The organism is Flavimarina sp. Hel_I_48 (genome assembly GCF_000733945.1).
GTDB lineage: Bacteria > Bacteroidota > Bacteroidia > Flavobacteriales > Flavobacteriaceae > Leeuwenhoekiella.
The window spans coordinates 2,035,413-2,093,083 of the sequence record NZ_JPOL01000002.1; the positions used below are offsets into that span (position 1 = coordinate 2,035,413).

Consider the following 57,671-nt stretch of genomic DNA (forward strand, 5'->3'; position numbering starts at 1 on the left):
GGTTGAAAATAACTCAAATCCAGCATTTATTTTAAAGATTCTCGTTTTTAATTTAAAACTATAATGTCACTTCGAGTGTCCCGATTTTTATCGGGATGTATCGAGAAGTCTGCTGATAAAATTAAAATCTGATAAGAGATACTTGTCGATACGTTGTCTCCCCCGCTATCGCTATGGAAAACAACTACTCGAAGTGACATCGACCTCCATAATTGTAGCATGCTTATACTATTTTAACCCCATAATCATTAAAACAAAAACCCATGTACGTACTTAAGAGAGACGGCCGCAAAGAGCCCGTAATGTTTGATAAAATCACCGCCCGCATAAGAAAGTTGTGCTATGGTCTAAACCCACTGGTAGACCCGGTTAAAATTTCAATGCGCGTTATTGAAGGGCTTTATGATGGTGTAACAACAAGTGAACTTGATAATCTTGCGGCAGAGGTTTCTGCGACCATGACTACTTCACATCCTGATTATGCAAAACTTGCCGCGCGTATTTCGGTGTCCAACCTTCATAAAAACACAAAAAAGACCTTTAGCGAGGTCATGACAGACTTATATGAATACGTCAACCCACGTACGGGCAAAAAAGCCCCGCTGGTCGCAGACGATGTTTATAAAGTGATGATGGAAAATAAAGAAGAACTTGATTCTTCTATTATTTATAGTCGGGATTTTGGGTACGATTACTTCGGGTTTAAAACTTTAGAGCGCTCTTATTTATTAAAATTAAACGGAGAAATCGCTGAACGGCCACAGCATATGTTGATGCGCGTTTCTTTGGGAATTCATTTGGATGATCTGGAATCTGTAAAGGAAACCTACGAATTGATGTCTAAAAAGTATTTTACCCACGCGACCCCCACGCTGTTTAATTCGGGTACACCAAAACCGCAAATGTCTTCCTGTTTTCTTCTTGCCATGCAGGACGATAGTATTGACGGGATTTATGATACGCTAAAGCAAACCGCAAAAATCTCTCAAAGCGCGGGAGGAATTGGCCTTTCTATTCACAATATTCGCGCTACAGGTGCTTATATAGGTGGTACGAATGGAACTTCAAATGGTATCGTACCCATGTTGCGCGTGTACAATGACACCGCACGTTATGTAGATCAGGGCGGTGGTAAACGTAAAGGCTCTTTTGCTATGTACATAGAGCCATGGCATGCTGATATTATGGATTTTCTTGATCTTAAGAAAAACCACGGTAAGGAAGAAATGCGCGCCCGCGATTTGTTTTATGCCATGTGGATTCCAGATTTGTTTATGAAACGTGTGGAAGAAAACAGCACCTGGACGCTTATGTGTCCCAATGAGTGCCCGAACCTTTTCAATATGCACAGTGAAGAGTTTGACGCCAAATATCTTGAATACGAAGAGGCTGGAAAAGGCCGAAAAACCATAAAAGCACGCGAACTTTGGGAAAAAATACTCGAATCTCAAATTGAGACCGGTACGCCATACATGTTGTATAAAGATGCGGCCAACCGTAAATCAAATCAGAAAAACCTGGGTACGATTCGATCTTCAAATCTTTGTACAGAGATTATGGAGTACACAAGTCCTGATGAGGTTGCAGTGTGTAACCTCGCTTCCATAGCGCTGCCCATGTTTGTAAAAGATGGCGGTTTCGACCATAAAGAACTGTATAAGATCACTAAGCGCGTGACCAAAAACCTGAACAGGGTAATTGACCGCAATTATTACCCCATTAAGGAGGCTGAAAATTCCAATATGCGCCACCGTCCCGTAGGTTTGGGAATCCAGGGACTTGCAGATACGTTTATAAAATTACGTATGCCGTTTACCAGCGACGAGGCAAAGAAATTGAACGAAGAAATTTTTGAAACCCTTTACTTTGCTGCCGTTACCGCTTCTATGGAAATGGCAAAAATAGAAGGCCCGTATTCAACTTTTGAAGGTTCGCCTATTTCGAAAGGGGAATTTCAGTATAACCTTTGGGGAATTACCGATGAAGAACTGAGCGGAAGATGGGACTGGAAATCGCTTCGTAAAGAAGTGATGGAACATGGTGTTCGTAATTCACTACTTGTTGCGCCTATGCCTACCGCGTCCACTTCACAGATTCTAGGAAACAATGAAGCTTTTGAGCCTTACACGTCAAACATTTACACCCGTAGGGTTCTTTCTGGTGAATTTATCGTTGTAAACAAGCATTTATTAGAAGATCTTGTGGCTTTAGACTTATGGGATGAAGATTTAAAACAAGCGGTAATGCGTTCTAATGGTTCCATTCAAAATATAGATATCATTCCAGATAATCTTAAGGAACTGTACAAAACCGTATGGGAACTGAGCATGAAAGATATTATTGACATGTCTCGTCATAGAGGCTATTTCATTGATCAATCCCAATCGCTTAACCTATTTATGGAAAATGCCAATTATTCTAAATTGACCTCCATGCACTTTTACGCCTGGAAAAGCGGATTAAAGACAGGAATGTACTATTTACGTACAAAATCTGCCGTAGATGCCATAAAATTCACTTTGAAAAAGGAAGAAAAGGCAGTACTTCCACAACCGGAAGAAAAAGTATCAATGCCAAATCCAGAGGAACAATCCGTATTGCCGCAACCGGAAGTGCGATCAAATAGAATGGCTGCGCGTGCCGCGAGAACATTAGAATCTAGCGTTCCAAAACCTCCGCAGCAAGAGCTGTTTGTTGAAGAGCCTGAATTGGCTTATGAAACAGCATCCGTTGAAAAGCCGGCAGCAAAAGCCAATTCTGAAGTTGATACCACTCCCATGAGCGCCTCAGAAATGAAAGCGATTATCGCCCAGGCAAAAGAAGCTGAAGGTGATGACGACTGCTTAATGTGCGGTTCATAAACCGAAAGATCAGGTTTGTTTAAATAAAAAATGTCCCATGCATTTAAAACGTATGGGACATTTTTATTGTCAAAATATTAGAATCTCAATTGTGATTCTAGATTTTTCAGTTTTTTATACTGTGCTGGTGAAAATTAAAAACCAACCTTCACCGCAACGATAAAGTTACGTCCCGGAGCAGAAATCCCGCTAGAGTAGGGACGATACCGTTGATCAGTAATGTTTTCGAGTGCGGCGGTAAGCTGCCAGGTTTGATTCAGTTTGTATTGTGTAGCAAAATTAAGCGTGTACCAGCGTGGTGCATAAGGATCACCATCCGCATTGAGCGCGTAGAGATAGGAATTGCCCACTTGAGAAGGCGCCAGCTCATCAGCATTAAGTTGGCCATTATATTCCGCGAACGCGTCAAATTTTAAACGATCATTTTTCCAAACGAGATGTGTATTGCCAAAGAGGGGCGCGGCATGACGTAAAGGTGCGGTACTGCCATCATCTTCTTCCTGACTGCCCTCGATAATATTAATCTGTGAACTTAAATTCATGTTTTTATTGAACAGGATGTCTACGCCCGCTTCTAATCCTACAACCTTTGCAGAAGCCGCATTTTGAATGGCCTGCACGTTACTGGGTTCTCCCTGATAATCAATCAAGGTCTCACCGCCCAGATTAAAGTCGCGTCGTACCAGCGCATTGTCAAGATAGGTGTAAAACCCTGCGAGATCAACTTTTACTACTTCTTCAAAATTGAGGTTTAAGCCTATTTCATAGTTATAGGCATATTCTGCTTTAAGGTCAGGATTAGGCACCACAACCGAACCAGGTTCGCTGTCAAAAATTTTACCCACATCATCAATATTCGGTGCCCTGAAGGCGGTAGAAACATTAAAACGCCATCCCAAGATCTGACTTGCCTGCCAGTTTAAACCTAGCGAACCGGTAAGATTACCGGTATTGATATCTGCATTTGAAAATGGAAAATCATAAAAACGATCATCAAAAGTGGCATCTACCAGTACCTGATCGTACCGTAGGCCAGATTGCAGGTTCATGTTTTCCGCAAGATGGAATTGACCGCTTACATACGCTGCGGCAGATTGCCAGGTGGAGCCATCAGGATACCGTGAAGCATCAGGAATGCTCGTGTTATCAAGAATATTTGTCTGTTTTCCGCTGGAGCTTACATCATTAAAAACATACTCCAGACCGTAAAAAAGCTGATGTTTGCCTAGTTCTTTAGTAAAATCAAGCGCTGCGGAATAGGCGTCAACCATCTCTTCGGTCTCAAAAAGTATATCATCGCCAAAGTTGCGATCGTGACGGCTTTCTTCAAAATTTTGAAAGGCAACGGTTAGTTTGGCTTTATCATAAAGCGGTCCGTAGCCTTTTTTATCTATTTGGAAATTAGAAAAAAACCAGTTTTGAGGACCATAATACCATTCCGCGGAGCGTAACTGATCACCGCGCTTTCTGGTAAGGCGATCGTAACGGGAATAGTTTGAAGTGGTGCTGTAAATCACGCCGAGGTTGTATTCCCAGGTTTCATTAGGCATAAAACGCACTTTTTGCATCAGGTTGAGTTGGTCAAAACCGGTGGGCACCTGTACATTGGGGTTGTCGTTTATAACCTGAACATCTTCGCCATTGATGCGGTCTACATAATCTGGACGTAGATAGTCTGCCGGACCGTGCGCGCCCATGCGCAGATCATCGTAATCAGAATAGCTTGCGCTTGAAAAAAACGCCCACTTTTTTGTACCGAAATTAAAATCGACATGGCCGGTTTTTTCCTCATTTGCGGTAGAATATCGTGCTACGGCATTACCGCTTAAAAATTGATTATTTCCGGTGGAAAACTGAGGTTTTGTAGTATAAAAGTTTATCACTCCGCCTATCGCATCACTGCCATAAACCACAGAACCGGGGCCCAAAATCACCTCGGTATGATCTAAGGCAAAAGGATCAATATTGATGACATTCTGCAGATTGCCCGAACGAAAAATCGCGGTGTTCATACGTACTCCATCTACGGTAAGGAGCAGGCGATTTGTTGAAAAGCCGCGTATCATGGGGCTGCCACCGCCCAGCTGACTTTTTTGCACATAAACCTCCCCGCTATTTGAAAGAAGGTCTGCCGCCGTTTGTGGATTCCTGAATGCGATCTGCTCTGGTGTAATCGTATTTATCTTATGGGAAACCACCTCTCTATCCTGTTCAAACTTAGCCACAGAAAGTATTACTTCCCCCAGTTGATTTTCATCAGAATCGAGTAAAATTTGACCATTTTTAGCCATTATTTGGGCTTTTGTGGTCGTTTTTGGGCGGTGTGAGATGTGCGTAATAAAAATGTTTTCGTTTTCCTCAAAGTCTGAAAGATCTACATTGCCCTGGAGATCGCTAACTGCTGAGGTGTTTTTTTCGGCATTAAAAAAAGCGGCATTGCTTATGGGTGTTTTGCTGTCACTATCTATTATTTGTACGGTCTGGGCCTGAACAAGTGATCCAATAAAAAAGAAGAAGAGTAGTAAGGTTTTGAACATAAAGTTAGTTGAATAGGTTGGTAAGCACGCTAAGGGATTTAGGTTTTTTAAAACCCTGAATATGCAAATGATAATAATCAAGAAGCATGTCCATAAATGCCGCGCGGCTTTGCTGGTTGAGTTTTAAAGTATGTAAGGTGTCAAATTTAGTTTTTAGTAATTCCTTAAGCAAGGATAGATTTGCCGGTGAAATGCTATATACGTCAGGATGCGCTTCAAATTGCCCGGTCTGTAGATTGAACTGTTCTTTATCCATATGGGAACTATCAGGGTAAAAGCCCAGGTATTTTGTAAGTTCCAGAAGAAAGAGCAGATGAAAATTAGCAGCACGTTCTTGATGGTCCAGCCATAAAAAAGCATGTTCAAGAAAATGATAAAGGGGAAGGTTTTCTTCTTCTTCCATGACTGAACTGCGTATTATTTCAGATAGAAAGAGTACGATACTCGTTTTTGTAATATCAGTATGCAAACTTTGATAGGGGTGCAGGACTTTAGCTTCGCGTATGCTCTCAAGCGTGCCTTTATTTTTATGGTTTGCAACAATCTCGAGTTGCATGGCTGGCTGAAACATGGCGGTGCGCAAATTTCCTTTTTTAGACTTTAAAATGCGCCTTAGAAGATAGGATTTGAGTCCGTCGCTACGTGTATAACATTTTGCGATCAAATCTGCCTCACCATATTTTAGGGCAGAAATGACGATGGCGGGAGTAGTAACCAGCATTAGCGTATGATCATTATTTTTGCAATTTTCGTTTCAGAAGCATCGCTTGAGGTTACCAGAACCAGGTAAACGCCCGTTGCTACTTTATGTTTTCCAAATGCAGTTGTATCCCATTGAATACTTCCCCCTTCTGAAACTTCTTCATAAACAAGATTTCCGGTGATGTCTGTGATTTTTACATTAGCGCGTTCGGTAAGGCCATCTATGGTCACCTGCCCTGTAAATTGTGGTTTTACGGGATTAGGGAAAGCGCGTACTGCCTCGAGATTGTCTGCTGCGGCAACTGCACTACCTGCATAAGAGACAAGCCCTTGTGGGGTGGCAAAAAACACTTCGCCACTCTCATCATCAATACTGATAGCACTTATTGTATTAGACGGTAATGGGGAATTTGAGGTGTTGAACTGCAGCAAAGTTTCCTGTCCATTTGACGAAAAATAAAAAACACCGTTGCTTAGCGTGCCCACCCATTTATTATTAGACCCATCCACGGCTATACTCTGTATGGATTGCTCATTTAAAAGTTCTACCGGAATATCATTTTCAAGGATGACGATCGTACTGGTCTGTACCTCGGGGTTTTCAAAAACCTGGGCAGGGCCAAAGAGTAAGCGCAGACCGGCGGTGGTTCCTATCCACAACGTACCGCTGTTGTCTAAGGCGAGCGCACGTATATCATCTGAGGGTAAATTAGCTTCTTCCTCGCCGGTAAGCTTAGCAAAGTTTTCATTTACGGGATTGTAAGCGATCAAACCCGCTTTGTCAGAACCAAAATACACATTGCCCTGACGATCTGTTACCAGTTGAGTATAGAAAACTTCATCAAAATTTGGTACGATTTCCTTGATCGAAAAACCGGTTATGTCGTTCCCAGATTTTCTAGCAAGCGCATTTTCAACCAGTGTATTGGTCATCCACAAATTTCCGTTTGAATCAAAGGCCGCACCATTAATACGCACATCAGTTGGGTTTACGGGGAGATCGCTGAGACCGCTGTTTGTTTCATCAAAAAGCTGGGTAGCGATACCTTCATTAATCTCCAGCAATCCAGAATTAAAGGAGCTTAAAAAAACCTCTTCCGTATTCTCCGGATTTATAGTGATATTCACCATATTATTGGCATTGCGTGCATCCTGGTAAGAACTGTTTTCCCAGCCAGACTCTTGTCGCAAATGGCTAAAACCACGACGCTTCAATGGGTAGGGATTAAAAGAATTGCTATAATCGCCATAAACCACCCATAATTCACCGGGTATCGCTTCAATTGAAAAAGGATCGTTGCGCAACGGGCCATCTGGCAAAACCTGCATCAGATCCTGAGCGGCGGACAGGCTGGTCATCAACAAACCACTTTCAGAACTTCCTATAAAAAGCAAACCTTGCGTAGAAAAAGCGGTACTATAACTTCCCGGATACTGTTCATTTAATGCAATACTGGCGGTCTCTCTACCCGTACTGTCATAGGCATAAACCCTATTTGTAAGGGTGACCGTAAACCCGGTTCCGCCAGAAGTAAGCCGTAGCGGTCGGCTAGGATATTGGGAAAGTGTAGTGAAGGTGGTGCCATTGAGAACATTGAGCGTATTGTTTGCATCAACAGCATAAAGGCGGTCTGCGCTACTTACAATTCCCAGCCAGTTTCCATTAGAAATAGGTGACCAGTTCTGAAAGTCAATAAGATTTTCATCCTGTACAGAAGCACGTCTCAGCCCGCCCTCTTGAGTAGCAGCGTAGATAAAAGAACCGGAAATTGCCGTTTGACGTACGTGTAGCCTTCCGCCAGCGGCGCCAATAAAATAGGAATCATCAAACTCCAGCCGTTCAATATTATATAAAGAGATCCCAAAATCTGTACTTATATATAAGAGTCCATTATTTTCCAGAAAATGATTGATCTGTTTTTCGTTAGGGGGGATAGAATTTTTATTGACGATATCCACAACGGTAAGGACGTCCCCATTATCCTGAACTACATCAAAAAGTCCAGAAGCGTAGCCCACGAAAAGTGCGCTGGCCTGATCGCTGTAATAAATTGCTGAAATGGTCTCACCAGAAAGCCCTTCAATCGTAGACAATGTTGAAAGTTCATCAGTAGTGGCATCATATGAAAAAACCGAATTCTGGGCCGCTGCATATACCCTCCCGTTGCCGTACGTTATATCATTGATGCTGGTGTATGAGAAATAACCCTTCCAGCTGTCAGAATAATCCTGTGCACTTGCACTAAGCACAGTGAGAAAGACAAAGGCCAGAAGTAATTTCTTTATCATAGAGCTTAATATTGCTTACATAACGTTCAAAAGTACGATTATTGTCAAATAAAAAGGGTCTTCGTGCGGAAGACCCTTTTTTGGTATTTAATAGTTCTGAATAGCTTGCTATACGATTCCCTGTGCCAGCATGGCATCGGCAACTTTTACAAAACCGGCGATATTTGCACCCTTCACATAATCAATATGTCCATCCGCATCTTTGCCATGCGATACACAGGCATTGTGAATGTCATACATGATCTCATGTAATTTTTGATCTACCTCTTCTGCAGACCAGTTATACCTCAAACTGTTCTGGGACATCTCAAGTCCAGAAGTTGCGACACCACCCGCATTTGAAGCTTTACCAGGTGAAAATAAAATTTTAGCCTTTTGAAATACTTCGATAGCTTCTGGAGTACAGGGCATGTTTGCTCCTTCTCCCACACTCATACAACCGTTCTTTATAAGCTGCTCCGCATCTTCTTTCTGAAGTTCGTTTTGTGTAGCACAAGGAAGTGCAATATCACACTTGATTCCCCAAGGGTTTTCACCTTCATGATATTCAGCATCGGGATATTTATCAAGGTATTCTTTGATCCTTCCGCGGCGTACATCTTTGATTTCTATAATATGAGCCAGTTTATCAGCATCTATACCCTCTTTATCATATATAAATCCGCTTGAATCTGACATGGTAACCACTTTGGCGTCAAGCTGAGTTGCCTTTTGCGCAGCGTATATGGCGACGTTTCCTGAGCCTGAGATGACCACGATTTTCCCGTTCATGGTTTCCCCTTTCTCATCAAGCATATATTTAGTGAAATAAACATTGCCGTAACCTGTAGCTTCTGGACGTATTTTTGAACCACCATAGCTCAGTCCCTTACCGGTAAGGATACCCGTAAATTCATTGCGTATGCGTTTATATTGACCGAACATAAATCCAATCTCGCGACCGCCCACACCTATATCCCCGGCGGGTACGTCTGTATTAGGTCCTATATGTCTATACAGTTCTGTCATAAAACTCTGGCAGAAGCGCATAATTTCCTTATCTGATTTTCCTTTAGGGTCAAAGTTTGAACCCCCTTTCCCGCCGCCCATAGGCAAACCGGTAAGGCTGTTTTTAAAGACCTGTTCAAAACCAAGAAACTTCAATATACTTAAGTTCACAGACGGGTGAAAACGTAAACCACCTTTGTAGGGACCTATAGCTGAATTAAATTCTACCCTATACCCTTTATTTATTTGAGTTTCCCCCTGATCGTCTACCCATGGCACCCTAAACATGATGGTACGCTCTGGTTCAACCATACGTTCTAATAATTTAGCATTTTGATATTTTTTATTTTGCTCAATAAAGGGAATCACCGTTTCTGCCACTTCATGAACTGCCTGTAAAAATTCGGGTTCATTAGGATTGTTTATCTTAACAGAGTCGACAAAACTTTTGATGTTATCTGTCATTTGTATTGTATTAAATAATTGAAAATTAATTGTTCAAATTATAATGTAAATATATATAATATTAAATTTTAGTAACTTAAAATTTTCATATTCTTAAAAAGATAGCATAATTTTAAAAATACCCTTTTACAAAAACATATATAATCACCCTTTTTTAAAAAACCTTAAAACTTTGTTATATTTGCAGGATATAGAAATCTAAATTAATGAAAAATAAGCGTTTCATACTCTTTTTTCTGTTTTTTGTCGGTGTTTTTTCCCGTTCAGATGGTCAATTTATATTTGGTTTCTCTAATGAGATAGGCGTAGGTGCAGGTCCATTACTATTTCAATCTGATTTTGGACTTAGAAATAATATTAATACAAATATAAATAATGTGGGTTTAGGGGTTGCCTTAATGCATTATATGAACTTTGCCTATCGTTCTGATTGCAACTGCTATTCTCGAGATGTTTACTTTAACGACCATTTTAAGATACGCAATGAAATAGATTATCATTATACTAAATTGAGCCACGAAGGGCCAGAATCTAAAAAAGATAGTGATAAAGGACGTGATCTGCGCGATCACAAAGGAACATCATCTGTAATTGAAATAGGTAGCCAGGTAGAATATTTCCCATTGAGTGTAAGGGATTTTCAGGCGGGGGCGTTTTTAATAGCTCCTTACATTTCCCTGGGTGTTCATTACGTAAGCTACCAGCCAGGATATTCTTCAATTCAGGATATACCCGGCATCCCGCCTGAAGATGCTTATTTTGATCGTTTTTTAGAAGGTACGGGCAAGTTAGGGGGCATTGATGACTCGGCTGGTCATACCACGGCAATTACCGGGAGTGTGGGTTTCAGGTTTAAAATAGGCATTCTAAGTGATCTTAATTTTGAATTACGTCATCACCGCTATTTTTCGAACTGGGTTGACGGACTCAATCCTGATGTAGCTGCTTATCCTCCCAATAAATATGATGACTCTATTGTATGGCTTCAGGTAGGATATATATATTATCTTAATTTTTAAAAAAAAAGCACAAAAAAAGGGCTAAAACCGACGGTTTTAGCCCTTTTTTTATAAAAATTGTAGAAAATTAATCCAATTTAGGGATACGAAGTACCTGTCCTGGATAAATTTTATCTGGATCTTTGAGCATGGGTTTGTTAGCTTCAAAGATTACAGGGTACTTCATGGCATTGTCATAATGTGCCTTTGCGATTTTACTCAGGCTATCTCCAGATTTTACGGTATAAAATTGAGATTCTGGTTCTGTCTGATCTACGCTCATTTGATCGTCTACCTGTGCAATACCTTCCACATTACCGGTAACAAGCACTACTTTTTCTTTAGTACTTTGATCTTTGGCTTTGCCTTTTACGGTAGCGGTGTCTCCCATTATGCTGACGGAAAGATCTTCAACAGAGAGGCCCAGATCCCCTATTGTTTCTTCTAATGCGGCAGCTGCTTTTTTGTTAGCTTCCTCTCTGGCGGCGACTTTTGCTGTAGCGTCTTCTTTAGCTTCCTGCTCATCGGTTTTGCCTATGCCGAATACTTTTGCACCAGCGTTTTTAATAAATGAAAATAATCCCATTGAATAATTTTTTTAGTTGTTTTCTTGAAAGATGAAAGTACGAAATAATGCGGGCTCTTCACAATTACCCCTTTTAAATGTATCTTAATGTTTTAGGTCACACGCTTTACGATCGAAGCCGATTCTTCTATTCCTAACACATATTTTCCAATTTTTTCAATTCCAGGGCAGACTCCTAAAAAAGCATTATTTTTGGCCTGAATCGATAATTTTTAGTTTGAAATGGCAATTAAATTTGGTGTAATAGGAGGTGGGAGCTGGGCAACGGCAATTGTAAAAATGCTTTGTGAAAACCTGGATGAAGTAGGCTGGTATATGCGTAACACCTATGCGATAGAACATCTTAAAAAGGAAAAACACAACCCAAATTATCTTAGTGCGGTAGAATTTGACATGGTCAAACTTAAGCTGAGCAATGATATTGATGAGATTGTAAATTATGCAGATTATCTCATTTTTGCCGTTCCATCCGCTTTTGTGAGCAAAGAACTGGAAAAGCTTACCGCTTCATTGAAAGACAAAGTGGTTTTTTCTGCCATTAAAGGAATCGTTCCCGAAAGCGGAAAAATCGTAGGCCAGCATTTTCATGATAAATACGATATTCCGTTTGAAAATATAGGGGTGCTCAGTGGTCCCTGCCATGCGGAAGAAGTTGCACTGGAGCGTCTTTCTTATCTTACCCTTGCCTGCACCAGCGAAGAACATGCAAGTGTGGTGGCGAGTCATGTTAGCAGCGATTATATCAAAACCAGCCTGAGCGATGATACCATAGGCGTAGAATATGCCGCAATGCTGAAAAATATTTATGCCATTGCCGCAGGGATTGCCCATGGTCTCGGTTATGGCGATAATTTTCAAAGTGTGTTGATGAGCAACGCGATACGGGAGATGAAAAAATTCATCAAAAAAGTCCATAAAATGAAGCGGAATATCAATGATTCTGCCTATTTAGGGGATTTATTGGTTACCGGTTATTCTGTTTTTAGCCGAAACAGAATGTTTGGTAATATGATTGGGAAAGGATATACCGTACGTAGCGCCCAACTAGAAATGAGCATGGTTGCCGAAGGATATTATGCCGCCGAAAGTGCCTTTAAACTCAATCAGGATTTAGGTGCAAAAACTCCTATTATTGATGCGATTTATGAGATTTTATATAAAGGAAAAGAACCGAAAAAGGTGTTTTTAAAGCTAACGGATAAGCTGGATTAGAGCAACTATTTGGTATTTTAAAAAGTAGATTCTAATGCTTCAAATAGATTAACTGTACTGAGAAGTTTGTCCAGACAAATTAAAAATCAAAAAAGATCGAATATAAAATCTTTGATCAAATCCCAATTTTTTAAAATAAGAAAATAGGTCATTGAGAAGACTAATGTAATTAGAATCATCCTCTTTCTCTTTTATAAGTAAATCATAATTAGATTTTCGGAAAATAATTTAAACTGAATTCAAAAATCATGCTTCGAGTTTTTGAATGTTGTTTCATATTATTATATTAACAATTGCAATGGAGTATTTAATACTTTTTTTACAGGCAGACGTTCTAAAGGGTAGCTGCAAACCATTATGCTGAGCCTTTCTTAAAGATTGTTATTGCACTTATTCTTCTTCATAAAGTTTGATTACAAAATTACCTTTGTTCTTGTCTTTTTCTTTAGAAGGATAATCTTTTAACGCCCACATCAAATCAAGGAAAGCATAAAAGCGATCCACGGGCTGGAGTTTTAAAAACTCTTCCTGTTGTATGCGGTTACTTTCTTCTTTTGTGCGGAAATTGATTTGCATAAAGTGCTTATTAATACTTTAGGGGCTCCCTTTTTGTATGGCGTACGCGTATAATTCTGATTTCTTGTTCCGTAACTTGATAGGCAACCCTTAAGCTATACTTTTCAAAAGCCCTGATATCTCCATTATTGTTACTGCGATACATATCCAGCGGATAAATTTCAGGGTTTTCTGCAAGTGCCTCAACCATTTCAAAAATAGAATCACGCACATTTATTGCAGACTCTGACGAAGTTTTTTTGATATAATTGTAATGTTCATTCAAATGAATTAAAGCTCCTTTTCGCCAGACCACTTTTACCATTTGCTGGCTATTTTTTTAGCCTCATCATGAGTATAAAACTCACCGCGTTCAATCTCGGATATGGCATCATTAAGGTCTTTATTGTACTCTTCAATTGTATCGCGTCTGACCGAAAGTCCATTTTCTAGGATTTCTTCAAGTTTATCCATAACATCGAGTTCTTCCACCTTAAAAAGCTCTTGTATAAATTTATATTTTCGCGCTTGTAGGTTCATGTGTTTACTTGTTTTCTGAAATAGATATGTTGTTTAAGGTAATTTCTCAAAAACAACATTTAAATAATATCAGTTTATGATATAAATATAATAATTATATCCATTCTTTTCTCTAGAACATCTTTTGATGCTCAGTAACTTTCAACTAAGAATTTTTTCAAATTTTTGAAGTAAGGGAAGGTTTTAATATAAGTAAATCCGCATTCTCTTGAATATTTCTGTAAAAACATCTTGTAAAATTACAACAAGATTGAATTTTATAAAATGAACATTTTGAACGGTCCAACATTCTTCAAGAATAGGTAAAAGAATTACCAGAATAAAAGCGGGAATAATTATTCCAATCAAGTTTATTTTAAGATAAAAATATAATCGTTTTATATTTTCATGCTGTAATTCCTCATTTAACACCTTTTTGGAACAAAAAAAGGATAATAATAATTGAAAGGAAGTCAGTACAGATTTCTTAAGTATTTAAAAAATTTGTACTACTTTATAAAGTATAAGTTTTCTATTAAATTATAATCCTACTCTGCCAGAATCCCAGGATCGCCCATCACAGGTAAGATACTAAGGTTTTTCTCATTTATTGAATTGGCCGGGAAAATAAAGGTACGTTCATATAAGGTCCCATTTAGAAAAAAAGTGACTGCAAACTCATTGTTTAGCGCTAACAGGCTATCTTCAATAAATTCAATTTTAGCAAAGGATTTTCCCGGTAATAGATCCAGTTTATGGCGCATGGTGCTGGTCTTCTTAGAGTCACCGTGCCCTTTTGCGACAATAAGCACAATTTCCAGAGGGTCTTCTTTTGCGTTAATGAGGTACACGTTCCACTCTTCCTGAAGGTGCTCTTCGTTAAAGGTTTTCCGTGCAGCGATATATACATCGCTCACTTTAGGTATTTCAATATCTTTTTTCACGCTTAATCCCTTGTTTTCCACATGACCCACAAAATAAAGATTGCAAGGACCATGATCCCCACAAATACGGAGCCTACTGCAAACTTAATTGCTGCGATAACAAATGTGAGATAGGCTAAAATCAAAGCCACGACCACTAATAAGGCGATAATAATATATTTTTTCATAAGATATATTCTAATAGGTTGGTTTAAAGTACGCTTTTAAATTGTTTTAAAAAGCGAATGTCATTTTCACTGAGCAAACGTATATCTGAAATCTGGTGCAATAGCAGTGCAATGCGATCTATGCCCATACCAAAGGCAAAACCACTATATTCTTTGGGATCAATCCCGCAATTTTCAAGCACATTGGGATCTACCATTCCGCAGCCCATAATTTCCAGCCAGCCCGTGCCCTTGGTCATTTTATAATCGGTTTCTGTCTCTAGGCCCCAGTAAACATCAACTTCTGCGCTGGGTTCAGTAAAGGGGAAATAAGAAGGTCGCAAACGGATTTTACTTTTCCCGAAAAGCGCCTGGGTAAAATATTGCAAGGTCTGCTTGAGGTCTGCAAATGAAACATCTTTGTCTATATATAAACCTTCAACCTGGTGAAAAAAGCAATGCGAACGTGCAGAAATTGCTTCATTACGGTAAACGCGACCCGGGGAAATCGTCCTGATGGGCGGCGTATTGTTTTCCATATAGCGCACCTGTACAGATGAGGTATGTGTGCGCAGGAGCACATCTGGATCAGTCTGTATAAAAAAGGTGTCCTGCATATCGCGCGCAGGGTGATGCTCAGGCAGGTTGAGCGCGGTAAAGTTGTGCCAGTCGTCCTCGATTTCAGGTCCTTCGGAAACATTGAAACCTATTCGTGAGAAAATTTCAATAATCTGGTTTTTTACCTGAGAAATGGGATGGCGCGCGCCCAGGGCAATAGGTTCGCCGGGACGGGTAAGGTCACCATAAACCGAAGCTTCTTCCTTAATGGCGAGTGCTTCTTTTAAAGCATCTACTTTTTCCTGGGCCACTTGCTTAAGGCGGTTTACAGTCTGGCCAAAGTCTTTTTTCTGATCGTTTGGCACTTTTTTGAATTCGGCAAAATAGGTGTTGAGCAATCCTTTTTTTCCCAGATATTTAATCCTGAAATCTTCAACTTCTTCAATGCTTTTTGCCTGAAAGTTTTCCGCTTCGGAGATACTCTCCTTTATTTTTTCTAACATAACTTCGTTTTCGCTCACGCATGATCCTGTTGAATTCCACAAGTGCGCTCGTGCTGTTACTGATAAATTCAAAATTCAAATCACCCGAATTTTGTACCCTAAAAATTCTATTTTCGGGTTAAAAACAACTGTTTTTGGCCGGTTTTAATCCGTATTTGGCAGGAATATTTTCCTAAAGTTGGGCTTCAAATTTATGAAATCCCGGTCGCTTCACGCGTATTGTCCTTATAAATATACCGTATCAGGAAAAAAACCGCAAGACCGCCAAAGCTGTGCCACAGCCAGTGCGTGCCCATCCATAAAAGAGCTATGTCCATATGCTTGTCAATAGTCCTGAAAAAAACGGCCAACCCAAAGATCGCAAAAGCAATGATGACATCTTTTGCATTGTACCAGTGTGTTTTATATAAATACCCTATTATGGGAATGGCAATGGCCAGCGCGGTAACCAAATATCCAAAACTTATTTTTACCGAAACATGCAGTGGCAACATGCGTAATCCAAAGAAAGCACCTAATATAATCGCTGCCAGCAGTATGCGCTGCGACCAGGTTTCGGTCCACTTGATAATAAAATAAACGACTCCCGCAAGACTGAGAAACATAATGGGAACCCAGTCCATCAATAGCCAGATTTCTGCTGAACGCGTAGCGTGGTACACCGTCCCGCCCACATAGGCAATACCTATTATAGGTATGACCCAGATCAAAAAAGGGTGCTTACTAGGCGATTTATAGACTTTTAGGCTAAAATAGATGACTATAAACAGAAATACAAGATTGCTCAGCGTATTAAAAGGCTCAACTGGAAAACGCCCTGCAACGGTCTCTCTATATATAGGTCCAGAATCGTTTGGGAATTCTGCCAAAAAATTGATCAATTGGGAAGGAAAGAACGACACGGCCAGGATTATTTTATCAATTCTTTTTCAAGAAAATACTGTACGATGGCCTCTTTCATCAGCACGGTCTGTTCGCCAGCTTTTAAAGTGGGAAGTTGCTCAATTACCTTATAATGCGGCCAGCCTTCTTCATCCTGAAAGTCAAATTCATAATACCCAAAAGGTTCCAGCAGGCGACAAATGGCAATATGCATAAGGTCAAGTTTATCGTCTTTTTTGAACTTGCGGTCAAAATGCCCCAGCTCCTGTAGGCCTATAAGATAGATAATAGCGTCAAGGTCCAGCTTTTCGCCATCGGCAAAACGATTGGAGATAAGTTCTACAAGTTCTTCCCAGCGCTGTTTTAAAAGTTCATCACGTACCATGCTACAAATATAGCAACCCTTTGCGGGAAATTAGTATATTTATCACAATGAACTATATGGATATTATTCTCGCGGTTTTGTTGCTTCTGGGACTTTTCCGCGGACTCAAAAACGGGCTTTTTATAGAGCTGGCCTCTTTGATAGGGCTTGTAGCTGGTATATATGCAGCGGCTCACTTCTCGTATTATGCGGCAGATTTTCTGCAAAGCAGGACAGAATGGGATGGCGATACATTGAACCTGGTTGCTTTTGCGGTCACTTTTTTAATCGTTGTCATAGCGGTTTCCGTTTTGGCACGTTTACTTACCCAACTTGCCAAGCTTGTCCTGCTGGGCATGATCAACAGGATTGCGGGGTCGCTTTTTGGTATTTTGAAGACTGCGTTTATTTTAAGCGTACTTTTAATGTTTATGACCTCCCTGCATACTAAAAATCTTGTTTTAGACCCAGAGGTTACTTCAGAATCTGTTATTTATCCTTATATAGAGCCCATAGCGCCCTTTTTTCTTCCCAGTATTTTACGCGAAGTAGAACGTTACGAACAAAGGCAAGACGAGGAAGATAAAAATAAACCCTAAGCGGTGCCTGCTATTTTTTGCCCGGTTTTTAAAATTGTTTGAATGCAGAATAAAGGCTTAAGTCTTCTCGTGCAGAAACTTGTGGGTAAATAGTGGTGGGGTATTTTTCATTCAAAACTCTTTTCCTGATTTCAAAATTTAAATATATATTTGCACGATGAAAAAAACCACGTGATTTTAATGCAAAAACGCGGTTTTTAGATAGTTAATTAAATAAAAATCAACTACTACACATGTCAAAAGATACAGGTAAAGTTGCGCAGATTATAGGTCCGGTTGTAGACGTTTCATTCGCCAGTGGCGATGCACTTCCCAAAATTTACGATTCTTTGGAAATAACAAGACAGGATGGTTCTATCCTTGTCCTTGAAGTACAATCTCACGTAGGGGAAAATGTGGTACGTACGATCGCTATGGATTCTACTGATGGCCTTAGCCGCGGTACTGCCGTTCTAGCTACCGGAAATCCTATACAAATGCCCATAGGGGATGAAGTATATGGTCGTTTGTTCAACGTGATTGGCGATGCGATAGACGGTATAGGAAACTTGCCTAAATCAGGAAAAGACGGTCTTCCCATACACCGTGAGGCTCCTGCTTTTGAAAACCTTTCTGTATCTACCGAGGTTCTTTTTACCGGTATTAAAGTAATTGACCTTGTTGAGCCTTATGCAAAAGGTGGTAAAATTGGTCTTTTTGGCGGTGCGGGTGTTGGTAAAACAGTATTGATTCAGGAACTCATCAACAATATCGCTAAAGGCCACGGTGGTCTTTCAGTATTTGCTGGTGTGGGCGAGCGTACCCGTGAAGGGAACGATTTGCTTCGCGAAATGCTTGAATCTGGAATTATAAAATACGGTGATGCCTTTATGCATTCTATGGAAGAAGGCGGCTGGGATCTAAGCAAAGTTGATAAAAAAGTGATGAAAGAGTCAAAAGCGACTTTCGTTTTTGGACAGATGAACGAACCTCCCGGGGCTCGTGCGCGCGTGGCACTTTCTGGTCTTACGATTGCTGAATATTTCCGTGATGGAGCAGGGGAAGCGCAAGGAAAAGATGTACTTTTCTTTGTTGACAATATCTTCCGCTTTACACAGGCTGGTTCAGAGATTTCTGCACTTTTGGGTCGTATGCCTTCTGCGGTGGGTTACCAACCTACTCTGGCTACTGAGATGGGAGCGATGCAAGAACGTATTACTTCAACTAAAAGAGGTTCTATTACTTCGGTACAGGCGGTTTATGTACCTGCAGATGACCTTACCGATCCAGCACCGGCAACAACGTTTGCCCACCTGGATGCAACAACGTCACTTTCCCGTAAAATTTCAGAACTTGGTATCTATCCAGCGGTAGATCCACTAGAATCAACGTCCAGGATTATGTCTGCACAGATTCTGGGTGATGAGCACTACAACTGTGCACAGCGCGTTAAGATGATTTTACAGAAATATAAAGAATTACAGGATATCATTGCGATTCTTGGTATGGAAGAGCTTTCTGAAGAAGATAAACTGGTTGTATCCCGCGCACGTCGCGTACAGCGTTTCCTTTCTCAGCCCTTCCACGTAGCAGAGCAGTTTACCGGTATCCCGGGAACACTTGTGGATATCAAGGATACCATTAAAGGATTCAATATGATCCTTGATGGCGAACTTGACCATCTTCCGGAAGCGGCCTTTAACCTTAAAGGTACCATTGAAGATGCGATTGAAGCTGGTGATAAAATGCTTGCTGAAGCATAAATTACAAACTATTGATTTGAATAGTTTTCCGCTATAGCGGAAATGATAAAGAATTTATTTTATGCACTTAGAAATAGTAAGCCCAGAAGCAACATTATATGTAGGTGAAGCCTCATCAGTAACCGTACCGGGTATTGATGGCGATTTTCAAATGCTTGATAACCACGCACCCATAGTTTCCCTTTTAGAAAAGGGGAGCGTAAAGATAAAAGGTGCCACTATAGGTGAAAAGGCTAAAAAGCATTTTAAAGCAGGTAAAGAAGCTAATGAATACACGCTGCAGATCAACTCAGGGACATTAGAAGCCAAAGACAATAAAGTCATTCTTCTAGCCGATTAAATCCCACTAGCCCGCAAAGGGGAGAATTGAAAAATTTTTAGACCTCACAGGTTTTTGAAACCTGTGAGGTCTTTTTTTGTTTATTTTCTATAAATTCCTTTTAGAAGAAAGCTTAAAGATTCTCACCTTAAAAAAGGGTAGGAGCCAAAGGCGGAGGGGTTATTAATTTGAATACAATATCTTTTTTATACTGAAAAACTAGATATTCTTGAAGAATTCCGGTTTTATTTTCACTTCCTCCACCATTTCAATGGTTATTCCTAAATGTAATTCTTTAAGTTTTTCAGCAAATTCATTCCCATCTATTAGATCAATAGGAGTTGCTCCGTCTCTGGTCGCTTCTTTTTTTGCTTCCCGCGTAAAACTGCCTGTAGTTAAAATTAGTCCTTTATCCGCCCTGCCACTCATAGCACCTCTAAAATCCCTAATTGTGGATGATGATACGGAGCCTTTATATCTTTTTGCTTGAAAAACTACATGAAAAGATAACACACTTCCAATTTTGAAAATACCTTTTCCATCAATCCCTCCATCATTAGCTCTTCCGGTAACTTCTACGTTGACAAATCCTAATTCTCTCAATAATCTCTGACATAATCTTTCGAATTGGTCAGGATCAATTTTTCTAATGGTTTGAATTAGTTTTTCTTGCCAACTGAAATCTTCAAGTTCTTCTGTAATGTTTTCTATTTGTGGCTCTTCTTTTTTGGAAGTTTTTTTACCACGCTCTGCTTTATCAAGTTTTACAACTGTTCGTTTAACTTTTTCCTGATTAACATCTCTTGTTTTTTGACCTTTTTCTGTTAGCGCCCATATTCCGCGAGATGAGTTTTCTAAAATTTCATATCTCTTCAAATAGTTTCTAGCCCAAGCTAATCGGTATGCCAGCTTTGTGGTGCTTTCTCTGTGAATCTCATTAATAGAATCCTCACTCAAGTTGAGTATTTGAGCTACTTCTTCTTCCATTTCACTAATTGAGGCAGAGTCTCCTAAGTTTTTAAGTGCTTGGATTAAAGGATTGAATAAGTCGTCATATTTGTATGTAAAATGTTCATCCATAAGGTTTAAATCAAACTAAATCATGTTAAAAAAAATATTAATTACCGAGTGATTTCACCTGTGTTGCAACCATTTTTCCCTGTTTTTTACCACTTTCTTAGCGGCTTCATTATCTATTGCAATGGTATAGGTAGGATTAGAAGTTAAGATAATTTCGGCAGTGTGCTCTTTGCCGAATCTCAAGTATTTTACCTGAAGTTTATCTCCCACGTTTTTAGATGCTAATAATGTATCGAGTGCATCTGTGGTTGTTATCGTCGCGCCATCTATTGCCGTAAGGATATCTCCCGTATCCAGATTTGCATTGTAAACAGGTGTATTCTGAGATACATTTCGTGTAATTTCAAGTCCTTTTTCGCTTCCTGCAAAGGATGCGCCCAAATATGGTTTTTGATCATCTTGACTAATAGTCAGGCCTACAGAATTAAGTAGTCCTTTATAATCTGGCATCTCACTTTTATAGATATACTGGTCAAAAAAAGCAGTTGCAAAAGGAACTCCTGCATAAGCGCTAAGCGTATTTTCAATATCTTCAACGGTATAGGAAACTTCAGATTTCCCGAATTTTTGCCACATTTTTTGCATAAAACCATCCAGATTGAGATCTTTTTGACGCAATTGTAGATCAAGCGCAAGGCCTAAAATGCTTCCGTAGGAATAGTAGGAAATAAACGTATTCTCCCGGTTTACTGGGTCTACCGCGGTTGCCGCATCTACAAAGGGTGCCTGCTCGCTCATTTCAATGGGATTGAAAAACTGGTGCGCCGGTGAATTCCAAACATAATTGAAGGTTCCGTTTAGGCTTTTTATATATGCTTCGGGTGTTATAATACCAGCACGTGCCAAAATTAAATTAGTGTAATAGCTGGTAAATCCTTCGGCAAACCAAAGAGATTCGCTCATGTTGACTTTGGAAAAATCAAAAGGTTCTAATCCCGCGGGGCGGATGCGTTCCACATTCCAACTGTGGAAATATTCATGGGAAACGGTACCTATGTTGTTTTCCATCCCGCCGTCGGCAAGCGGCTCAGAATCTGTGAGAATGGTACTGTTGCGGTGCTCCATACCATCTCCGGAAGCATTGGGCACATAACAGGCGAGAAACGTGTACGTTCCATAATCATATGCTGGCAATTCACCATAAACTGCTTTCTCCTGTTCTACGATAGCTTTGACTTTTTCAAAATAGGTATCAAAATCTGCTTGTGAACCGGGATCGTGCAGGGCATAGCGAATTTTTTGTCCGTCAAGGTCAAATTCCTTCATTTTATAGTCGCTAATTTCCGTAGGACTGTCCATAAAATAATAGAGATCTGGTGCGTAAAAGGTTGTTTCAGAAAGGGGTTTCAGTTGCGTTGCCACTTTCCAGTTTAAATCTGTACGAACCTGAAAATCTACTTCAATGGGGCGGTTTTCCAACGCATCAACATACATAAAAGTCGCTGGAATGTTAAGATGGGCATGGGTAAGGTCTATCTGGGAATAAGTGCCGTCCCCACGATTTGCAAACAAGGTATATTCCAGGTTTACGGTATCATCATGGTTCGTAATCTCCCAGGAATAGGGATCGGGCCGTGTGATGGGCAGCGTGTCGCCCTTGCTGTCTGTCGCCACAACATTGTAAACGTTTTTAGCAAATTCATGAAGCGCATAGCGCCCGGGCGATGACCTGCTCATGCGCGCGGTAATCGTCTTTGTTTTTATATCTGGAAAGCTTTGTTTGATTACCGCTTCATGGTGCACGGCATTGTCAAAGGAAATAGTATACGTATTGGTCTGTGCATTCGCGCTAAGCGCGAATAGTAAAAGTAGAAAAAGGAATCTCATGGTTAATTTAAAATTATGGAAGAATGAATATAACAATAAAAAATGAGGAGTACCTAGAAACGCTGATTGATCCAGGACGCAATAAGTTCTAATGCCACTGGTGAAAAGGTTTCTTCAATCTCGCCGTATTCACTCAGATTTCCTGTAGTTGCAGTCTGAAACAGGTGGTTAAGACCTGAAAGCTCCTTTACCGTATAATCTTTATTCCCTCCTCTTGCCAGGGCTTTTTCATAAGCGGGAAGGTTTAATTCTGGCAGTACCTGTACATCTTTTTCACCATTGAGAACGAGCGTCGGAATGGTGATCTGTTCTATATAATCAGCGGGATTTGTCTTTATAAAATACAGCAACCATGAATTCTTAAACAGGTTTTTAGTTTCCGTAAGTATTTTGGATTGGAACACTTTTTTTACATCTTCCGGGGCATCTTGAAGTTCTTCGGCAAGGATGTTTTTTAGCGCTGTATTCATGCCTACGGTATCATTTGCCGTAGCGATGTGATCATATATTCTTTTTAAAATTTTCATGTTATTAGAGGACATAGTTGAATCTACGCCATTAAGATCTGCCATTTTTTTAGCTTGAGAAGCAAGCACATCTCCACCAGAGATCGCGCTTCCTGCAAGCGAAACGAAAAAAGCAATGTTGTTTTTAGGGTTTGTGATGACAAGATTAGCGATAAGTGCGCCCTCGCTATGGCCTACGAATCCTATTTTTGAAGTATCAACATCAGTGCGCGTTTTGAGATAGTTTACCGCGGCCTCCACATCGCTCGCAAAATCTGCCGAGTTGGCATTTTGCTGGCTTCCTTGTGACTCGCCTACACCGCGATCATCAAAGCGCAATACCGCGATACCCTTGCGGGTAAGGTGATCTGCAAGTACAAGAAAAGGCCGGTGATTAAATTCTCTTAATTCTTCATCTCGATTTTGACCTCCAGAACCCGAAATAAGTACGGCGACCGGCGGATTTTTCATATCATCAGGTAAAGTAAGGGTACCTGCAAGTTGGATGTTATCTGCCGTGGCATTCTTAAAATAAACATCCTCCGCTTTGTAGGACGGCGAGCCTGAGGGATCCTGGGGACGTTTTGCGATTTTTTCTTCCTCGTATTTTTTGTGCTGAAGGGTGAGGGGAAACGAGTTTCCCATTTGGGTAAATTGTCCCGTGATGCTTTCATTTTTGAGCTTACCGACAAACTTTATCTGGAATTGGCTTATCGAAAAATAGAGTGAATCGTTTACAAAACGGGTTTCCCCAACAGGTAAAGTCTGCGGACTCTGTTTAGGGCTTTTCAATGTGGAGGTGTAGCCGCTATCAGTTTGTGTTATCGTAAGAACCAGAGGATATTTCACGCCTGGAAGTTCAAGGTTACCAGTCCATTCCCCCGTTAATTCCTGTGCTTGCAAAAACTGGGAGGAAATAATAATAAATGGGATCAATACTTTTAAAAGTGTTTTCATACGCGTGAATTGGTTTATACTTTGGCCTGGGTTACACGTAAATTTAAGGAAGAACATGCTAAGGATGCCGCAATGAGGAAGTTATTGTTCTTCGGCATACGCCAAAATAGCGCCTGGCTGACAATCAAGCGCTTTGCATATAGCTTCAAGCGTAGAAAACCGAACGGCTTTTGCCTTACCCGACTTTAAGATGGAAAGATTTGCTTCGGTAATGCCAATAATTTCAGCAAGCTCTTTACTTTTCATGTTTCGGTCTGCTAAAACCTGATCCAAGTTGATAATGATGGGCATGGTTATACGGTTAACTCGTTTTCTTCCTTTAGTACAAGCGCTTTTTTAAATGCATCGCTAAGAAGCAAAAACAGCACCCCCACAATACTCAAAAATAAGAGCAAACTGAAATTGGATATACCAAAGGTAACACTGAATTTTCCATGGTTAGTAAATAAGGCGTTCATAGCTATAAAAACCAGGGATCCAATCCCACAAATGGTAAAATATTGACCGGCTTTCTGAGTACTTGAGATCACTTCTTTAGAGAATAACCTTTGCTTCAAAAGCTGCGCGGCAAATTTTCTAAGCTGATAGAAACCTAAAAAAAACAACAGAAACAACGCAAAAAACACGAGCATAAAAAAGAAAGCCTTAAAGCCAAATCCATTTTCCATGAATGGAACATTCACATTAATTACGGTCTGCCCTGGAAAAATTAGGATATACAAAATAGTTCCCGGGAAAAACAAAACGATGGGAACCATTAAGTAAAATGCTACATCAATAAGTAGTTTAAAAATCTTGTTAAGTCTCATAATCTCAATAGTGCGTTACACCAATACTAATTTTGTCTGCAAAGAAAGCCATTATTGCAAAAATCACTAATACAGCAACAACCAGAACAAGGAATACATTTTTAGTTTTCATAATCTTAATATTATCGTTTTACGATAACAAATATAATTTAATTATTGAAAAACAATAATTTTAAAAGAATTTAATTTGAGAATTTTAAAAATCATCTATAATATGGTTGTGCTAAGAAAATTGAAAAAGTTTGAGTACTCCCATCCTTGGGAGGAGTTGGGGGAGGACGTATCTTTGTACGTATGCTACCAAAAAAACTTCAAAATAAACTGAATACCCGTAAAGGAGAACGCACGCTACGTACGCTCCCTTCTTCGGTCAAAAGTGAAGTTTTGGTTGATTTTTCTTCAAACGATTACCTGGGTTTTTCTAAGAACAAAGCCATTTTTTCGCGTGCCAGCGAAATTTTAAAAGAATATGATTTACAACATAATGGCGCTACAGGTTCGCGTTTACTTTCGGGAAACCATAAAATCTATCAAATTGCGGAAAATTTCATAGCACAAACCCATAAAGTCGAAGCGGCCCTGATCTTCAATTCAGGTTATGATGCCAATGTGGGTTTTTTCAGCAGCGTTCCCCAGCGTGGCGATATTATTTTATATGATGAACTAATTCATGCCAGCATTCGCGATGGCATGCAGATGAGCCTTGCAAAAACGTATAAATTCAAGCATAATGACCTGGAGGATCTGGAGAAAAAACTGATTACCTGGTCTAAAAAATTGGATAAAGACGGAGTTATTTATGTGGTAACCGAATCGGTCTTCTCTATGGATGGCGATACTCCACAGCTGCAAAAAATGGCAGAGATCTGTTCGGCGAATAGCGCGAAACTAGTTATAGATGAAGCACATGCCCTCGGCGTTTTCGGGACAGGTCTAATAGATAAATTGGCTCTCGGGCACCGAGTTTTTGCAAGGCTGGTGACTTATGGTAAAGCGATGGGCTGTCACGGCTCGGCCGTTCTGGGAGATACCGATTTGAAAAGCTATCTGGTCAATTTTGCACGAAGTTTTATTTATACCACCGGGCTGCCGCCGCATGGCGTGGCCACGATTATTGCAGCTTACGAAGAACTGGTAAACACCGAAAATAAAGCGGCCCACCAACTCGCAGAAAATATTCGGTTTTTTGATGAAAAAATAGCCGATTTAGACTTAAAATCGGTATTTATACCGGGAAAATCGGCAATAAAATCGGTGCTTATTCCTGGGAATAAGCAGGTAAAATCGGTCGAAAATACCTTGAAATTGGCTGGTTTTGAGGTAAAATCGATCCTTTCTCCCACGGTGCCGGAGGGAAAAGAACGCCTGCGCTTTTGCCTGCACAGCTATAATTCACAAGCAGAGATTGTGGAAGTGTTGCAGTTACTGGAAAAATCCCTTAAATAACTTCCCTTCCTTGGGAAGGGATCGAGGGTGGGATTTGTAACTTTGTCTTATGCAAAAACAAACCTTTTTCGTCACCGGTATTTCTACGGAAGTAGGCAAAACCGTGGCTTCGGCAATCATTACAGAAGCGCTCCAGGCAGATTACTGGAAACCCATACAGGCCGGGGATCTTGAAAATTCTGACACCCATAAGGTAAAGGCATTGATTTCCAATGAGAAGACGGTTTTTCACCCCAGCGCTTTTAAGCTCAAGACACCTATGAGTCCGCATGCTTCCGCGGAAATAGACGGGGTAAAAATTATTTCCACGGAATTAAAAGCGCCACAACCTGATAATAATCTTGTCATAGAAGGCGCTGGCGGACTTCTGGTTCCCATAAGCGACACCGAAACCATTCTGGATCTCATAAAACCCGACTATAAAGTAATCGTGGTTTCCCGTCATTATCTAGGCAGCATTAACCATACATTATTGACGATCGAGAAATTGAAGCAGAGCGGTAAGGCTGTTTTTGGAATTCTATTTAGCGGGGCAGAACACAAATCCACCGAAAGTATTATTGCTAAAATGAGCGGTGTGAATATCCTGGGACGTATCGATGAAGAAGCATATTTTGATAAAGAGGTTGTTCAGAAATATGCGGGGCTTTTACGGAAACAATTTGCCCCTTAACCCCCGAAAGGGGAATTCCCTTTTTAGTCTCAATTTATACTTGCAATGCAATTTCGGCAAGGCGGAAAATAACAATACCAATACCAATAAAAATATTAAAGTATGACCCTTAAGGAACGCGACGGCAAACACATCTGGCACCCGCTTACACAGCATAAATTGCACCCCTATGCGATGCCCATTGTAAAAGCAAAAGGTGCACTTCTTTATGATGAAAATGGCAAAGAATATATAGACGCGGTTTCTTCGTGGTATACCGCCATGTACGGGCATTGCAATGATTTTATCATTGAGCGCGCGCACAAGCAGATGCAGCAGCTGGATCAGATTATTTTCAGTGGTTTTACGCATGAACCAGCGGTGGAGCTTTCCGAAAAATTAATGGCTATTTTACCTGATAATCAGGCGAAATTGATGTTTAATGACAATGGATCTACCGCAACCGAAATAGGTATTAAAATGGCGTTGCAGTACCATCACAATACTGGTAACCAGCGCAAAACCATGCTTGCTTTTGAAAACGGTTTTCATGGGGATACGCTGGGGGCGATGTCCGTTAGCGGGTTATCGGTCTATAACGGGCCTTTTGAAGCGTTTTTCATTGATGTGAAGCGCATCCCGTTGCCTAACGGCGAAAATGAAGCCGAAATCCTACAGCAAATTGAGGATTTTCACAAGGATAGTCCGCTGGCGGGGTTTATCTACGAACCTTTGGTGCAGGGCGCTGCCGGGATGAAAATGTATAAAGCCGAACATGTAGAAGGGATTCTGCAAAAATGTAAAGAACTGGAAATTATCACCGTTGCTGATGAGGTGATGACCGGTTTTGGTAAGACCGGAAGCTATTTTGCCTCAGACTTTATTGCTATAAAACCTGACGTGATCTGCCTTTCCAAAGCGCTTACCGCCGGAATGGTACCCATGGGAATCACGACCTGCACGCAACAGATTTTTGATGCCTTTTATGATGACGACATAGGCAAGGGGCTTTTTCATGCGCACACCTATTCAGGAAATCCCATTGCCTGTGCCGTAGCACTTGCAGGTATAGAATTGCTGCAGTCAGAAGAAATTCAGCAAAATATTAAAGCTATTGAAGCGTGGCACCGCGAATTTGCATTGGAGATCAAAAATCATCCAAAAGTGCAATCCATACGGCAACAAGGGGTTATTTTTGCACTTGACCTCAATATCGCAATGGAACGTTATGGCGATCTACGCTATAAAATTTTTAATTTCTGTATGGAAGAAGGCGTTTTCCTGCGTCCACTGGGGGAAACTATCTATATTTTGGCCCCTTATGTGACCACAAAAGCACAAATGCAGAAAATCTATGCCGTGCTTAGAAAAGTACTGGAAGCGTTCTAGATTTTCTTTTATTCTTTAAATTTCCCTTCGCTCTTCACCTTTTATATAAACCTTATTTTTGTATTTAAATTACATTAAAATTGAAACAACCCATTGCCATTACGGGACGTTCCGCTATTTCTTCGATGGGAACTGATCAAGCCGAATTTGCTGAAGCCAGGCACAACCTTACTTTTGACAGAAAACTTAATACCTGGGTGGGAAAATTGCCTGAAAACCTTCAAAAAGCGGTTAAAAACCTTCAAAATTCGACCCGAAATTATCAATCCTTAGATCCCAGCGTGCTCTACGCGATGTACACGGCAAGGGAGACCGTGGCGCAGGCAGGTTGGCAAAAAGGAGCGGATTTTGGGATCAACATTGGTTCGTCGCGAGGCGCCACCCAATTATTTGAACAGTATTATTCAGACTTTTTAAAAGAGGATAAAAGCAGCACTTTAGCATCGCCCACCACCACGCTGGGCAACATTTCCTCCTGGGTAGCGCAGGATCTGCAAAATAATGGACCTGATATTTCCCATTCCATTACCTGTTCTACGGCTTTACACGCACTGCTCAATGGTGTAGCCTGGTTGCAAGCGGGAATGTGCGACAAATTTCTGGTAGGCGGTAGCGAAGCCGCGCTTACCCCGTTTACTATCGCGCAGATGCAGGCCATGAAAACATACAGTCGCGCCTCTGCAAATAGTAATTTCCCATGTCTCGCGTTTGATCTTAAAAAAACCGAAAATACCATGGTTCTTGGCGAAGGTTCAGCTTCGGTATGTTTAGAAATAGGGGAAATGCCAAATGCACTGGCTTATGTAGCGGGCGTAGGTTATGCTACCGAAAAATTAAAACACGCAGTATCTATTTCCGCAGAAGCGGAATGTTTTCAAAAATCAATGCAAATGGCCATTGCAGATGCAGATTCTCCTTCCATTGATGCGGTTGTGATGCACGCACCGGGAACGATGTTAGGAGATTCGAGCGAATTCAAAGCGATTAATGCCATTTTTGGAGAAAATATGCCGTTATTAACTACCAATAAATGGAAAATAGGGCACACGTTTGGCGCTAGCGGTTTGCTGAGTTTAGACCTGGCCATTTACATGTTGCAAACACAACAATTTGTGGATGTTCCCTTTGTTTCGCCGCAGGCAAAATTCAAAAAATTAGATACGGTTTTAGTGAATGCCGTTGGTTTTGGTGGCAATGCCGTAAGTATTTTATTGCGTAAAGCTTAGCTTTGGGCAGGGTTATAAACAACATATTTAGTATTTTTGAACTACCAATTCTTTGCTATGAGACACGACTGGAGTCGGGAGGAAATCCTGGAAATTTACAACAAACCCTTGATGGAGTTGCTTTACGAGGCGGCCACTGTACATCGTAAGCATCACGATCCCAATACTGTACAGGTTTCTACCTTACTTTCTATTAAGACCGGTGGCTGCCCAGAAGACTGTGGGTATTGCCCGCAAGCGGCACGCTACCACACAGATATCAAAGGAAATGACCTTATGGGAGTCCGGCAGGTGAAAGCGCAGGCCTTACGTGCTAAAGCAGCCGGTAGTTCACGGGTATGTATGGGTGCTGCCTGGCGTAATGTTAAGGATGGAGAGGAATTTGATCAGGTACTCGAGATGGTGCGCACGATCAACAAACTGGATATGGAGGTTTGCTGTACCCTGGGCATGATCACCGAAAACCAGGCACAGCGCCTTGCCGAAGCTGGTCTTTACGCCTATAACCATAATCTGGATACTTCAGAAGACTATTATAAAGATGTGATTTCCACACGTGCCTTTCAGGATCGCCTGGATACGATAGGCAATGTGCGCAAAACCAATGTTACCGTGTGCAGTGGCGGTATCATTGGTATGGGTGAAAAACTGGAAGACCGTGCAGGTATGCTCGTGGCGCTCGCTACTTTGAGTCCGCAGCCAGAGAGTGTTCCCATTAATGCTTTGGTAGCCGTTCCCGGAACACCCATGGAAGAAATAGAACCTATTTCCATCTGGGAAATGGTGCGTATGGTAGCCACCACGCGTATTGTAATGCCGGAGACCCAGGTGCGACTAAGTGCTGGCCGTACCCAAATGAGTAGGGAAGGGCAGGCGATGTGCTTTTTTGCCGGGGCAAATTCCATTTTTGCGGGGGATAAGTTGCTAACCACACCTAATCCCGATGTGAACGAAGATATGGAAATGTTCAAACTGCTGGGCTTGAACCCGCAGCGTGCCTTTGAGAAAAAAGAACAACCACAAACCGTAGAAGCAGCGGAATCCAAACATGTACCGCTGGGCGAGAAACCTAAATGGTCGCGCCCCGGGCATAACATTCCGCGTAACGAAGAAGCCAAGGCAAAATCTAAGGCCAAAGCTTAAATTTAAATGTTTTTATTTGAAGCTCACCGAGATACATAGGGTTAAGAATATTACTAAATCTGACTTTGTCAACAATTATCTAAAGCCACAAAAGCCTGTGGTTATAGAGAATCTTATTGATGACTGGCCAGCGTATGAAAAGTGGAATCTAGAATATATTAAAGAGATCGCGGGTGACAAAACGGTTCCCCTGTACGATGACCGCCCGGTTACGCATGAAGATGGTTTTAACCAGGCGCACGCCAAGATGAAAATGGCCGAGTATATAGATCTGCTCAATAGGGAACCTACCAACTATCGTATTTTTCTCTATAATATCATGAAAGATGTACCTTCATTGAAGGCAGATTTTAAATTTCCAAAAATAGGACTGCACCTGCTCAAGCAGATTCCCATGGTATTTTTTGGTGGGGAAAACAGTAAAGTGTTTATGCATCACGATATAGACTGGGCAAATATTTTACATTTCCATTTTAATGGCGAAAAACAATGTATTCTGTTTCCGCCAGACCAGACGGAAAAGCTTTATAAAGTACCGCACTCGCTCATCACCCGGGAAGATATCAATTTTGATGAACCAGACTATTCAAAATTCCCGGTACTCAAAAATGCAGAAGGCTTCATCACCCATTTAAAACATGGGGAGACGCTTTATATGCCAGAAGGATACTGGCACTACATGAAATATATCACGCCAGGTTTCAGTATGAGCTTGCGCGCGTTACCGCGGAAACCAAAACATCTTTTGAAAGCGGTGTATAACGTTTTTATCATGCGTCATTATGATAATTTTATGCGCAAGCGTAAAGGTCAGGCGTGGATTGATGAAAAGAATGAACGCGCGATTACCGAAACGCATGAGAAGCACGGGATGCTTTGATTATCCTGAATTTTTTATTTCTTATTTCTGAATTGGTTTTGTGGGCGTTTCCCTGCGGGCCGGGCTTTACGCTGCAATCTTTTTGCTCGTGTCTCACAAAAAGGCTTCCCCCCCGGAAGAGGCAAACAAATTCACTTCAATCCCTAACGCAGAATCTGTAGTAGCTTAATAAGCTGACTCTTTTTTTGGTTTTGGGCGTTTCCCTGCGGGTCGTGCTTTACGCTGCAATCTTTTTGCTCGTGTCTCACAAAAAGGCTTCCTCGCGGAAGGGGCAAACAAATTCACTGCAATTCCTAACGCAGAATCTGTAGTAGCTTAATGAGTTAACTCTTTTGTTGGTTTTGGGCGTTTCCCCGTGGGTCGGGCTTTACGCTGAAATCTTTTTGCTCGTGCTTCACAAATTCACTTTAATCTCTAATGCGACATCCATTTAAAAACAGATATATTAACCTGCAACCTGCAACCTGCAACCTGCAACTAAAACTAAAAACCAGCCTTTCCCTTAAATTCAGGTCTTTTCATTCTTCCAAACCTTATCTTTACAAGAACACTAAAGAACTAAGAATGAACCCATTTTCTATAGCCATTCACGGCGGCGCAGGCACTTTATTAAAAGGGCAAATGACTCCCGAGAAAGAAGAAAACTACCGTAAAACGCTTGAAAACGCCTTAAGTGCGGGTTTTGAAGCCTTAAATTCAGGTAAAAGCGCCACTGATGTGGTTTCCCTTGCAGTACAAATCCTTGAAGATTCCCCTCTTTTTAATGCTGGAAAAGGAAGCGTTTTCACCGCAGAGGGCACCCACGAAATGGATGCTGCGATCATGGAAGGAAAAGATTTACAGGCGGGCGCAGTTTCATTGGTTTCAGGAATAAAAAACCCTATTCTGTTGGCGAGAGATGTAATGGAAAAAAGCGAACACGTGTTTTTGGCTGGCACCGGCGCCATGAATTTTGCGAAATCCCTGGGCTACACACTTGAAGAAGCTGCTTATTTTTATGACGAATTGCGTTACCAGCAGTGGCAGGAATTAAAGGGAACTACCCATTTTCAATTGGATCACAGCAAATCAAAAGAAACTAAGGAATCAAAATTCGGTACCGTAGGCGCCGTTGCTTGTGATAAATACGGTAACCTTGCCGCAGCCACTTCTACCGGTGGGATGACTAATAAAAACTGGGGCCGTATTGGCGATACATCAATAATTGGCGCGGGTAATTATGCAAACAATGCTACCTGCGCGGTAAGCTGCACGGGAAGCGGTGAATTTTTTATTCGGGGCGTGGCCGCTTATGATGTTTCCTGTTTGATGGAATACAAGGGGCTTTCGCTGGCGGAAGCTGCTGCCGAAGTTGTACACAAAAGATTGATGAACATAGGTGGCGATGGCGGACTCATTGCCGTGGATACTCAGGGAAATGTTGCACTTCCGTTTAATACCGAAGGCATGTACCGCGGTTTGCGCACGTCTACCGGAAAAAGTATTATCGCCATCTACGGCGATTAACAAATTTGCACTTTAGTCAGAAGAATTTTTAAACGTTGTTTTTTGGAAAACAAAAAGTTTCAAACTTCTCCCCTTGGGGGAGGTCGGGAGGGGAGTAACCGCATCGAAATCCTTGATGTTTACCGGGGCTTTGCAATCTTCGGTATTTTTGTGGTCAATATTGTGATCATGAATTCCACTTTTTTGAATCAGGATGTGTTCCTGGAACAATTTACGGGAACCCTTGATGTTTTTGCACAGCGGTTGTTGCAACTTTTTTTCTATACTAAATTTTTCCCTATTTTCTCCTTGTTGTTCGGTATTGGTATTGCGATGCAGGCACTTAAATTGAATGATAAAAACAAGCATATAGGGCCTTTTTTTGCTCGTAGAATGCTGTTTTTGCTCCTGTTTGGAATAGTACACATCTTACTGTTATGGTCTGGGGATGTCTTGAATTTATACGCTTTATTGGGTTTTTTAGTCGTTTTTCTATTAAAATTTCCCAATAAATGGCTTCTGATTTTGGCGGTTTTGCTGCTTATTTTTCCCTTTTATGACCAGATTTTAGCTGAAATATTCAGTTTTATTGGATTTCAGCCAGAAGTTTATTTAGCAGGTTATACGGGAGATCGTGTCAACGAAATTATTAGCAACGGAAGTTATCTTCAAGGTATGCACTTGCGGCTTTTAGAATATCTTACAAATATCCCGATGCTCTTTGGTTTTCTCGCACCAGTGGCGTTTTCTATGTTTTTATTGGGCATTTATCTGGGTAAAAACCGGATTTTCAACGATTTTCCGAAGTTTTTGAAGCACATAAAAGTACCCGTATTGGTTATCGCTTTGTTGTCAAATCTCTATAGGATTGCCTTTCTGTTTTATCTTCCCGACTATCAGATTTATCGTGATTTTAGACCATTTTTTATCAAAACCATGGTAATTTCTGATGTCCTGATGGGTTTGTTTTACTTATGGATTTTAGGGATGATCTGGTATTTTACAATTTGGGGCAAACTTTTAAAACCTTTAAAGTACGTTGGCAGAATGGCACTTTCCAATTATATTTTACAGAGCGTGGTAGGACTGTTTTTGTTCTCTTCGGTAGGTTTTGGGATGTACGAGAGGTTTAGTCCGTCGTGCACTTTGGGAATTGCGGTGTTGGTTTTCTTATTTCAAATAGTATTAAGCGGGATCTGGCTCCGTTTTTTCCGTTTTGGTCCGCTGGAATGGGTGTGGCGTTGTTTGACGTATAAAAAAATCTTCTCTTTAAAGATTTGACCAAAGCAATTAATTTATATTTTTTGTAAAACTCCCTTCCCTTTGGGAAGGGTTGGGGATGGGATTAAAACCTATACCCAATGCGTAGATGCAAATTAACGACCCCGGCACTTTCATTTTCATCATAGCCCGCCGCTTTGGCAAAATAATAAATGTAGCCTACGCCCAGGCCGGCTTCGTAATTGAAATGCGCACCAATATTTCGACGGATTCCCCATGTGGGCACTATAGAAAAATCACTTACATAACTTACGTTATCATAATTGGAAATGACAAACCAGTCTGGTCTGAAGCTTGTTTTTAAGGCTAGAAAATTGGCGCTGTTGCCGTTAGTGCGCTTTGATTTTTCCGCACGTCTCTTTAAATTGTAATACCATCGAGGGGATAATGTAAGTACAGGAGTGGCTGCATAACCGGTCTTGTCATAAAAGGAACCGCCCCATAGCCCAGCATCAAAACCCACTTCGCTTCGCAGGGCAATTTGATCTGCAAGCCGAGATTCATTATGAACCCATATACCTAGAATACCGGTTTGTATCCCATAGATTGATTGTTCAACGCTCACATTTTGTGCGTGGTCAAGAAATGAAATTCCGAAGAAAATAAAGAATATAATTTTTTGCACAGAGATCAATGTTTTATTATTAACGGACTAATATATTGAATAATTAGCGCACGTTCTAAAGATAAACACAAAGAAATCCTATTGAAGCTGAATATCCATAATTTAAAAAATGAAAAGATTTAATAAATCCTAGGCATTCACCTCAGGCTTTTCAACATGTAGGATCTCTACCTGATGCCTGTCAATATTAAAAGTATCGCCTTTAGATAAAATGTGAGTTTTCAGGTTGGTAATAGACATAGGGCTTCTTTTTTCAACCAGGCTTTCGGTATTGTTTGTAAGTGCACTGGGATCAAAAATGATCACCATACCGCTTCCTATAACTTCGACGGAATTACAATTTTTTATTACGAGTCCCGTGTTTTCTGCAAGTCCCACCCCTATAAGTTTAGGGAATCGCGCCACTGCTTCTGCCAAACGACCGAAACGGCCCCGGCGAATAAAATGGGAATCTATGATTAGTGAGGGAACAAAAGACATCCCTTTGCTCATACCCACCGCACCTTTAAGAAAAGCTTCTTTGCTTTTCCCCCCAGTGATCATTTCACGAGACATACACATGGCGCCAGCACTGGTGCCTGCAATCACGAGGCCGTCATTATTGTAACGTCTCTGCAGGATCTTATGAAATTTTGTGCCACCTATTTTCTGGGTGATTTCAGATTGATTACCGCCGCTAAAAAGAATGCAATCTGCTTTTTCGGCGAGGTCAAGAAACGTTGTGCTTGCAGAATCTTCGCGTTTTCTGATATCCACTACCTGTACATTGCTGCAATAGAGTTCTGCAAAAGCATCGAGGTAATTTTTAACAACTTCATCTGGAATACTTGAGGCCGTGGGGATTATCAAGATCATGGCATCCCTGCCACCGCTCTCGCTCACAATGCGCGCGAGAATACTGTCCTCTATTTTTTCGGTATTATAGATTTCCTTGGTTGCAATGCCCTTGTTCTCATTGCCGCCTATGGGTATTAATATTCCTGTTGCACTCATAGCAATTATGATTTGAAGTTGCAAAAATAAGATTATGTTTATAGGAAATAGCCTATTTTTAGAGGAATCATCGACCCAACTTTAAACAATACTTTATGAAAATACTTGAAATAAACGCCATGCGCGGTCCCAACTACTGGTCTATTCGCCGGCCCAAGCTCATCGTTATGGTGCTTGATCTGGAGAAAATGGAAGAGTATCCAACAGACAAAATACCAGGATTTGGGGAACGCATAAAAAGCCTATTGCCCGGTCTGTACGCGCATCGCTGCTCAGAAGGGGTTGAAGGCGGCTTTTTTCATCGTGTTGATAAGGGAACATGGATGGGACATGTCATTGAGCATGTTGCCCTGGAGATACAAACCATGGCAGGAATGGATACCGGTTTTGGCCGTACGCGTGGCTACGGTGAAGATGGCGTGTATCATGTGGTTTTTTCTTATAAAGAAGAAGCTGTGGGGAGATATGCCGCCCAGGCTGCCGTAAATATCTGCGAGGCATTAATTGCCGCAAAAGATTATGATCTGGACATAGATATACAGCGCATGCGCGAATTGAGGGAATCAGAAAGGCTGGGTCCCAGTACCGGCTCTATTGTAAAAGAAGCGCAAAGCCGCGGTATACCCTGGATTCGATTAAACAAAAACTCGTTATGCCAGTTGGGCTACGGCGCAAACCAGAAGCGCATTCAGGCTACGGTTACGAGCAAGACCAGTAACATTGGCGTAGACCTTGCCTGTGACAAAGAAGAGACCAAGTTTATGCTTGAGCAAGCGAGTGTGCGCGTGCCCAAAGGTGATATTATTTGGGATATGGAAGATTTGAAAAAAGTTTGTGACGCGGTAGGTTATCCCCTTGTCATCAAGCCCATAGATGGTAATCATGGTCGCGGTATAACCGTAAACATTAAAACGTATGAGGAAGCAATTGCCGCTTTTAATGTTGCACAGGAGGTAAGTAACAGTGTTATTGTAGAGACCTATATAGAAGGTCATGATTATAGACTTTTAGTAATAAACAACAAATTGATTGCAGCCGCAAAAAGGACGCCTGCGCATGTAATTGGCGATGGCCATTCTACCATACAAGAACTTATTGACAATGTTAACAAAGACCCGCGAAGAGGATATGGTCATGAAAATGTACTAACCGTAATTGATGTAAACGAACTTACACTTAGCCTGATTAAAAAGAAGGGCTATACCGCGGAAAGTGTACTTGCAAAAGATGAAACTTTATTGCTGAAAGATACGGCAAACTTAAGTACCGGGGGTACTGCTGAAGATGTTACTGATATTGTACATTCTTCAAATGTTTTTATGGCAGAACGTATTTCCAGGCTCATTGATCTGGATATCTGCGGGATTGATGTGATGACCACAGACATTACAAAACCGCTGGAAGAAACCGGTGGCGCCGTGCTTGAAGTCAATGCGGGCCCGGGTTTTAGAATGCACCTTTCCCCTACCATTGGCCTTCCCAGAAATGTGGCCTCACCAGTAGTTGACGAGCTTTTTCCCAAAGGTGAAAATGGCCGTATACCCATTGTCGCCATTACAGGGACAAATGGTAAAACAACGACTACCCGCCTTATCGCCCATATGGCAAAAATGAGCGGTTGCAGGGTAGGATATACTACTTCAGACGGCGTTTATATTCAAAACAGGCTGCTTATGGCCGGGGATTGTACGGGACCACAGAGTGCAGAATTTGTGCTTCGGGATCCTACCGTTAATTTTGCGGTTTTGGAATGTGCCCGCGGCGGACTTTTGCGTGCAGGGTTGGGATTTAGATATTGTGATATAGGTATTGTGACCAATGTAGCATCAGACCACCTGGGTCTCAAAGGCATTAATTCCATAGATCAGTTGGCACGTGTAAAAGCGGTTATCCCAGAAACGGTTTTGCCTGGCGGATATGCGATTTTGAATGCTGATGATGACCGTGTTTATAATATGCGAAGAGGTCTTGATTGTAATGTTGCGCTCTTCAGTATGGATGAAAACAATCCACGTATAATCGAATTTCAGGAGGACAATGGGCTTACGGCGATTTTTGAAGAGAATTACGTGACCATTACCCGTGGCAAGTGGAAAATGCGGGTCATGCGTGTAGAGAATATACCAATCACTTATGGTGGTAAGGCGCATTTTATGATACAAAACGTGCTTGCCGCGATACTGGCGGCGCACGTGCGGGGTATCAGTATTGAAGATATGAAGGCCGCGCTGGAAACATTTCTTCCATCTGCCTCTCAAACGCCGGGACGTTTAAATGAATTCAAGTTCAATAATTTCAGCTTTTTAATAGATTATGCCCATAACCCTTCCGGAATGCGGGCCCTGAAGCAATTTACAGATTCCTATGATGCTCCATACCGTATAGGTATCGTCGCTGGTATTGGTGACAGAAGGCAGGAAGACACCGTTGAAGTAGGTGCTATTGCCGCAAGTATGTTTGACGAGATCATAATCAGACAGGATGACAATTTAAGGGGAAAGACCGAAGAAGAATTGCGCGGTTATATAGAAGAAGGTATCCACAGTAAAAAGTTGGACATAAAGATTACCAGTATAGATTCTGAACAGGATGCTATAAAACATGCAATTAAAAATGCACCTAAAAATGCATTGATCGTTCTGTGTAGTGATATCATTCCTGCCTCGATTCAATTGTTAGAAGAACTAAAAGTCAAGGAAGCCGCCGGAAAAGAACTTTTTGAAAATTAAGCAAATGATTTCTATCAGAATAGTAATACCTGACTCTGATACCCATGTCTGAATTTTTTGAGTTCTTTTTTGATCAATACGCGACCTACAGTACCATAAATATTGTTTTGGAAATTGTCGCGGTCATTTTCGGTCTGCTATCGGTGATTTTTTCAATGCGGAATAATATTTTCGTTTATCCCACGGGGATGATCAGTACTGCGATATTTGTGTATTTATTACTGTTTTGGGGTCTGCTGGGCGATATGATGATCAACGGTTATTATTTCGTGATGAGTATTTATGGCTGGTGGGTCTGGACGCGTAAAGTTGACCCTCAGCATGTCACTCCCATTGCAAGGACAACAAAAAAGGAACACGCTATTTCAGCAGTGATCTTTGTGGGTACCATAGGTTTTGTAGCCCTTATTTATACCCTTTTTGATAAATGGGAAAGTTGGGTGTCCTGGGTTGACACCCTTACCACAGCCATATTTTTTGTGGGGATGTGGTTAATGGCACGTCGCAAGATCGAAAACTGGATCTACTGGATCGTTGGCGATATTATATCAGCCCCCTTGTATTTTCATAAAGGTTTAACTTTTACAAGTTTGCAATATCTTATTTTTACGGTTATTGCTCTATTTGGATATATAGCTTGGAAGAAAAACTTAGACAAAAACCCAGTAATTGCATAAAAATCGTCCTTTTTGGGCCAGAAAGTTCAGGAAAAACGACACTTTCCAGAAATTTAGCAGCTCATTATAACTGTGAGTGGATCCCTGAATATGCGAGGGAATATTTACAGCATAAATGGGAAAAGGAACAGAGCATCTGTGCACCAGAAGACCTTCTGCCCATCGCTGAAGGCCAAATGAGGCTGGAGAATGCCGCTTCAAAGAATGCTGACCGACTTCTAATTTGCGATACAGATTTGCTGGAGACTAAGGTTTATGGCGAAGCTTATTATGACCATTGGTGTCCGCCAGAGTTAGAAATTGCCGCGCTTGCAAATACCTATGACCTCTATTTGCTAACATATATAGATATACCATGGGAAGCAGACGATCTACGGGATAGACCAGAACAGCGGGAAGAAATGTTTTTGCAATTCAAAGAAGCATTAGTAACATATAAGAGGCCTTTTGTACTGCTTAAGGGAACACTGGCAGAGCGTATGGCAATAGCAACCGAACACATAAACAAACTTTTATCGTGAATTTTACAGAAGAAGACATTAAAGAGATTGAGGCTCACGGCCTCACAAAAGAAAAAGTACAGGAACAGGTTTCTATCTTTAAAAATGGAGTGCCTACCGTACAGCTTATTGCCGCCGCCACCGTAGGGGATGGGATACAGAAACTCAATGAGGATAAAGAAGTCGATTTTATAGAGTTGTATGAACACATTGATAAGGACAAAGAGCTTCTTAAATTTATCCCGGCTTCTGGGGCTGCTACACGCATGTTCAAAACCATTTATCAATTTCTTGAGGAATATGATCCAAAAGAAGAAAAACTTGATGAATTCTTAAGCCGTGCAAAGAATGGCGAGATGCGCATTTTTTTCGACAATCTTAAAAATTTCCCTTTTTACGACAAAATCAGTGAGCTTATACAGGATAAGTATGATAAAGAAGCAATAGAAAGTGATGACGAGGCAAAGGTTGCTTTTGTTAAGAAAATGATGGACGAAGATGGTCCCAACTTTGGAAATCTTCCCAAAGGTCTTTTGCCTTTTCATAATTACGAATCCTATATGGTGACGGCTTTTGAAGAGCATTTATACGAGGCTGCCGCTTACGCGGAAAACAGAAACCATGCAAATCTTCATTTTACCGTTTCCCCAGAACATGAGAAAGCATTTAAAGAGCAATTTGAAAATATACATGCAGCGGTAAGCAGTGATACGGAAGTAAACTTTGAAGTAACCTATTCTTTTCAAAAACCTCAAACAGATACAGTAGCGGTTACCGAAGATAATGAGATTTATCGCAAACCTAACGGTAAGATGTTGTTCAGGCCAGGAGGGCACGGTGCGCTTATAGAAAACCTGAATGATGTGGATGCTGATGTTATTTTTATAAAGAACATTGACAATGTCCTGACTAAAGACAACATTCTAACACTGTCAAGAAATAAAAAAATACTTGCAGGTTTACTTTTGGAACTGCAAGCGCAGGCATTTAAATTCACCAAGTCACTTAAAGAAGGTGATCTTGATGAAAGCGGTGTACGCGAGATCGCTCAGTTTTTAGAACGGGACTTTAGTATAAAGTTGAGCGATACTTTTGCCACGTTGGGTATAGATGAAAAGAAAGATCAGCTACTGGAACTATTGGACAGGCCCTTAAGGGTTTGTGGAATGGTAAAAAACGAAGGTGAGCCCGGTGGTGGTCCATTTTGGGTTGCAGATAAAAAAGGAACCGCTTCCCTGCAGATTATTGAGAGTGCTCAGATTGAGAAGGACGATAAGAAGCAACAGGAGATTTTCCAGAATTCCACACACTTTAACCCAGTGGATATTGTTTGTAGCGTTCGGGATTATACAGGAAAAAAATACAATCTAACGGAGTATGTAGATCCAGATCTTGCCTTTATCGCAAGTAAAACGACAGATGGTAATAACATTAAAGCTTTAGAACTACCCGGACTTTGGAATGGTGGAATGGCTTTCTGGAATACCATTTTTGTTGAGGTTCCCCTGGAAACGTTCAATCCAGTCAAGAATGTCAATGATTTACTGAAACCCGCGCATCAGGTAAAGAAATCGTGAAAGAGGATGCCCTTCTCGCCGAATGCGGTTTTAAAGCAGTGCGTAGCAGTGGGCCTGGAGGCCAACATGTAAATAAAACCTCCACAAAAGTTGTTTTAAGTTGGGATTTAGCGAATACTTCTGTTTTTGATGAAGATATTAAATTGCGCTTGTCCCAGCGGTTGGCAAACAGATTGACTAAAAACGGGGTTCTTCTTCTTCATAATGATCAGAGTAGGAGTCAACATACCAATAAAGAAGCAATACAAAAGCAGTTTCTAAAGCTGATCGAGAAAGGATTACAGCGTCCAAAAAAGCGTAAGAAAAGACGAGTTTCAAAAAGCGCAAAATTAAAAAGGCTTGGTAACAAGAAGCATCAAGCAGAGAAAAAGGCAAATAGAAAACCGCCTAAATTATAGCAAAAACGGGGATTTTTTCCCCGTTTTTATTGATTTATTGCCCATTTCTACAAGATTAACAAACTATTTAAAATACTCTTTATTTGGGATTAAATTGTTGAAGATTAGTATATTATGACTAATTTGTAGTCTTAAAATCACATGGCACAATTATCATATTCTATATAAAAATTAATAAAACATCTAGTATAAAAAAAATATGAAAAAGATCATTTTAATAGCCGTGTTCGCCATGGGGATATTATCTTCTTCTGCCACTGCCCAGGAAAAAGTGGAAACTACCCAAAAGAAGGACCTTGTTGTAAAAACCATGCAAGTAACAGATAACTTTGAGGAAATTGATAAAAGCCAGTTACCGCAGACCATTAAAGATGTTATTATGACAGATATGGACGGTATGAAAGTCACTGAGGCGTATGTAGGGGAAAATTCGATTTATAAAATTATCGTTGCAGACTTAAAGAACGAGAGCAAGACAAAAACAGTTTACTTAGATGCTGACGGAAACTGGATCAAACCTGAATAACATCAGCATTTACCAAAGCTTAAGTACATAAAACTACGTTTAAATACTATGAAGGGGCTGCATTAATTTGTAGTCCTTTTTTTGTAGGTAAAAGACTCTAAATACCGCAATCTATCCGTAAATTTGAAGACTAAGTTTTTTCATACATATGCGGCAGTTATTAATAGTTGAGGATGATATTGCATTCTGTAAAATGCTTGAAACCTTCTTGAAAAAGAAAGGTTTTGAAGTGTTTACAGCCTTTTCTGGATCTGAAGCCATAAAAAAAATGGCCGAACATCCTTTAGATTTGATTATTACAGATGTACGTTTACCAGATCAGGACGGTCTTGTTATTCTGCAAAAAGCAAAGATGGATCTTGAAAATACGCCGGTAATCTTGATGACCGGTTATGCAGAGGTAAACATGGCGGTTACCGCAATGAAGGAAGGCGCCTTTGATTACATTTCAAAACCTGTACGTCCTGATGAGTTACTGTCCCTTATAAACAAAGCGCTTGACGAAAGTAAAAACCCTATAGAAGTAGCCCCTTCGGATAACATCATTGTCAAAGAAGAACCTTCAAAAATTTCCAAACCCAAAAAAGCCAAGGCTTCAGGCTATGTAAAAGGCGTTAGTGATACATCTGGTAAGCTTAATCAATATATTGATCTTGTTGCCCCCACAAACATGTCCGTCCTCATCATAGGTGATAGTGGCACGGGTAAAGAATATGTTGCGAAAAACATTCACGATAAGAGCAAGCGCAAACTTCAGCCCTTTGTTGCCGTAGATTGCGGGGCGATACCAAAAGAGATCGCCACAAGTGAATTTTTTGGACACATCAAGGGTTCGTTTACGGGCGCCGTAAATGATAAGATAGGACATTTTGAAGCTGCGAATGGGGGTACGATCTTTTTAGATGAAATAGGAAACCTGGGGTACGAACTACAAGTTCAGCTATTGCGGGCCCTTCAGGAACGCAAAATAAAGCCTGTGGGCAGCAATAAGGAAATTAATGTTGATATCAGGGTTGTTGCTGCAACAAATGAAGATTTGGAAGAAGCCGTTAAACAAGGCGATTTCAGGGAAGATCTATACCACCGTTTGAACGAATTTTCCATTCAGGTACCGCGACTTTCGGACAGACAGGAAGATCTCATGCTTTTTGCGAACGTTTTTTTGGACAAGGCAAATGAAGAGCTTGAAAAGAACATTACCGGTTTTGATGATGCTGCCATTGCTGCCATGAAGTCTTATGACTGGCCAGGAAATCTACGTGAATTAAAAAATACCATCAAGCGGGCTGTTTTGCTTACCGTCGCAGATGAAATTGATCTGGATGTGCTTCCGCGGGAACTTGTACTTTCAAAAGATCAGCCCAATCGTAATGATTATGGTCTATTTAAGAGCAAAAATGAGGAAGAAATGATCCTCAATGCGCTTGAAAATTCAGGAGGAAACAAAAGCAAAGCTGCACGATTGCTCAATATAGACCGAAAAACGCTTTATAATAAGCTTAAACACTATGATATAGATCTTTGATCTCTTCCTTAAGGTTTAAAAGCATTTTATCAATTTTTTGATTGACTACCCTTCCCAATGATCGCAGCACGACCTTTGACGTACAGGGAAGTTCTGGACTTTCTAGTTTCTCTAAGATCGTTATGATCTCCTGAGCGCGCAACTGCCGGAACATGGGCAGCATTTTGTGCGCTATTTTGTTGATCTCATCACATTTTTTATTTTCCAGCGCACGGTTGAGATCTGCAATACTATCAGCAGTGCTCTCTACAAAAACATTAAGGATAGATTGTAGGGAATCTGGATCCTGATCTGCAAAAAGTTTGAGATCTTCCAGTGTATACCCCTTTATGGGATCAACCGGTGTTTTTGACACTGCTTTGGATTCCGCCTGTGCTTCGCTTTCATTATGTGTTATCAGCCTAAGTAATTTTTGAGGCAAATAAGGTTTTTTAAGACTGCCGGAAAATCCTAGTTGTTTGTAATCAGAAGGTTTTAAGCTACCATTACCGGATAACGCGTAAATAGGAACTTCATTATATTTTGATTTTTCACGTAAAGCTTTGATAAGATCAATACCGTCCATCTCGGGCATTTGTATGTCAGTAAGTATAAGATCGTAGTTATTTTTTTCTATTAATTGTAAGGCTTCGATTCCATTTCTCGCCGTATCGTTCTTTATGGAAAGATTGTTTACAATTTCTTTGGCCAGGTTGAGTTGGGCAGGATCATCATCAACTATTAAGATTCGTTCAGGTCTTTTTTCAGGAGCAAATTGCTCAGGTATTTCTTTGGCATAGCCTTTCACCTCTTTTACAGGGATGTGAACTAAAAAGGTACTTCCTTTTCCTTTCTCACTGGTGAGTGTGATAGTCCCGTTCAACAGATCCACCAATCTTTTGGTAATAGCCAATCCCAGGCCAAAACCACCATACGTCTGCTCTATTCGCTCATCTTCCTGAGTGAACTCTTTAAAAATAATTTCCTGCTTTTCTTTGTTGATACCTATACCGGTATCTGTGATTTCAAAAAACAGGGATTTGACATCTGCTTTTTCTTCAATGCCTGATCTGATATTTACACTACCATGGTCTGTGAATTTATAGGCATTACTGATGAGGTTTGATACGATCTGTTTGATCCTGAAGGGATCGCTCATAAAATAACCGTCAAGCTCTTTAGATAGCGCCATATTGATTTTCAGGTCATCTTTGATTACCGTGGGCAGGCCCACTACGGCAATATCTTCAACGAGATTTTTTGCATTAAAGGTTACCTGCTCTATGTTCACACGACCAGATTCAAGCTTGGAAAAGTCCAGTAGATCGTTGACCAGTCGTAAAATATATTCAGATGATTTTTCTACGTGATTGAGGTAATTTTCCTGTTTTCCGTTGAGGTCTGTCTTTTGTAAAAGTTCGGTAAAACCTATTACGGTATTGAGCGGTGAACGCATGTCATGCGTAATAGTGGCCATAAGTTGTTCCCTGCTTTTGAGTAGAGAACGTGCCACGGTATTGCTTTTTTCCAGCTGCAGGCTGTATCTTTGACTTCTTGAGGCATCCCTAAAAACCATGACCACAAACCCCAGCGCAAGTAGGATACTTACGGCTCCTATGATTTTTAAAGTTTGTGAAACATCTCCTATTTTTGAGCGTAACTCGCGCTCGCGGTCTTGTGCAGAGAGCGTACCTTCCCGCTCGAGGGCGACAAGTAGGTTGCGTATTTTCTGACTAATGTTACGGTCATTTGTAAAAAGAATGTCCTCTCTTTTTATAATGCGCATCTCCAGGATTTTCTGCCTTCTACCTAGTTTTGTCATGACCTCCTTGACTTTTTCGGCCATGCTGTTCATATTTTGATCTGCTTCGATATTGTCGCGGCGTATATATTCCATATAGTCCACGATGGCACGTTTTACGCGAGGATTAACAGATTCTAATTTGGGATCGTTGGCATAATCTTCAAAGTAGATATCTTTTTTATTAAGTTCCTCAACGGCTTCGGCATAAAAATCCCTGGTGAACTGCTCTTTTCGCAGGGTTACCATGGCATTCATATTTTCCGTTTTCTGTTTCAGGCTTATTTTAATACTATCCAGCTGACTCGTTTGTGCAGGGGTTTCTGTGATTCTTGTAAGGGAATCTATCTGTACCACAATACTATCAGTATACGCCCTATAGCGGGAAAATTGATCAGTATCTCCCGTTGCCATGGCAGAACGGCCTACGGTTTCCGCTTCATAAAGCAGACTAAGGGCATTGCTAATATAGGTAAGTTTACGGTTTGCTGATTCTTTTTCCTTAGCCGGATAAACAAAAGCGCGCACTTGAGGGTAAATAAGCCAGGCCGCAAAACCTATAAGTAGCGCGAGCAGCAAATAGCCAAAGATCACCTTGAAGGTAATGGATTGCTTTGGGTTCCTGATAAAAAAGGACTCTTTCTCCACTGCTTTTATTTTGAAAATTTAAAAATTAAGGGCCTGTTCATAGGTAACGTAAAAATAACGGACAGCATATTAAAAGGGATCAAAAATTAGATAAAAACTACAAATAATTACCTAGTTTTGCCTTTATATCTCAAAGGGGTGCTTAAACTTCCTATTTTATAACAAGAATTAGGAAAGCGAGCTGAGATCATACCCAATGAACCTGGGCGGGTAATGCTGCCAAGGGAAATGCCACTGACTTTTATCAAGATGTCAGGGCAGAACATTGTAATATCAACTTAATAGTAACACAGGATAATTGCCCCTTTTATTCGTAAAAATTTTACGGATGAAAACAATTTTATTCGCTTGTGGTGCTGCGCTCTTATCGTATGGAGCCCGCGCCCAGCAGGTCGTTGACACGACCAAAACTGAAAAACTTGACGAAGTGCTCGTCAAAGCGGTACGCGTAGATGCAGACTCGCCCATCACCTTTAGCAACCTCTCAAAAGAAGAGATCAATGAGCGTAATCTGGGCCAGGATCTACCCATTTTATTAAATTACCTGCCTAGCGTGGTAACCACCTCAGATGCCGGCGCGGGGGTGGGTTACACCGGTTTTCGCGTTCGTGGAACCGGTAACCAGGGAATCAATGTCACTATCAATGGTATCCCGTACAATGACGCAGAAAGCCTGGGAAGTTTCTTTGTGAACCTACAGGATTTTAGCAGTTCGGTACAAAGTTTACAATTACAAAGGGGCGTAGGTACATCAACAAATGGGGCAGGGGCCTTCGGTGCCAGCCTCAACATTTTAACCGAAGCACTGGATGAAAAAGCCTACGCTGGCGTAAGTGTTTCTGGTGGTTCTTTTAACACCCGTAGGGCCAATGTCAAATTTGGGACCGGACTCCTCAATGATCATTTTAGCTTTTCCGGTAGACTTTCCAGCATAAAGTCAGACGGTTATGTAGATAGGGCCAGTTCAGATCTAAAATCCTATTATCTACAAGGTGGTTATCGCGATGAGAACACGTTGCTAAAAGTTATAGGTTTTGGCGGTGCCGAAGTTACCTATCAAGCCTGGAATGGTATAGATGCAGAAACCTTGGCCACAGACAGGACATTCAACCCTATTGGATTTCAATATGACGACGCGGGTAATCTGCAGGGCTTTTATGACAATCAGGTTGATGATTATAAGCAGGACCACCTTCAATTGTTATGGAATCAAAAATATGGTGGCGGATGGTCTACTAACCTGAGTCTAAATTATACCATGGGGCGTGGCTTTTTTGAAGAATATGTTGACTCCTGGTACTATGCCAATGTTAATTTTTCTGATGACGCTACCTTTGATCTTATAGGTTGGGAACCCTATGAAGTAGATGGGGAATTGCAATCAGATACAGATCTGGTACGGCGCCGCTGGCTGGACAATCGTTATTATGTGGCGAACCTAACTACCAATTACAATGACAAAAACCTGGATTTTGACGCAGGTCTTTTTGGTAGTATATATACGGGGGATCATTTTGGCGAAATTACCTGGGCGCGCTATTTTTCACAAACCGAAGAAGAGGGATACCGCTACTATACCGGTACGGCAGACAAGGATGAATTCACCGCTTTTGCAAAAGCTACCTGGAGAATTGATGACACCTGGAGTGTTTTTGGGGACTTGCAACAACGTTTTATAACCTACAAAACAGATGGTCTAAGCGATAATAAAACGCCTTTTGTAATTGATAAAAGCTATTCTTTTTTCAATCCCAAGACCGGGGTAACGATCTCATTGGACGATTTCAGTAATGTTTATGCATCTTATGCACGGGCAAACCGTGAACCCAACCGCACCGACTTTGAAAACGGAAATCCCGTGCCAGAGACGCTGAATGATTTTGAACTGGGCTATCGTTTGACTAAAGAACGCACCCGTATTTATGCCAATTTATATTATATGGACTACCGCGACCAGCTGGTTTTAACCGGAGCGATAGATGATGTAGGGGCTGCCATACGTCAAAACAGTGGTTCTAGTTACCGTCTGGGACTTGAAGTGGAGGCTGGTTTTCAGGTGGGAAGTCAATTTGCGATCTCCCCTAATGTAACTTTGAGTACCAATAAAAACAGGGATTTTTTCTTTCAGAGGGATGGTGTTTTACAGAATTTGGGTAACACGAATATTTCTTTTTCGCCCAATGTTGTCGCGGGTAACCGTTTTGACTTTTATCCGGTTCAGAACCTGCGCTTATCCTTGTTGTCTAAATATGTAGGAGAGCAATATTTAAGCAATATAGATGCTGAAAGCTCTAAGCTGGAGGCGTACTTTGTAAATGATTTTAACCTGCAATACGATTTGAAGGGTATAGGATTCGCAAAAACGATTACATTTACGGCCTTGGTCAACAACATTTTTAGTGAAGAATATGTTTCCAATGGATATTTTTTCACCTATGATGATGACTCCATAAATCCAGGAAATATAACGACCGTTGAGGGTGCAGGCTACTATCCACAAGCGAAAATTAATTTTCTTTTGGGGGTCACAATCTCATTTTAAAGATGGTTTTTAGGCGTTTCCCTTTGGGTCGGGCTTTACGTTGCAATCTTTTTGCTCGTCCCTCGCAAAAAGGATTTTCACTGCAATCCCTAACACAAGATCCGTTTCTGAATTACAGGGTTGTTTTGATGATTTTCCCAGGTTTTTGATATTTTGCCTGCGACAACCAACTTTCTGCGGGACGTGGTAATTCAGTTTAGCAGTTTCAAACCATTTTCAGTATCAAGGAAAGCAATACAATAAGAATGGATTTAAACTAAAAAACCGGTAAAAACATCAAGTTTTTACCGGTTTTTTGATTGTTTACAGCAATTTCTATTTAGCTTCTACGCTGTTATTGTTAGCGCTTTCATTGAAAAAATGCACATCCCGCTGTGGGAATGGAATTACGATACCTTGCTCCTCAAGGCGTTTTTTCCCTTCTTCTAAAATATACCAGCGCAGCGCCCAGAAATTATCATTGGTCGCCCAGTATCTCAGCGATAGATTTACAGAGCTATCGGCAAGTTCTGCCAAAACGATCATAGGTTCTGGATGAGGATCATGCAATACATTTTCCTGCTCATTTACAAGGTCGAGTAAAATATCTTTGGCCAATTTGATATTACAATCATAAGATATTCCCCAGGTCATTGCCTCGCGCCGTATACCTTCTATACTGTAGTTTATGATATTGTCATTAGATAGTTTTCCGTTTGGGATAACGGCCAGTTGATTGCCAAAAGTGGTCATTCTGGTATTGAAAATAGATATCTCCTTTACTGTACCATCAATTCCCTGAGCTGAAATAAAATCCCCCACTTTAAACGGTTTAAGTAGTAAGATAAGAACGCCCCCCGCAAAATTTGCAAGAGAACCCTGTAAAGCCAGGCCTATCGCAAGACCAGCAGCACCTATTATGGCAACTAACGATGTGGTTGCCACTCCCAGCTGGGTAATCACGAGTACAAACAGGATGATTTTTAAAGACCAATTGATGAGATCCTCTATGAATTTTTCTAAAGTAATGTCATAGTCTTTCTTTTTAAAGAATGTCCTAATGAGTCGGTTGATGATTTTTATCAGCCAGAGGCCAACAAATATCATTAGAATGGCGGCAATTAAATTAGGGATAAAGTCGATTACTTTTTCAATGGCCTGGTTGGCAAATTTTTCGTAATCTTCTGGTATAAGGGTCATATTATGTGTTTTTTGCAAATTTAGGGTTATTGAATGAACCTTAAAATCTCAAGCGTTAATTAACGTTAATTTTTTAAAAGAGGTAGTGCTTCCTTTACAGAAGCTACAGGTCTTTGACAGGTTCTATTTGTGCAGATATAAATCCAGGTATTGTCATCATCCCATCGGCTTTCGAAGAGATCAAGATATTCCTCTGGGTTATTCATGGTCGCAATTATGGCGTTGGGAAGATAAGTTCTGTTCAATTCTTCCAGTTTTTCTTCAGCTTGATTTCCAGTAATTACCACCTCGTAAAACGGATTTGTAAAGTTGAGCATAAGGTCCAGCCAGTTACTGTAACCACCGGGATACGTATTTATTTCTTTGCTCACATTGAGCAACATCTTCCCAGACTGCTCCACATAGGGTTCATTAAATGTAATATGACCCAGTTTAAAAAGATTATTTGCCATAATTGAATTGGAAGCAGGGATTACATTATCCTGATATTCTACATTTCGTATAATGAGTTCTGGATCCTGATCTGAAGTGAAATAAAGCATACCATTTTCCACATTTTTGAAGTGTTTTAAGGCAAAATTAGTGAGATTTTCTGCTTCTTTGAGCCATTTACGGTCTGTTGTCACTTCATAAAGTGCAATAAAACCTTCTATCACCGAAGCGTAATCTTCTAGATAGGCGTTTATTGTGCTGGCACCATTTTTATGCGTACGGTAGAGGCTTCCATCTTCTTTGATTTGATTATCCACAATAAAACGGGCATTTTTCAAAGCAAGTTGTAGAAATTCTGGCTCGTTAAACGTTTTATACGCAGCGGCGAGTCCGCTTATGGTCAGGCCGTTCCATCCCGTTAATATTTTATCGTCCAGTCTGGGAGCTTTTCTTTTTTCCCGGGCTTCCAATAGTATTTTATGCCAGTTTTCTTTCTTTTCCGCGAATGCGGAAGCATCCAGATTTTGTTCTTTTATGAAGTCAACGTCTTCATCCTGGCGTATGAGTACATAATTGTTGTGTTCCCACAAACCATAACTGTTTATATTGTAGTATTCAGTAAAAAGCGGAAAGTCATCTCCCAAAAGTGAACGCAGTTCTTCTTCAGTCCATACATAAAAGGCCCCTTCTTCAAGTTGATTTTTGTCGTTCATGCTATCTGCATCAAGTGCAGAATAGAAACCGCCACTGGTATCTAACATATCCCTTTTTAGAAAGTCTACTATACCATAGACAGTTTCCTTGTACAAAGGTTCAGCGCGGTTAAGATAAGCGTCGCTATAGAGGCTGAGCAGTTGCGCATTATCGTAAAGCATTTTCTCAAAATGTGGAACGTGCCACTTCATATCTGTGCTATAGCGTGAAAAACCGCCTCCTATCTGGTCATAAACCCCACCAAAGGCCATTTGCTGTAAAGTGGTATGAACAAAATCAGTTACATTTTTATCATTCTCCTGATGGCCATAGCGCAGGAGTAGGGCGTAGTTGTTTGGCATCATAAATTTGGGCGCCCGGCGCATACCTCCCTGTATAGTATCAAAACTCTTTGACCAGCTCGCAATGCTTGAAGTCAATAGGTTTTTGTCAAATTCCAGCGGGCCTTTTTGAAGTTCTATAACGCCCATGCCTTTGAGTCCCTGCTCTAATTTATCTGCATATTCTACCAGTTTTTCAGGGTTTTTGGCATAAATATCAGCAATTTGCTGGAGTGCGTCCATCCAGTTTTCTTTTGGAAAATACGTGCCGCCCCAGACCGGTCTTCCATCAGGTAGCGTTATGACATTGAGCGGCCACCCACCCTGTCCCGTCATAAGTTGGACGGCATTCATATAAATATTATCAACATCTGGACGTTCCTCGCGATCTACTTTGATGGGAACATAATGTGAGTTCATGACTTTAGCCACAGCAGTATCTTCAAAACTCTCGTGTTCCATGACATGGCACCAGTGACAGGAACTATAGCCTATGCTCACGATCATCAGTTTGTCTTCACTCTTTGCCTCTTTATGCGCTTGCTCTCCCCAGGCTTGCCAGTCTACAGGATTGTGAGCATGTTGAAGCAGGTACGGGCTTGTTTCGTTGATTAGTGCGTTGTTGTGCTGTTGTTTCACGGTAGGGTCTTTTTTATTGGTGCAGGATAGGGTGCTTATCAGAAGAAGCAAAAATAAATACGGTTTGTAAATAAAACGCATAGGAGCTTAGTTGGAAAAAATATTCCGCTACCAGTAGGACCGATAGCGGAATATTTAAAATAAGGTTTATGAAGGCATTATATTACCTCAAAAGAAATTTTCAGGTTTACCCTATATTCGGTAACGGTATCGCCAGTTACCACTGCACTTTGCTCCTGTACATAAGCGGAGCGTATATTTTTAACCGATTCTGAAGCGTGCTTAACGCCATTTGCGGTGGCCTGTTCCCAACTTTTGTTAGAACTTGCCATAATTTCCAATACTTTTAAAACTGCCATAATTATATATTTTTGACTTATTGATTAGTATTTTAATATACAAAAAAGTAGGCTGCCTTCAAAAGAAATTATCTCTTATCCATTAATAGCTTCAACGCTGTTGATACGACCGTGCATCATTTCTTTCAACATGGTTTCTATACCATTTTTTAATGTGAAGGTAGATGATGGGCAACCACTGCAAGCACCTTGCAAAACAACCTGAACATTTTTAGTCTCAGGATCATAGTGCTTGAAAAGAATATTGCCACCATCACTTGCTACGGCAGGTTTTACATATTCTTCGATAATATTTACGATCTCTTTAGAAGTGTCATCAAGTTGTTCAAAATCTTCTTCTTTCTGACTTTCGGCTTGTTTAGGGGTCTGTAACAGGTTATCTGCTATGATCTCCTTTCCTTCTTCAATGTAATTCTTTATGAATTCACGTACTTCCTGAAAGACATCATCCCAGGCTACGATGTCATATTTTTGAACACTCACGTAATTTTCAGCAAGAAAAACTTCTTTTACAAACGGAAAATTAAAGAGGGCCTTTGGCAGTGGCGCCTGTTGTGCTTCTTCAATATTCTTGAATTCAAGGGAAGAGGTAACAATTTTCTTATTTGTAACAAATTTGAGAACCGCCGGGTTAGGCGTACTTTCAGCATAAACCGTTACCGGAATTTTTTTGGTGGTGGTTTCTGTAATTATTACAACGCCGTTATCATTGAGAAAATCTTCTATCTGTTGTGAGAGTTGGTCTTGAATATCAATCCACTCTACGATATTATATTTTTCAACCGCAATAAAATTTTGTGAGATATAAACCGTTTTTACAAACGGAAGGTAAAACAGTTGCTGTGCCAATGGCGAATTTGCAGCTTCGTCAATATTTTTGAACTCAAAACTTTCATGTTTGACAAGAAAGGAATCAGCTTCAAACTTTTTGATCGCATCGTTAGATGTTGGGGCTATGGATATGGTGAATTTACTCATGGATTTCGATTTTGGCAAATTTAGGCAAAAGCCCGCGTTTTAGGTTTGATAATATGATTTATCACAGTTTAAACTGAATGAATTTAATTAGTTTTACACTTTTGTAAGAATCGACGCTCAAAGGCGTGGATAATGTTGAATGTTAATGTTTTAACGCGCCTATTTTGAAGAAAATTTTATTAGTATTGTTTGTTGTCCTTGCTGCTGTTGCCCATGGTCAGGAAGGTATACCTGTATATTCAGACTATCTTTCAGATAATCTCTATCTGCTGCACCCATCAATGGCAGGAGCTGCAAACGCTAGTCAAATACGTCTTACCGCCCGGCAACAATGGTTTGACGTGGATGACGCGCCCAACTTACAAACGCTGAGTATCAACGGCCGGGTAGGGGAGAAAGTAGGACTGGGTGCGATCGTTTTTGCAGATCATAACGGTTATTTTTCCCAGGCGGGTTTCTATGGTAGTTTTGCTTACCATTTGTTGATGTCGCGCAATACCATAGATTTAAACCAGCTGTCCTTTGGGATGAGTGTTGGTGTTTTGCAAAATACACTGGATGAAGGCGAATTTGACCTGCGGAATATTGACCCTATTATCACCGGTGGAAACCCCAGTGATACCTTTTTTAATGTAGATATAGGAATGTCTTATTATTTTCTGGATTTTTTCGCGCATGCTACCGTGAAAAATGTACTCCCGCGCAACCGCCGTATTTTTACACAGGAATTTGAATCAAGCAATCAGCGGCGTTATATAGCCTCAGCAGGGTATACCTTTGGCCGTTTTGGAGCGTGGAAGTATGAGCCTTCTATTATGCTTCAGGCTACAGATGAAACCAAGGAAGTTACCGGGGATCTCAACTTTAAACTGTATTATGATCTGGAATGGGGCACATTGTGGGGAGGTGCTTCGTATAGAAGAAGTTTTGATGGCGCCGAATATACTCAGGACGGGACGACCGTAAAGAGTCAAAAACTACAATATATCACCCCATTACTCGGTCTGAATTACAAGAACTTTCTTTTTAGCTATACCTATTCTTATCAGAGTAATAGTGTAGTGCTTTCTAATGGTGGTTTTCATCAGATTACTTTAGGTTATGACTTTGGGAAACGTAAAGAACCTTACGACTGTTATTGCCCGGCAATCAACTAAAAGTCGAGAAAGGACACCTCCTTTTTAACCTGTATATTTTCGGTTAATTTATGAAGTACTGCTGTATTTGCGTTGCTGTATAATTTATGCCTTGCCGAATTAGTAGCTGTAAACAATCCCTCTTTTTCCAGTACGGCCTTGATTTGTCTGGCCACTGCTACACCAGAATCTATAATGGTCACCGCGCTGGGTAGTAGGCTTCGCAACACTTCAATAAGATAAGGATAATGGCTACAGCCTAGAACCAGAAAATCTATATTGGCTTCGAGCATGGGTTGGAGATAAAGTTTCAGCAGCTCCCGTGTTTGTACACTATCTGCTTTACCGGCCTCTATCAACTCTACAAGACCCGTACCTACAACTTCGATAACATTTATAGAACCGGCATAAATACTGGATGTCTTCGCAAATAAGGCACTACTTAATGTCCCTTTAGTGGCAAGTATGCCTATAGCTTTGTTTTTTGAAGAAAGTGCCGCAGGTTTTAGGGCAGGTTCTATACCAATAAAGGGCAAGTCAAAATTTTCCCGAAGATAGGAAATGGCATTTGTGGTCGCCGTATTACACGGAACAACGATCATTTTACAGCCAAAATCAATCAATTTTTGGGTGTTTTTAAGTGATAATTGAATGATTTCCGAAGTACTTTTTTCCCCATAGGGAGCATTGGCACTATCAGCAAGATATATGGTAGATTCAGCAGGCAGTAAAGCTACAGATTCACGCCATATGGAAGTTCCACCCACGCCGCTATCAAAAAAACCGATGGGATTGTTGTTTGCCATGATATAAAAATAAGAAAACCGCCTTAAAAAGGCGGTTTTTCAGTATATTTTAGAGGATAATCTTAGATACCCAATGCTTTTTTCACATCTGGCATAAGATCATAACCATCTGCAAGTAAAAGGCCGGTACCGGTTGTGCTGTCAAGTACATAGTTGTATCCTTTATCACGTGCTATCTTTTGAATAGTGGTACGTGCTTTCTCATAGACTGGCTTAAGAAGATCAGATTCTTTTTTCTGCATATCCTGCATAGCCGTCTGGCGATACTCAACGATTTTGTTACGGGTCTGCTCAACTTCCTGCTGACGGCTCATGTTCTCCTCGTCAGTTTTAGTTTCTGCCTCACGGCTATAACGTTCCATTGTTTTTTGTAGCTCCTGGCCCATGGTCTGCATCTCAGCTTCGTAAGAAGATTGTATTTTTTGCATTTCTCCCTGTGCAGATTTGAATGCTGGCATTTGTTCAAGCAATTCTTGTGTTGCAATATGTGCAATCTTAGAGTCCTGCGCCTGTGCAATCCCGTTCATTCCTAAAATCAAAGCGATCGCTAAAACTAAGGTTTTCATTTGTTTCATTGTAAAAGTAATTTAATGGTAAGTGTTATATGATTATTTACGTTTTAAGTTCCGTATGCTGCCTTTTCTAAGGCCACCCTACGGCAGGGTGTTTATCGTTAATTTATTGAATCTTTTTTACGTTGCCTTACCTGCATAACCGAATCTTTTATACGCTGACGTGCCTGCAATATAGAATCTTTTCTGGCTTGGCGTGCCTGTAACAACGCTTTTCGTCTTTCTTCGGCAGTTGGAACATTGTTGTTTTCTTCTTGCACGGCTGCACTTTCAGTTGTTTCTGTGTCTCCGCCTTCACGGGCACTTGTTATAGAATCCCTGCGCTGCTCACGTTCTTGTAAAATACGCTGGCGGCGCTCTTCAAATTCCCTCTTTTTTGCTGCGCGCAGGGAATCCCGTTCTGCCTTGCGATCCTGAACGAACTGTTCCCGTTCTTCCTGCTTTTCGTCAATGGCTTTTTCCCTTTCGGTGACTTCGCGCTCTTCTTCTACGCTGCGCGCATCATCCCTTTCCACTTCCTTACGATCGCCTCGACTATTAGTTTGTTTCCTTTTTGATGCACGATTGATACTTAAAAGTACCTGATCGCTGACATCATTTCTATCATTTGCATAAAGCATCACCAGATCTGCCGATTTATCGAAGATAAAATCATACTTACGTGCCTCGGCGAGCTCTTGAACCGCATTGAAAACCTGATCTTGTACCGGCTCAACCAATGTACGGTTCTGGATCATTAAGTCCCCTTGCGGGCCAAAGCGTTTTTGCTGATATTCAAAAAGTTCATTTTCTACAAAGGCGATTTCTTCCTGACGCTCTGCAACTAATTCCTCTGTAAGCAATACCCGTTCATTCTCAAGCGTTTTTTTCATCTGCTCGATGGAACTTTGTTTTTTCTCAATTTCAATTTTCCACTGATCTACTTTGGCATTTAAAACATTCTGCGCTTCCTGATATTCAGGGACATTTTCAAGGATATAATCCATATCAATGTAGCCTATACGCATACTGCGTTGTGCACTGGCACAAAAACCAACCATAAATACTAAAAAACTCAATAAAAAGGCTTGTTTTCTCATATGCAGAATGGTATTAGAAAATATCGTGCCAAATTTGAAAATGCTTTTTAAGTTATTTTTATCCTATTAAAATTGCTGACCAATAATAAAGTGTGTTTCCCATCCATTAGGCCCTACAGTACCTGGTATGGGGTCAAATCCATAACCGAAGTCAATACCCAGCAGACCAAAAGCGGGCATAAATATACGAATTCCAGCTCCAGCGGATCGATTTAACAAGAACGGATTGTAGTCCCTAAAATTGTCATAACTTGAACCACCTTCAGCAAAGGTGAGCATGTAAATAGATGCTGATGGCTTTAAGGTAATAGGGTAGCGCAGCTCAAACTCAAATTTATTGTAAAGAGTTGCACCATCGTTTACATTTAAACCAGAATTACTATCTCTGTCTATAGGAGTCACCCGTTGATTAGGATAACCGCGTAGTCTTATAACCTCCCGGCCGTCTAATGCGTAACCTCCCAGACCATCTCCCCCTAAAAAGAAGC

Annotated in this window: 52 protein-coding genes (1 of these 52 only partly in view); 23 read left to right on the forward strand and 29 right to left on the reverse strand. The window is 40.8% G+C overall.

Translation table 11 applies throughout. The features are described 5' to 3' along the window. Positions 1-263: 263 nt before the first annotated feature. Positions 264-2,861, forward strand: coding sequence for a ribonucleoside-diphosphate reductase subunit alpha (locus tag P162_RS08990; RefSeq protein WP_031426988.1), 2,598 nt, complete (start codon positions 264-266; stop codon positions 2,859-2,861). A gap of 134 nt (positions 2,862-2,995) precedes the next feature. Here P162_RS08990 and P162_RS08995 read toward each other — a convergent pair whose 3' ends face one another. The 4 genes from P162_RS08995 to gdhA form a co-directional block, all read right to left on the reverse strand. Beyond that, entirely contained in the window at positions 2,996-5,398 is a 2,403-nt protein-coding gene (locus P162_RS08995) for a TonB-dependent receptor (RefSeq protein WP_031426990.1), read from the reverse strand. 4 nt (positions 5,399-5,402) lie between these two features. After that, positions 5,403-6,119, reverse strand: a complete 717-nt coding sequence (recO, locus tag P162_RS09000; RefSeq protein ID WP_031426991.1) for a DNA repair protein RecO — start codon at positions 6,117-6,119, stop codon at positions 5,403-5,405. Beyond that, positions 6,119-8,389: a two-component regulator propeller domain-containing protein gene (locus P162_RS09005; RefSeq protein ID WP_031426992.1), complete on the reverse strand. Its 2,271-nt coding sequence runs from the start codon at positions 8,387-8,389 to the stop codon at positions 6,119-6,121. Before P162_RS09005 ends, recO begins: the two co-directional genes overlap by 1 nt. A 108-nt stretch (positions 8,390-8,497) precedes the next feature. Next, positions 8,498-9,841, reverse strand: coding sequence for an NADP-specific glutamate dehydrogenase (gene gdhA / locus P162_RS09010; protein WP_031426993.1), 1,344 nt, complete (start codon positions 9,839-9,841; stop codon positions 8,498-8,500). 206 nt (positions 9,842-10,047) lie between these two features. Here gdhA and P162_RS09015 point away from each other — a divergent pair, with 206 nt between their 5' ends. Then, on the forward strand, positions 10,048-10,860 hold the full coding sequence (locus P162_RS09015) for a THC0290_0291 family protein (RefSeq protein WP_031426994.1): 813 nt from the start codon (positions 10,048-10,050) through the stop codon (positions 10,858-10,860). A 67-nt stretch (positions 10,861-10,927) separates the two neighbouring features. Here the strand turns inward: P162_RS09015 and lysM are convergent, their stop codons facing one another. Next, entirely contained in the window at positions 10,928-11,425 is a 498-nt protein-coding gene (gene lysM / locus P162_RS09020; RefSeq protein ID WP_031426995.1) for a peptidoglycan-binding protein LysM, read from the reverse strand. A 222-nt stretch (positions 11,426-11,647) separates the two neighbouring features. On the opposite strand from lysM, the gene P162_RS09025 reads away from it, so the two are divergent. Further along, a complete protein-coding gene (locus P162_RS09025) occupies positions 11,648-12,637 on the forward strand; it encodes an NAD(P)H-dependent glycerol-3-phosphate dehydrogenase (RefSeq protein ID WP_031426996.1) in 990 nt (329 codons plus the stop codon). A gap of 390 nt (positions 12,638-13,027) precedes the next feature. Here P162_RS09025 and P162_RS09030 read toward each other — a convergent pair whose 3' ends face one another. From P162_RS09030 to P162_RS09065, 8 genes are all read right to left on the reverse strand, one after another. Then, on the reverse strand, positions 13,028-13,213 hold the full coding sequence (locus P162_RS09030) for a hypothetical protein (protein WP_031426997.1): 186 nt from the start codon (positions 13,211-13,213) through the stop codon (positions 13,028-13,030). Positions 13,214-13,223: 10 nt separating this feature from the next. Next, positions 13,224-13,517 carry a type II toxin-antitoxin system RelE/ParE family toxin gene (locus P162_RS09035; protein ID WP_035916968.1) on the reverse strand — a complete coding sequence of 98 codons (294 nt, stop codon included), beginning with the start codon at positions 13,515-13,517 and terminating at the stop codon, positions 13,224-13,226. Further along, the gene (locus P162_RS09040) at positions 13,511-13,732 is read right to left on the reverse strand and encodes a hypothetical protein (RefSeq protein WP_031426999.1); all 222 of its coding nucleotides are present in this window, start codon (positions 13,730-13,732) and stop codon (positions 13,511-13,513) included. The genes P162_RS09035 and P162_RS09040 overlap by 7 nt, the downstream gene beginning before the upstream one ends. A 527-nt stretch (positions 13,733-14,259) precedes the next feature. After that, on the reverse strand, positions 14,260-14,655 hold the full coding sequence (locus P162_RS09050; protein WP_031427002.1) for a hypothetical protein: 396 nt from the start codon (positions 14,653-14,655) through the stop codon (positions 14,260-14,262). Positions 14,656-14,657: 2 nt separating this feature from the next. Then, positions 14,658-14,822, reverse strand: coding sequence for a hypothetical protein (locus tag P162_RS17695; protein WP_164076240.1), 165 nt, complete (start codon positions 14,820-14,822; stop codon positions 14,658-14,660). Positions 14,823-14,845: 23 nt separating this feature from the next. Beyond that, positions 14,846-15,862: a phenylalanine--tRNA ligase subunit alpha gene (gene pheS / locus P162_RS09055; RefSeq protein ID WP_031427003.1), complete on the reverse strand. Its 1,017-nt coding sequence runs from the start codon at positions 15,860-15,862 to the stop codon at positions 14,846-14,848. A gap of 191 nt (positions 15,863-16,053) precedes the next feature. Then, positions 16,054-16,731: a hypothetical protein gene (locus P162_RS09060; RefSeq protein WP_241077750.1), complete on the reverse strand. Its 678-nt coding sequence runs from the start codon at positions 16,729-16,731 to the stop codon at positions 16,054-16,056. Between the two features lie 41 nt (positions 16,732-16,772). Further along, positions 16,773-17,129: a hypothetical protein gene (locus tag P162_RS09065; RefSeq protein ID WP_031427006.1), complete on the reverse strand. Its 357-nt coding sequence runs from the start codon at positions 17,127-17,129 to the stop codon at positions 16,773-16,775. 56 nt (positions 17,130-17,185) lie between these two features. On the opposite strand from P162_RS09065, the gene P162_RS09070 reads away from it, so the two are divergent. The 3 genes from P162_RS09070 (at position 17,186) to P162_RS09080 (ending at position 19,789) form a co-directional block, all read left to right on the forward strand. After that, the gene (locus P162_RS09070; RefSeq protein ID WP_241077751.1) at positions 17,186-17,707 is read left to right on the forward strand and encodes a CvpA family protein; all 522 of its coding nucleotides are present in this window, start codon (positions 17,186-17,188) and stop codon (positions 17,705-17,707) included. A 233-nt stretch (positions 17,708-17,940) separates the two neighbouring features. Next, positions 17,941-19,449 carry a F0F1 ATP synthase subunit beta gene (gene atpD, locus P162_RS09075; RefSeq protein WP_031427010.1) on the forward strand — a complete coding sequence of 503 codons (1,509 nt, stop codon included), beginning with the start codon at positions 17,941-17,943 and terminating at the stop codon, positions 19,447-19,449. 61 nt (positions 19,450-19,510) lie between these two features. Continuing rightward, a complete protein-coding gene (locus P162_RS09080; RefSeq protein WP_031427011.1) occupies positions 19,511-19,789 on the forward strand; it encodes an ATP synthase subunit delta in 279 nt (92 codons plus the stop codon). Between the two features lie 198 nt (positions 19,790-19,987). Here the strand turns inward: P162_RS09080 and P162_RS09085 are convergent, their stop codons facing one another. The 5 genes from P162_RS09085 to P162_RS09105 form a co-directional block, all read right to left on the reverse strand. Further along, positions 19,988-20,848, reverse strand: coding sequence for a restriction endonuclease (locus P162_RS09085; protein ID WP_031427012.1), 861 nt, complete (start codon positions 20,846-20,848; stop codon positions 19,988-19,990). A 54-nt stretch (positions 20,849-20,902) separates the two neighbouring features. Beyond that, positions 20,903-22,675 carry a M61 family metallopeptidase gene (locus P162_RS09090; RefSeq protein WP_031427014.1) on the reverse strand — a complete coding sequence of 591 codons (1,773 nt, stop codon included), beginning with the start codon at positions 22,673-22,675 and terminating at the stop codon, positions 20,903-20,905. 53 nt (positions 22,676-22,728) lie between these two features. Beyond that, a complete protein-coding gene (locus tag P162_RS09095; protein WP_031427015.1) occupies positions 22,729-24,138 on the reverse strand; it encodes an alpha/beta hydrolase family protein in 1,410 nt (469 codons plus the stop codon). Positions 24,139-24,219: 81 nt separating this feature from the next. Next, positions 24,220-24,429, reverse strand: a complete 210-nt coding sequence (locus P162_RS09100; protein ID WP_031427016.1) for a helix-turn-helix domain-containing protein — start codon at positions 24,427-24,429, stop codon at positions 24,220-24,222. Between the two features lie 2 nt (positions 24,430-24,431). Then, on the reverse strand, positions 24,432-24,947 hold the full coding sequence (locus P162_RS09105) for a DUF2975 domain-containing protein (protein WP_031427017.1): 516 nt from the start codon (positions 24,945-24,947) through the stop codon (positions 24,432-24,434). A 294-nt stretch (positions 24,948-25,241) separates the two neighbouring features. On the opposite strand from P162_RS09105, the gene P162_RS09110 reads away from it, so the two are divergent. The 8 genes from P162_RS09110 (at position 25,242) to P162_RS09145 (ending at position 34,449) form a co-directional block, all read left to right on the forward strand. Then, positions 25,242-26,393 carry an aminotransferase class I/II-fold pyridoxal phosphate-dependent enzyme gene (locus P162_RS09110; protein ID WP_031427018.1) on the forward strand — a complete coding sequence of 384 codons (1,152 nt, stop codon included), beginning with the start codon at positions 25,242-25,244 and terminating at the stop codon, positions 26,391-26,393. Between the two features lie 49 nt (positions 26,394-26,442). Continuing rightward, positions 26,443-27,066 carry a dethiobiotin synthase gene (bioD, locus tag P162_RS09115; protein ID WP_031427020.1) on the forward strand — a complete coding sequence of 208 codons (624 nt, stop codon included), beginning with the start codon at positions 26,443-26,445 and terminating at the stop codon, positions 27,064-27,066. A 102-nt stretch (positions 27,067-27,168) separates the two neighbouring features. Next, on the forward strand, positions 27,169-28,434 hold the full coding sequence (gene bioA / locus P162_RS09120; RefSeq protein ID WP_031427021.1) for an adenosylmethionine--8-amino-7-oxononanoate transaminase: 1,266 nt from the start codon (positions 27,169-27,171) through the stop codon (positions 28,432-28,434). 80 nt (positions 28,435-28,514) lie between these two features. Beyond that, a complete protein-coding gene (locus P162_RS09125) occupies positions 28,515-29,660 on the forward strand; it encodes a beta-ketoacyl synthase N-terminal-like domain-containing protein (RefSeq protein WP_031427022.1) in 1,146 nt (381 codons plus the stop codon). A 57-nt stretch (positions 29,661-29,717) separates the two neighbouring features. Beyond that, positions 29,718-30,803, forward strand: a complete 1,086-nt coding sequence (gene bioB, locus P162_RS09130; RefSeq protein WP_031427024.1) for a biotin synthase BioB — start codon at positions 29,718-29,720, stop codon at positions 30,801-30,803. Positions 30,804-30,819: 16 nt separating this feature from the next. Next, entirely contained in the window at positions 30,820-31,683 is an 864-nt protein-coding gene (locus P162_RS09135; protein WP_031427026.1) for a cupin-like domain-containing protein, read from the forward strand. Between the two features lie 564 nt (positions 31,684-32,247). Next, entirely contained in the window at positions 32,248-33,189 is a 942-nt protein-coding gene (locus P162_RS09140; RefSeq protein ID WP_031427028.1) for an isoaspartyl peptidase/L-asparaginase family protein, read from the forward strand. Positions 33,190-33,231: 42 nt separating this feature from the next. Beyond that, positions 33,232-34,449, forward strand: a complete 1,218-nt coding sequence (locus P162_RS09145; protein ID WP_051907838.1) for a DUF418 domain-containing protein — start codon at positions 33,232-33,234, stop codon at positions 34,447-34,449. A gap of 64 nt (positions 34,450-34,513) precedes the next feature. Here the strand turns inward: P162_RS09145 and P162_RS09150 are convergent, their stop codons facing one another. Both P162_RS09150 and P162_RS09155 read right to left on the reverse strand, forming a co-directional pair. Further along, the gene (locus P162_RS09150; RefSeq protein WP_031427030.1) at positions 34,514-35,074 is read right to left on the reverse strand and encodes a hypothetical protein; all 561 of its coding nucleotides are present in this window, start codon (positions 35,072-35,074) and stop codon (positions 34,514-34,516) included. A gap of 129 nt (positions 35,075-35,203) precedes the next feature. After that, the gene (locus P162_RS09155; RefSeq protein ID WP_031427031.1) at positions 35,204-36,067 is read right to left on the reverse strand and encodes a cyanophycinase; all 864 of its coding nucleotides are present in this window, start codon (positions 36,065-36,067) and stop codon (positions 35,204-35,206) included. A gap of 95 nt (positions 36,068-36,162) precedes the next feature. Between P162_RS09155 and cphA the strand changes: the two genes are divergently transcribed. The 7 genes from cphA (at position 36,163) to P162_RS09190 (ending at position 43,999) form a co-directional block, all read left to right on the forward strand. Further along, on the forward strand, positions 36,163-38,796 hold the full coding sequence (gene cphA, locus P162_RS09160) for a cyanophycin synthetase (RefSeq protein ID WP_031427032.1): 2,634 nt from the start codon (positions 36,163-36,165) through the stop codon (positions 38,794-38,796). 44 nt (positions 38,797-38,840) lie between these two features. After that, the gene (gene pnuC / locus P162_RS09165; RefSeq protein WP_031427033.1) at positions 38,841-39,473 is read left to right on the forward strand and encodes a nicotinamide riboside transporter PnuC; all 633 of its coding nucleotides are present in this window, start codon (positions 38,841-38,843) and stop codon (positions 39,471-39,473) included. After that, complete coding sequence (locus tag P162_RS09170; RefSeq protein WP_031427034.1) at positions 39,434-39,994, forward strand: AAA family ATPase; 561 nt, start codon at positions 39,434-39,436, stop codon at positions 39,992-39,994. The genes pnuC and P162_RS09170 overlap by 40 nt, the downstream gene beginning before the upstream one ends. Further along, on the forward strand, positions 39,991-41,550 hold the full coding sequence (locus P162_RS09175) for a DUF4301 family protein (RefSeq protein WP_031427035.1): 1,560 nt from the start codon (positions 39,991-39,993) through the stop codon (positions 41,548-41,550). The genes P162_RS09170 and P162_RS09175 overlap by 4 nt, the downstream gene beginning before the upstream one ends. Then, positions 41,547-41,948: an alternative ribosome rescue aminoacyl-tRNA hydrolase ArfB gene (gene arfB / locus P162_RS09180; RefSeq protein WP_031427037.1), complete on the forward strand. Its 402-nt coding sequence runs from the start codon at positions 41,547-41,549 to the stop codon at positions 41,946-41,948. The genes P162_RS09175 and arfB overlap by 4 nt, the downstream gene beginning before the upstream one ends. A gap of 199 nt (positions 41,949-42,147) precedes the next feature. Further along, positions 42,148-42,474 carry a hypothetical protein gene (locus tag P162_RS09185; RefSeq protein ID WP_031427038.1) on the forward strand — a complete coding sequence of 109 codons (327 nt, stop codon included), beginning with the start codon at positions 42,148-42,150 and terminating at the stop codon, positions 42,472-42,474. A gap of 148 nt (positions 42,475-42,622) precedes the next feature. Next, positions 42,623-43,999: a sigma-54-dependent transcriptional regulator gene (locus P162_RS09190; RefSeq protein WP_031427040.1), complete on the forward strand. Its 1,377-nt coding sequence runs from the start codon at positions 42,623-42,625 to the stop codon at positions 43,997-43,999. Here the strand turns inward: P162_RS09190 and P162_RS09195 are convergent. Further along, positions 43,974-46,427, reverse strand: coding sequence for an ATP-binding protein (locus P162_RS09195; protein WP_051907839.1), 2,454 nt, complete (start codon positions 46,425-46,427; stop codon positions 43,974-43,976). The two genes, P162_RS09190 and P162_RS09195, sit on opposite strands and share 26 nt — an antisense overlap. Before the next feature lie 328 nt (positions 46,428-46,755). On the opposite strand from P162_RS09195, the gene P162_RS09200 reads away from it, so the two are divergent. Next, complete coding sequence (locus P162_RS09200) at positions 46,756-48,969, forward strand: TonB-dependent receptor (protein WP_031427043.1); 2,214 nt, start codon at positions 46,756-46,758, stop codon at positions 48,967-48,969. A gap of 315 nt (positions 48,970-49,284) precedes the next feature. On the opposite strand, the gene P162_RS09205 is transcribed toward P162_RS09200, so the two are convergent. The 4 genes from P162_RS09205 to P162_RS09220 form a co-directional block, all read right to left on the reverse strand. Beyond that, positions 49,285-50,148, reverse strand: coding sequence for a mechanosensitive ion channel family protein (locus P162_RS09205; RefSeq protein ID WP_031427046.1), 864 nt, complete (start codon positions 50,146-50,148; stop codon positions 49,285-49,287). Between the two features lie 65 nt (positions 50,149-50,213). Then, positions 50,214-52,334, reverse strand: a complete 2,121-nt coding sequence (locus tag P162_RS09210) for a thioredoxin domain-containing protein (protein WP_081868406.1) — start codon at positions 52,332-52,334, stop codon at positions 50,214-50,216. A 77-nt stretch (positions 52,335-52,411) separates the two neighbouring features. Further along, positions 52,412-52,612, reverse strand: a complete 201-nt coding sequence (locus P162_RS09215; protein ID WP_031427049.1) for a dodecin family protein — start codon at positions 52,610-52,612, stop codon at positions 52,412-52,414. A 75-nt stretch (positions 52,613-52,687) separates the two neighbouring features. Beyond that, positions 52,688-53,590 (reverse strand): NifU family protein, encoded by a 903-nt coding sequence (locus P162_RS09220; RefSeq protein WP_031427050.1) that lies wholly within the window; start codon positions 53,588-53,590, stop codon positions 52,688-52,690. Positions 53,591-53,754: 164 nt separating this feature from the next. On the opposite strand from P162_RS09220, the gene P162_RS09225 reads away from it, so the two are divergent. Continuing rightward, entirely contained in the window at positions 53,755-54,747 is a 993-nt protein-coding gene (locus tag P162_RS09225) for a type IX secretion system membrane protein PorP/SprF (RefSeq protein ID WP_241077752.1), read from the forward strand. Here the strand turns inward: P162_RS09225 and murI are convergent. The 4 genes from murI to bamA form a co-directional block, all read right to left on the reverse strand. Beyond that, positions 54,744-55,532 (reverse strand): glutamate racemase, encoded by a 789-nt coding sequence (murI, locus tag P162_RS09230; RefSeq protein WP_031427052.1) that lies wholly within the window; start codon positions 55,530-55,532, stop codon positions 54,744-54,746. The genes P162_RS09225 and murI overlap by 4 nt on opposite strands. A gap of 62 nt (positions 55,533-55,594) precedes the next feature. Further along, complete coding sequence (locus P162_RS09235) at positions 55,595-56,107, reverse strand: OmpH family outer membrane protein (protein WP_031427053.1); 513 nt, start codon at positions 56,105-56,107, stop codon at positions 55,595-55,597. 98 nt (positions 56,108-56,205) lie between these two features. Continuing rightward, a complete protein-coding gene (locus tag P162_RS09240; RefSeq protein ID WP_035916979.1) occupies positions 56,206-57,183 on the reverse strand; it encodes an OmpH family outer membrane protein in 978 nt (325 codons plus the stop codon). 66 nt (positions 57,184-57,249) lie between these two features. Next, positions 57,250-57,671, reverse strand: the 3' portion of a protein-coding gene (bamA, locus tag P162_RS09245; RefSeq protein ID WP_031427055.1) for an outer membrane protein assembly factor BamA. 2,197 nt of this gene lie beyond the right edge of the window; only the last 422 of its 2,619 coding nucleotides appear in the window; its start codon lies off the right edge, out of view; it ends in the stop codon at positions 57,250-57,252.

Coding starts and splice junctions, on each gene's coding strand:
- P162_RS08990 (WP_031426988.1), top strand. CDS start 264: ATGTACGTACTTAAGAGAGACGGCCGCAAAGAGCCCGTAATGTTTGAT.
- P162_RS08995 (WP_031426990.1), bottom strand. CDS start 5,398: ATGTTCAAAACCTTACTACTCTTCTTCTTTTTTATTGGATCACTTGTT.
- recO (WP_031426991.1), bottom strand. CDS start 6,119: ATGCTGGTTACTACTCCCGCCATCGTCATTTCTGCCCTAAAATATGGT.
- P162_RS09005 (WP_031426992.1), bottom strand. CDS start 8,389: ATGATAAAGAAATTACTTCTGGCCTTTGTCTTTCTCACTGTGCTTAGT.
- gdhA (WP_031426993.1), bottom strand. CDS start 9,841: ATGACAGATAACATCAAAAGTTTTGTCGACTCTGTTAAGATAAACAAT.
- P162_RS09015 (WP_031426994.1), top strand. CDS start 10,048: ATGAAAAATAAGCGTTTCATACTCTTTTTTCTGTTTTTTGTCGGTGTT.
- lysM (WP_031426995.1), bottom strand. CDS start 11,425: ATGGGATTATTTTCATTTATTAAAAACGCTGGTGCAAAAGTATTCGGC.
- P162_RS09025 (WP_031426996.1), top strand. CDS start 11,648: ATGGCAATTAAATTTGGTGTAATAGGAGGTGGGAGCTGGGCAACGGCA.
- P162_RS09030 (WP_031426997.1), bottom strand. CDS start 13,213: ATGCAAATCAATTTCCGCACAAAAGAAGAAAGTAACCGCATACAACAG.
- P162_RS09035 (WP_035916968.1), bottom strand. CDS start 13,517: ATGGTAAAAGTGGTCTGGCGAAAAGGAGCTTTAATTCATTTGAATGAA.
- P162_RS09040 (WP_031426999.1), bottom strand. CDS start 13,732: ATGAACCTACAAGCGCGAAAATATAAATTTATACAAGAGCTTTTTAAG.
- P162_RS17695 (WP_164076240.1), bottom strand. CDS start 14,822: ATGAAAAAATATATTATTATCGCCTTATTAGTGGTCGTGGCTTTGATT.
- pheS (WP_031427003.1), bottom strand. CDS start 15,862: ATGTTAGAAAAAATAAAGGAGAGTATCTCCGAAGCGGAAAACTTTCAG.
- P162_RS09065 (WP_031427006.1), bottom strand. CDS start 17,129: ATGGTACGTGATGAACTTTTAAAACAGCGCTGGGAAGAACTTGTAGAA.
- P162_RS09070 (WP_241077751.1), top strand. CDS start 17,186: ATGGATATTATTCTCGCGGTTTTGTTGCTTCTGGGACTTTTCCGCGGA.
- atpD (WP_031427010.1), top strand. CDS start 17,941: ATGTCAAAAGATACAGGTAAAGTTGCGCAGATTATAGGTCCGGTTGTA.
- P162_RS09080 (WP_031427011.1), top strand. CDS start 19,511: ATGCACTTAGAAATAGTAAGCCCAGAAGCAACATTATATGTAGGTGAA.
- P162_RS09085 (WP_031427012.1), bottom strand. CDS start 20,848: ATGGATGAACATTTTACATACAAATATGACGACTTATTCAATCCTTTA.
- P162_RS09090 (WP_031427014.1), bottom strand. CDS start 22,675: ATGAGATTCCTTTTTCTACTTTTACTATTCGCGCTTAGCGCGAATGCA.
- P162_RS09095 (WP_031427015.1), bottom strand. CDS start 24,138: ATGAAAACACTTTTAAAAGTATTGATCCCATTTATTATTATTTCCTCC.
- P162_RS09100 (WP_031427016.1), bottom strand. CDS start 24,429: ATGCCCATCATTATCAACTTGGATCAGGTTTTAGCAGACCGAAACATG.
- P162_RS09105 (WP_031427017.1), bottom strand. CDS start 24,947: ATGAGACTTAACAAGATTTTTAAACTACTTATTGATGTAGCATTTTAC.
- P162_RS09110 (WP_031427018.1), top strand. CDS start 25,242: ATGCTACCAAAAAAACTTCAAAATAAACTGAATACCCGTAAAGGAGAA.
- bioD (WP_031427020.1), top strand. CDS start 26,443: ATGCAAAAACAAACCTTTTTCGTCACCGGTATTTCTACGGAAGTAGGC.
- bioA (WP_031427021.1), top strand. CDS start 27,169: ATGACCCTTAAGGAACGCGACGGCAAACACATCTGGCACCCGCTTACA.
- bioB (WP_031427024.1), top strand. CDS start 29,718: ATGAGACACGACTGGAGTCGGGAGGAAATCCTGGAAATTTACAACAAA.
- P162_RS09140 (WP_031427028.1), top strand. CDS start 32,248: ATGAACCCATTTTCTATAGCCATTCACGGCGGCGCAGGCACTTTATTA.
- P162_RS09155 (WP_031427031.1), bottom strand. CDS start 36,067: ATGAGTGCAACAGGAATATTAATACCCATAGGCGGCAATGAGAACAAG.
- cphA (WP_031427032.1), top strand. CDS start 36,163: ATGAAAATACTTGAAATAAACGCCATGCGCGGTCCCAACTACTGGTCT.
- pnuC (WP_031427033.1), top strand. CDS start 38,841: ATGTCTGAATTTTTTGAGTTCTTTTTTGATCAATACGCGACCTACAGT.
- P162_RS09185 (WP_031427038.1), top strand. CDS start 42,148: ATGAAAAAGATCATTTTAATAGCCGTGTTCGCCATGGGGATATTATCT.
- P162_RS09190 (WP_031427040.1), top strand. CDS start 42,623: ATGCGGCAGTTATTAATAGTTGAGGATGATATTGCATTCTGTAAAATG.
- P162_RS09200 (WP_031427043.1), top strand. CDS start 46,756: ATGAAAACAATTTTATTCGCTTGTGGTGCTGCGCTCTTATCGTATGGA.
- P162_RS09205 (WP_031427046.1), bottom strand. CDS start 50,148: ATGACCCTTATACCAGAAGATTACGAAAAATTTGCCAACCAGGCCATT.
- P162_RS09210 (WP_081868406.1), bottom strand. CDS start 52,334: ATGCGTTTTATTTACAAACCGTATTTATTTTTGCTTCTTCTGATAAGC.
- P162_RS09215 (WP_031427049.1), bottom strand. CDS start 52,612: ATGGCAGTTTTAAAAGTATTGGAAATTATGGCAAGTTCTAACAAAAGT.
- P162_RS09220 (WP_031427050.1), bottom strand. CDS start 53,590: ATGAGTAAATTCACCATATCCATAGCCCCAACATCTAACGATGCGATC.
- murI (WP_031427052.1), bottom strand. CDS start 55,532: ATGGCAAACAACAATCCCATCGGTTTTTTTGATAGCGGCGTGGGTGGA.
- P162_RS09235 (WP_031427053.1), bottom strand. CDS start 56,107: ATGAAACAAATGAAAACCTTAGTTTTAGCGATCGCTTTGATTTTAGGA.
- P162_RS09240 (WP_035916979.1), bottom strand. CDS start 57,183: ATGAGAAAACAAGCCTTTTTATTGAGTTTTTTAGTATTTATGGTTGGT.